Origin of the sequence: Rhodococcus sp. Z13, assembly GCF_025837095.1 — a bacterium.
GTDB lineage: Bacteria > Actinomycetota > Actinomycetes > Mycobacteriales > Mycobacteriaceae > Rhodococcus > Rhodococcus sacchari.
Genome location: NZ_CP107551.1, coordinates 1,894,761 through 1,951,071 on the forward strand (window position 1 = coordinate 1,894,761; position 56,311 = coordinate 1,951,071).

Genomic DNA, 56,311 nt, shown 5'->3' on the forward strand with positions numbered 1-56,311 from the left:
GCGGTCGCAGAGAGGAACGAACGACATGGCCGATCCAGCACGGGCTCGCCGCCTCGCGAAGCGCATCGCCACGATCGTGGCCACGGCGATCGACCACGAGATCAAGGATCCACGGCTGCAGTACGTGACGATCACCGACGCCAAGGTCACCGCGGATCTGCACGACGCCACCGTCTACTACACGGTCCGGGGCGCCGACCTGGAGACCGAACCCGACTACGCCGAGGCCGCCGCCGGCCTGGAGAAGGCCAAGGGCGTGCTGCGCAGCAAGGTCGGCGCCGGTACCGGGGTGCGGTTCACCCCGACGCTGACCTTCGTCACCGACACCGTGCCCGACACGGCCCGGCACATGGAGGAGCTGCTGGCCAAGGCCCGCGCCGCCGACGACGCCGTCGCCCGTGCGCGTGAGGGCGCCGTGCCCGCCGGCGACGCCGATCCCTACAAGGAGCCCCGTGAACGCGACACCGGTGACTTCGAGTAGCGAGGGCATGTCCGACTCGGTCGACCTGCAGGGCGCCGCCGCGTTGCTGGACGCGGCGGCGACCGTCACCGTGCTGTGCCACGTCAACCCCGACGCCGACACCCTCGGCAGCGGGCTCGCCCTCGGGCTGGTGCTGGAACGGCGCGGCGTCGCAGTGCAGGTCGCGTTCGGCTCACCGGCCGCCGTGCCGGAATCGATGCGGTCCCTGCCGGGCGGGCATCTCGTGGTGCCCGCCGCGGACGTCCGGCGCGACGCCGACTTGGTGGTGACCGTCGATTGCGGCACCGCCGGCCGGCTCGGTTCGCTGCGCGACCGGCTCGACGGTGCCCCCCGCACCCTGGTGATCGACCACCACCTCTCCAACACCCGCTTCGGCACCCACAACCTCATCGAACCGGAGTCCGAGGCCACCGCGGTGGTCCTCGCGAACCTGTTCGACGTGTGGGGTGTGGAGATCGACGCCGACCTGGCGCACTGCCTCTACGCCGGTCTCGTCACCGACACCGGCTCGTTCCGGTGGGGCCGCCCCGACGCCCACCGCCTGGCCGAACGCCTCCTCGCCACCGGCATCGACGGCTCGGCCATCACCCGCACGCTGCTCGACACGCACCCCTTCGGCTGGCTGCCGATGCTCTCGTCCGTGCTCGCCTCCGCGACCCTCGCTCCCGAGGCCGCCGACGGCAGGGGTCTGGTCTACGCGTTCGTGCGCCGCGCCGACGCGGCGGATCTCGGCCCGGAGGAGGTCGAGAGCGTCATCGACATCGTGCGCACCACCGCCGAGGCCGAGGTGGCCGCGGTGTTCAAGGAGGTCGGCCCGCAGCAGTGGACCGTCTCGCTGCGCGCGAAGACCGCCGTGGACGTGTCCGCCGTCGCCGCCGAACTCGGGGGCGGCGGACATCGCTTCGCCGCAGGCTACACCGCCCACGGTGACCCCGACCACATCGTCGCCGCGCTGCGCGACGTGCTCGGTTGACCGCGAACAGCGAGGGCGGCACCCCGGCACCGGAGATCACCGGCCGGCGCATCCTCGGTCTCGCCGTGCCCGCACTCGGGGTGCTCGCCGCCGAACCGCTCTACCTGCTGTTCGACATCGCCGTCGTCGGCCGTCTCGGCGCCCTGCCCCTCGCCGGCCTGGCGATCGGCGGGCTGATCCTCGCGCAGGTGAGCACCCAGCTGACCTTCCTGTCCTACGGCACCACCTCCCGCTCCGCCCGCTTCCACGGCGCCGACCGGCACGACGACGCGGTGGAGGAGGGGGCGCAGGCCACCTGGCTCGCCCTCGCCGTCGGGCTCGTCGTCCTCGTCGCCGGGCAACTCCTGGCCGTCCCCGTCGCCCGCCTGCTCGGCGGGGACTCCGACATCGCCGCCGAGGCGGTGTCGTGGCTGCGGGTCGCGCTGTTCGGCGCCCCGCTCATCCTCGTCGGGATGGCCGGCAACGGCTGGATGCGCGGCGTCCAGGACACCGTGCGGCCGCTGCGGTACGTGATCGCCGGGCTCGCCCTGTCGGCGGTGCTGTGCCCGATGCTGGTGCACGGGCTGCTCGGCGCACCCCGCTGGGAACTCGTCGGCTCCGCCGTGGCGAACGTGGCGGGTCAGTGCGTCTCGGCCGCGCTGTTCCTGCTCGCCCTGATCCGCGAGGGGGTGCCGCTGCGGCCGCGACTGGAGATCATCGGCGCGCAGCTGCGGCTCGGCCGCGACCTCATCGCCCGCAGCCTCGCCTTCCAAGCGTGCTTCCTGTCCGCCGCGGCGGTCGCCTCCCGCTTCGGTGCCGCCGCGGTCGCCGGGCACCAGGTGGTGCTGCAGCTGTGGAACTTCGTGACCCTGACCCTGGACTCGCTCGCCATCGCGGCGCAGGCCCTCGTCGGCGCCGCCCTCGGGGCGGCCGACCGTCGCGGCGCGACCCGCCTGGCGTGGCGGGTCACCGCCTGGTCGGCGGTCTTCGCGGCGGTGCTCGCCCTGGTCTTCCTCGCCGGCCGCAGCGTGATCCCCGGCCTGTTCACCGGCGACACCGAGGTGCTCGACCAGGTCGGTGTCGCCTGGTGGTTCTTCGTGGCCGTCATGCCCGTCGCCGGGGTGGTGTTCGCCCTCGACGGGGTACTCCTCGGGGCGGGCGACGCCGCCTTCCTGCGCACGGCGACCCTTGCTTCGGCGCTGCTCGGCTTCCTGCCGCTGATCTGGCTGTCGCTCGCGAACGACTGGGGTCTGGCCGGGATCTGGACGGGGCTTACCGTGTTCATCGTGTTCCGGATGATCGCCGTCGTGGCGCGGACCCTCTCGGGCCGCTGGGCGGTGACGGGCGCGGACCGGCAGGTGCGTGCCCACGACGAGTCAGGAGGTTAGTGCCGGTGGCAGCGAAGCTGTGGGCGATCAGCGACATCCATGTGGGCCACCGGGGTAACCGACCGGTCACCGAGGACCTGCATCCCGAGTCCCCGGACGACTGGCTCATCGTCGCCGGCGACGTGTCGGAGAAGACCGACGACATCCGGTGGGCACTGCAACTGCTGCGCAGCCGGTTCGCGAAGGTGATCTGGGTGCCCGGCAACCACGAACTGTGGACCACCGCCAAGGATCCGGTGCAGATGCACGGCGTCGCCCGCTACGACTACCTCGTGACGATGTGCCGCGAACTCGACGTCCTCACCCCCGAGGACCCCTATCCCGTCTGGGAGGGCCAGGACGGCCCCGTCGTGCTCGTGCCGATGTTCCTGCTCTACGACTACTCGTTCCTGCCGGAGGGCACCACCACCAAGGCCGACGGGCTCGCGCTCGCCCGCGAACGCAACGTCGTCGCCACCGACGAGTTCCTGCTCAGACCGGATCCGTACATCTCGCGCGACACCTGGTGCCGGGCCCGCCTCGAGCAGACCCGCAAGCGCCTCGACGCGCTCGACCCGGCGCTGCCCACGGTGCTGATCAACCACTTCCCGCTGGTACGTGAACCCACGCGGATGCTGTTCTACCCGGAGTTCGCGCTGTGGTGCGGCACCACCGAGACCGCCGACTGGCATCTGCGCTACCGCGCCCTGTGCAGCGTGTACGGACACCTGCACATCCCCCGCACCACCTACTACGACGGGGTGCGCTTCGAGGAGGTGTCGGTCGGCTACCCGCGCGAGTGGCAGCGCCGCGGCCTGCAGAAGCAGCCGCTGCGGCAGATCCTGCCGGTCCCGGACTACCCGCCCGGCAGCCTGAACAAGTGGGGCGGTCACTTCACGGTGACCCCCGAGATGGAAGCGGAAGCGGAGAAGATGCGGGCACAACGAGAGAAGGAGTTGCGGTGACCGAAACCGGACAGGGGACCGAGACACGGGAGGCGCTGATCGCGCGGATCGTGCCGGACGGCGTCGCCGCTGCCGAACTGTTCGCCGACCCACCGGGGCTGCGGCCGCATCCGCAGGAGGAACACCTCGTCGCCCGCGCGGTGGACAAGCGGCGCCGCGAGTTCGCCGGCGCGCGGCACTGCGCCCGCCAGGCCATGCGCACCCTCGGCGTCGATCCCGCCCCCGTCCTGCGCGGTGAGAAGGGCGACCCCATCTGGCCCCGCGGCCTCGTCGGTAGCCTCACCCACTGCGACGGCTACCGCGGAGCCGTCCTCGGCTACGCGCTGCAGATCCGCTCGCTCGGCATCGACGCCGAACCGCACGACGTGCTGCCCGACGGGGTACTGCCCGCGGTCAGCCTCGACGTCGAACGCGAGTGGCTCGCCTCCGCCGGCGACGACCTGCACTGGGACCGCCTGCTGTTCTGCGCCAAGGAGGCCACCTACAAGGCGTGGTTCCCGCTCACCAAGCGGTGGCTGGGCTTCGAGGACGCGCACATCACCTTCGAGCGCGACACCACCGCCGACGCGGTGACGGGCACCTTCCACTCCCGTCTGCTCGTCCCCGGCGACACCCTCGACGGCGACGTCCTCACCGGATTCGACGGACGCTGGCTCATCGCCGACGGTCTCGTCCTGACCGCGATCACGGTGCGCTGATGAACGACATCACCACCGAACATCCCGCCCTGGCCCGCGCGGGCCTGCTCGTCGTCGACAAGCCCGCCGGCATGACCAGCCACGACGTGGTGGCCCGCTGCCGCCGGCTGCTCGGCACCCGCAAGGTCGGGCACGCGGGCACCCTCGACCCGATGGCGACCGGCGTGCTCGTCCTCGGCGTCGAACGCGCCACGAAACTCCTCGGCCTGCTCGCCCTGACCACCAAGTCGTACACCGCGACGATCCGTCTCGGGCAGAGCACGGTCACGGACGACGCCGAGGGTGAGACCGTCGCGACCACCGATGCCACGCACGTGACCGACGAGCGGATCGCCGGGGAAGTGGCGGCCCTGACCGGCGACATCCAGCAGGTGCCCGCCAGCGTCAGCGCCATCAAGATCGACGGCAAGCGCGCCTACGCCCGCATGCGCGAGGGGGAGAGCGTCGAACTGAAGGCCCGGCCGGTGACCGTCTCGCGCTTCGACGTCCTCGCCCGCCGCGACCTCCCCGAGGACGGATTCGTCGATCTCGACGTCGAAGTGGACTGCTCGTCCGGCACCTACATCCGGGCGCTGGCCCGCGATCTCGGTACCGCTCTCGGGGTGGGTGGGCACCTGACGGCGTTGCGGCGCACGAAGGTCGGGCCGTTCGGGCTCGAACACGCCCGCACCCTCGAACAGCTCGCCGACGATCCGCGGCCGAGCCTCGACCTCGACGCTGCCGTCCGCACCGCCTTCGAGTGCCGGACCGTCAGCAACGAGGAGGCCGCACTGCTCGCCAACGGCCGCTGGCTCGAGCCCGTGGGGATCCGCGGGGTCTACGCTGCCGTGGACGCGCAGGGCCGGGCCGCCGCGCTGCTGCAGGAGAAGGGCAAGCGGGCCGCGGCCGTGTTCGTGGTGCGGCCCTCCAACATGTAGAGGGCCCGAGCTCAAACCATCCAGATGGCGTCGGCGGCGGGAGTACCGAGATCGACGGTGGTCCCGTCGTCGCCCACCCGGATCGACACCGTGCCCGCGAAGTCGCGGCGCTCGGCGACGACGATGTCGGTGTCCAGCGCGATCCCGACCTCGTCGAAATAGCGCAGCATCGCCGGGTCGGCGTCGGAGATCCGCGCGACCCGGCCGTGCTCGCCGTCCGCGAAGGTGCTGAGCGGGCGGGCCGGGGGCGCCGGGATGCTGCCGTCCGGGGTCGGGATCGGATCGCCGTGCGGGTCGCGTTCCGGATAGCCGAGTTTCGCGTCGATCGCGGCGACCATCCGCTCGGACACCGCGTGTTCGAGGACCTCCGCCTCGTCGTGGACCTCATCCCAGCCGTAGCCGAGCTCCTGGACCAGGAACGCCTCGATCAGACGATGTCGGCGCACCATCGCCACCGCGGCCTGACGCCCCTCCTCGGTCAGCGAGATGGAGCCGTACCGGGCGTGGTCGACGAGCCCCTGGTCGGCCAGCCGCCGCACCGCCTCCGAGACGGTGGACGCGGACACCCCCAGCTTCTCGGACAGCAGCTTGGTGGAGATCTTCTCCCCGGACCATTCCTGGACCGTCCACATGATCTTGAGGTAGTCCTGCGCGACCGCGGACAACGACTCGTTCCTGTCAGGCACGCGTCCAGCTTAGGTAAGCGTCACCCGAGATTCACGCTCTCCGCGGTGGCCGCCACCGTGTCGGGCCGGCGGGCGCGACGTCGCGCCACCCACCGCGTGACCACCCCCTGCCGCGGCGCGAACAGGTAGGCGAGGGTGAAGACGACCGACTGGGCGAGCACCACGACGCCGCCCGTCGCGGCATCGGTGTAGTAGCTCGTGTACACCCCGACCACCGACGCGACCACCGCCAGCGCCGGCGCGACGAGCAGCATCCGCGACATCCGGTCGGTGAGCAGATAGGCCGTCGCACCCGGAATGATGAGCATCGCGACGACGAGGATCACCCCGACCGCCTGCAGGGCACTGACGATCGTCACCGCCAGCAACGCGAGCAGCAGCGCCGACAGCGCCGCGGGGGACAGGCCCAGCGCGTGGGCCTGTACGCGGTCGAACGCGAAGAGGGTCAGGTCGCGGCGCTTCAGGACCAGCACCGTGAGCACCAGCGCGGCCAGGATCGACACCTGCCACACGTCGCCGGTGGTGAGCCCGAGCAGATTGCCGAACAGCACGTGGTGCAGATCCACCTGACTGGGGTTCTTCGAGATCAGCACCACCCCGAGCGCGAACAGCGTGGTGAACACGATGCCGATCGTCGCGTCCTCCTTCACCCGGCTGGTGCCGCGCACCAGCCAGATCAGGGCCACGGCGATCCCGGCGAAGACCAGCGCGCCGAGCGCGAAGGGGACGCCCACCAGATAGGCGAGCACGACCCCGGGGAGCACCGCGTGCGAGACCGCGTCGCCCATCAGCGACCAGCCGATGAGCACCAGCCAGCAGCTCAGCAGCGCGCAGACGACGGTCGCGGCTACGGCGACGAGCAGCGCGCGCTGCATGAAGCCGTACTGCAGGGGTTCGAGCAGGACGTCGATCACAGGGCGTCCCCCTCTGCGGGCACGACGGTGGACGGGGTGGGTGGGGCACCGAAGGCGAGCGCGAGGTTCTCCGGCCGCAGCACCTCGGCGGGCGAGCCGTGGACCAGCACACGACGCTGCAGCAGCACGGCCTCGTCGCACAGCTGCGGCAGCCCGGCGAGATCGTGCGTCGCGACGAGCACCGCGTGTCCGGCCGCGGCCAGATCGCGGATCACCGCGGTCAGGGCGCGTTCGGTGGTCGCGTCGACCCCGGCGAACGGTTCGTCGAGCAGCAGCAGCGGCGCGCCCTGCGCGATCGCCCGCGCCACGAACACGCGCTTGCGCTGCCCACCCGAGAGCTGCCCGATCTGCCGTTCTGCGAAGTCCGTCATCCCGACGCGGTCGAGTGCGGCGTCCACGGCGACGTGATCGGCGGGACGGGGCCGGCGCAGGAAACCCTGGTGCCCGTAGCGGCCGGTCATCACGACCTCCCGCACCCCGATGGGGAAGTTCCAGTCGACCGCCTCGGACTGCGGCACGTACGCGACCTGCGCGCGGCGCCGCGCCGCGGCCGGTGGCGACCCACCGATGGTGACCCGGCCGGAGGTGGGCCTGACCAGGCCCATGATCGTCTTGAACAGCGTCGACTTGCCGGAACCGTTGGTGCCGACGAGGCCGCACACCCGTCCCGGTCGCAGGGCCAGGGTGACCTCCTGCAGTGCGAGCACGGAGTCGTAGCGCACGGTGACCCCGTCGACGAGCAGCGCCGGTGTCGTCGGTGCGGGGGAGCGGGTGGTCCCGGACTCGGTGGTCCCGGGGTCGGTGGTCACAGGTTCGGTGCTCAAGGGTTCAGTCCCGCCGTGATGGTGTCGATGTCGTGCCGCAGCAGATCCAGATAGGTGGGCACCGGGCCGTCCGATTCGGAGAGGGAGTCGACGTAGAGGATCCCGCCGAACCGCGCCCCGGTGTCGACGGCGACCTGCTGCTGCGCCTTGTCGGAGACAGTCGACTCGCAGAACACCGCCGGCACGTCGTTGTCGCGCACGAAGTCGACGGTCCGCGCGATCTGCTGCGGGGTGCCCTGCTGGTCGGCGTTCACCGGCCACAGATAGGCCTCGCGCAGGCCGGCGTCGCGGGTGAGATAGCTGAATGCGCCCTCACAGGTCACCAGGGCCCGCCGGTTCTCGGGAAGACCGTCGAGTGCGGTGACGAGTTCGGTGTGCAGGCGGTCGAGTTCGGCCTTGTACGCCTCGGCGTTGGCGGTGAACTCGTCGGCGTGCTCGGGGGCGAGTCCGGTGAGCGCCGCGGTGATGTTGTCGACGTAGACGCGGGCGGCGACCGGGGACATCCACGCGTGCGGGTTGTAGGGGCCGGTGGCGGCGCCCTCGCCGATGGGCAGCGGGTCGATGCCCTCGCTCAGTACCACGTGCTCGGCGTCGAGGTCGGCGACGAACTGCTCGAACCACCGCTCCAGCCCGAGGCCGTTGTCGAGGATCAGATCGGCGTCCGATGCGAACCGCAGGTCGCCGGGGGTGGGTTCGTAGCCGTGGACCTCCGCGCCGGGCTTGGTGATGGACTCGACCCGCACGTGCTCGCCGCCGACGGTGCGTGTCATGTCGGCGAGGACGGTGAAGGTGGTGAGGACGAACGGCCGATCGTCGGCCGAGCCGGTGGACGAACAGGCCGTCAGGCCGGCGGCGCAGGCCGCGGCCACCAGCACACCGGTGGTCCGCGCGACCCGCATTTTGATCGCTCTCATCGAAAAGTTCGGCACACCGAAATTATGCATTCGCCGTGCCGTTCCTGTCACTCGTTCCGTCCCACGGCCCGGCCGGGGGTGCCTCCGTCGATCATGGGCCGTAGGCTGCCGATGTGCAGAGATGGCGAGGTCTGGACGAGATACCTGCGGACTGGGGTCGGTGTGTGCTCACGATCGGCGTGTTCGACGGCGTGCACCGCGGCCACCAGCAACTCATAGCGCGGGCCGTCGATGCGGCCCGGGAGCGCGGCGTCGCCGCCGTGCTCATGACCTTCGATCCGCACCCCATGGAGGTCGTGCGGCCCGGCAGTCACCCCGCGCAGCTGACCACCCTCGCACGGCGCGCCGAGCTCGCCGAGGAACTCGGCATGGACGTCTTCTGTGTCATGCCCTTCACCCCCGAGTTCATGAAGCTCTCCCCGGAGCGCTACGCCCACGAGATCCTCGTCGAGCGGTTGCACGTCGCCGAGGTCGTCGTGGGGGAGAACTTCACCTTCGGGAAGAAGGCCGCCGGCAACGTCGACATGCTCCGATCCATCGGTGAGCGTTTCGGTTTCGCGGTGCAGGGGCTGACCCTCGTGGCCGAGCACGCCGTGACCTTCTCCTCGACCTACATCCGGTCGTGCGTCGACGCCGGCGACGTCGAGGCCGCCGCGGATGCGCTGGGCCGCCCGCACCGGGTCGAGGGTGTCGTCGTGCACGGCGACGGCCGCGGGCGCGGGCTCGGTTTCCCCACGGCCAACGTGGCGCCGCCCATGTACGCGGCGATCCCCGCCGACGGGGTGTACGCGGCGTGGTTCACCGTGCTGGACTCGGGTTCCCCGATGGAGGGCATGACCGTCGGCCAGCGCTACCGCGCCGCCGTCTCGGTGGGCACCAATCCCACCTTCGACGGCCGCAAGCGCACCGTCGAGGCGTTCGTGCTCGACGAGAAGGCCGACCTGTACGGGCAGCACGTGGCCGTCGACTTCGTCGCACGGCTGCGCGGCATGGAGAAGTTCGACTCGGTCGAGGCACTCGTCTCCGCGATGCACCGCGACGCCGACCGCGCGCGGGACGTGCTCGTCGGCGCGGAGGAGCGCGAGGCCGAGTGAGAATCCCGCTCCGGTCCTCTGGTAGGCTGGAGCGTCGGTGCGTGCTGCGGTTCGCGGTGGCCGCACCGGACGGACCCCGGTCCGTCTTCCATCACGCGGACGTCAGTTGTACAGGAGTACCCCAGTGGCTCTGACCACCGAACAGAAGAAGCAGATCCTCGGCGAGTACGGTCTCCACGAGACCGACACCGGTTCCCCCGAGGCGCAGGTGGCCCTGCTCACCAAGCGCATCGTGGACCTCACCGAGCACCTGAAGCAGCACAAGCACGACCACCACTCCCGCCGCGGCCTGCTGCTGCTGGTCGGTCGTCGTCGCCGGCTGCTGAAGTACGTCGAGAAGGTCGACGTCGAGCGTTACCGCTCGCTCATCCAGCGTCTGGGTCTGCGTCGCTGACACCGACGGGACGAGATTCGATCTGCATTCGCTGATCTTCATCCGACAGCCAACGGGGTACCCACTACACTGGGCCTCGTTGGCTGTCGGCTTTTGCGCCGGCTCGGCCGGCGACTCCCATCGCCTACGCAGGCGATGAATCCGTATGCACCGACGGTGTCGGTCCTCGGTAGTGACCTTCCGGTCCCGTCGGGTGTTTCGTTCCCGCTTCCGCCGGAGGGTTTCGATCGACGACCGCCTCCGTGAGTCGGTGCGCAGCCGTGGCCACGGGGGTCGCGGCGCCCACGCGGGTACGGCGAAGACGAAGAGGGAAGAGAAAACACACAGATGACAAGCACTACCGCAGTCGAGATCGACGAAGGGGTCTTCGAGACCACCGCGACGCTCGACAACGGTGCCTTCGGCACCCGCACGATCCGTTTCGAGACCGGCCGCCTCGCGCGCCAGGCCGCCGGTTCGGTCGTCGCCTATCTCGACGACGAGACCATGCTGCTGTCGGCCACCAGCGCCTCGAAGCAGCCCAAGGACCAGTTCGACTTCTTCCCGCTCACGGTGGACGTCGAAGAGCGCATGTACGCGGCGGGCCGAATCCCCGGCTCGTTCTTCCGTCGCGAGGGCCGTCCCTCCACCGACGCGATCCTGACCTGCCGTCTGATCGACCGGCCGCTGCGTCCGTCCTTCGTCGACGGCCTGCGCAACGAGATCCAGGTCGTGGTCACGGTCCTGAGCCTGAACCCGAACGACCTCTACGACGTCGTCGCGATCAACGCCGCCTCGGCGTCCACGCAGATCGCCGGCCTGCCCTTCTCCGGCCCGGTCGGTGGCGTGCGTGTCGCGCTCATCGTCTCGGACGAGAACAAGTCGGGCCAGTGGGTCGCGTTCCCGACCGTCGAGCAGCTCGAGAACGCCGTCTTCGACATGGTCGTCGCCGGCCGTATCGTCGCCGGTGGCGACAACCCGGACACCGCCGACGTCGCGATCATGATGGTCGAGGCCGAGGCCACCGAGAACGTCATCGCCCTCGTCGAGGGTGGCGCCCAGGCGCCGACCGAGGCCGTGGTGGCCGAGGGTCTCGAGGCCGCGAAGCCGTTCATCGCCCGCCTGTGCATCGCGCAGCAGCAGCTCGCCGCCGCGGCCGCGAAGCCCACCGGTGAGTTCCCGCTGTTCCCGGCCTACCAGGACGACGTCTACGCCGCTGTCGAGGCCGCCGCCGCCGACAAGCTCGCCGAGGCGCTGACCATCGCCGGCAAGCAGGAGCGCGACGACCGCACCGACGAGATCAAGCTCGAGGTGCTCGAGCAGGTCGCCCCGAACTTCGAGGGCCGCGAGAAGGAGATCGGCGCGGCGTTCCGCTCGCTGACCAAGAAGCTCGTGCGCCAGCGCATCCTGCGCGACCAGTTCCGCATCGACGGCCGCGGTGTCACCGACATTCGTGCCCTGTCGGCGGAGGTCGCCGTGGTGCCGCGCGCCCACGGTTCGGCGCTGTTCGAACGCGGCGAGACCCAGATCATGGGTGTCACCACGCTCGACATGGTGAAGATGGCGCAGCAGGTCGACTCGCTCGGTCCCGAGACCAGCAAGCGCTACATGCACCACTACAACTTCCCGCCGTACTCCACCGGTGAGACCGGCCGCGTCGGCTCGCCGAAGCGTCGCGAGATCGGCCATGGCGCCCTCGCCGAGCGCGCGCTCGTCCCGGTTCTGCCGAGCCAGGAGGAGTTCCCCTACGCGATCCGTCAGGTCTCCGAGGCCCTCGGCTCGAACGGCTCGACCTCGATGGGCTCGGTGTGCGCCTCGACCCTGTCGATGCTCAACGCCGGTGTGCCGCTGAAGGCTCCGGTCGCCGGTATCGCCATGGGCCTGGTCTCCGACGAGGTCGAACTCGAGGACGGCACCCGCGAGACCCGCTACGTCGCCCTCACCGACATCCTCGGTGCCGAGGACGCCTTCGGCGACATGGACTTCAAGGTCGCCGGCACCAAGGACTTCGTGACGGCTCTGCAGCTCGACACCAAGCTCGACGGCATCCCCTCGCAGGTGCTCGCCGGTGCGCTGTCGCAGGCCCACGACGCCCGCGTCACGATCCTCGAGGTCATGGCCGAGGCCATCGACGCACCCGACGAGATGAGCGAGTACGCCCCGCGCATCACGACGATCAAGGTGCCCGTCGACAAGATCGGTGAGGTCATCGGCCCCAAGGGCAAGATGATCAACTCGATCACCGAGGAGACCGGCGCCAACATCTCGATCGAGGACGACGGCACGGTCTACGTCGGTGCTGCGGACGGCCCGTCCGCCCAGGCCGCGATCGACAAGATCAACGCCATCGCCAACCCGCAGCTGCCTAAGGTCGGCGAGCGGTTCCTCGGAACCGTCGTCAAGACCACCGCCTTCGGTGCCTTCGTCTCGCTCCTGCCGGGGCGCGACGGCCTGGTGCACATCAGCAAGCTGGGCAACGGCAAGCGCATCGCCAAGGTCGAGGACGTCGTGAACGTCGGCTCGAAGATCCGCGTCGAGATCGCCGACATCGACAACCGCGGCAAGATCAGCCTCGTGCCCGTCGAGGACGACGCACCCGAGGCCGGCGAGAACGCCGAATCCTGATCGCCTCTTCCCCCGGCCGGTGACGGCCGGGGAACGGTGGACCCACCCGTGGGGCCCGGCATCGTGCCGGGCCCCACGGGCGTTCACGAGGTGTGAACAGGCGGAGCAGACCCCCGGGTGTACTGTGGACTGTTCCGCGCCCTCCGACCCGTCAGGACCATCGAAGACCCCATGGTTTCCAGTTCCCACCTGCAGAACGACGCTTCGACCCCCGACCCCGCGGCGGCGACCGGCGTCCGTCGCACGGTCCTCCCGGGTGGCGTGCGGGTCGTCACCGAACACGTCCCCGGTGTACGTTCCGCCGCCGTGGGCGTCTGGGTCGGTGTGGGCTCCCGCGACGAGCAGCCGTCCGTCGCCGGCGCCGCCCACTTCCTCGAACACCTGCTGTTCAAGGCCACCCCGACCCGCACCGCCCTCGACATCGCCGAGGTCATCGACGGGGTCGGCGGCGAGCTCAACGCGTTCACCGGCAAGGAGCACACCTGCTTCTACGCCCACGTCCTCGACGACGACCTGCCTCTCGCGGTGGACGTCGTCGCCGACGTCGTGCTGCGCGGCCGCTGCCTGAGCGCCGATGTGGACGTCGAACGGCAGGTCGTGCTCGAGGAGATCGCGATGCGCGACGACGACCCCGAGGACCTGCTCGGCGACTCGCTGCTCACCGCCCTCTACGGCGATCATCCGCTCGGCCGGCCCGTCATCGGCTCGGTCGAGTCCATCGAGGCGATGACCCGCGCCCAGCTGCACTCCTTCCACGTGCGCCGGTACACCCCGCCGCGCATGGTGGTCGCGGTGGCCGGCAACGTCGACCACGGGCACACCGTCGAACTGGTGCGCCGCGCCTTCGCCGGGCACCTCGACACCGATGCGCCGCCCGCGCCGTGCCGCGGCGGCACCCTCCGCCTGAACACCCCGCCCACCACCAGCATCGTCGAGCGCGACAACGAGCAGGCCCATCTCACCCTCGGGGTGCGCTCGTTCGGCCGGCACGACAGCCGTCGCTGGGCGCTGTCGGTGCTCAACGCCGCCGTGGGCGGTGGGCTGAGTTCGCGTCTGTTCCAGGAGGTCCGCGAGAAGCGCGGCCTGGCCTACTCGGTGTACTCGGGGGTCGACACCTTCGCCGACACCGGTGCGTTCTCCGTCTACGCCGGTTGCCACCCCGAGAACCTCGGTGAGGTCGCCGCGGTGGTCCGCGAGGTGCTCACCGACGTCGCCGACAACGGCATCACCGACGCCGAGTGCGCACGGGCCAAGGGGTCGCTGCGCGGCAGCCTCGTCCTCGGCCTCGAGGACACCGGGGCGCGGATGCACCGGATCGGCCGCAGCGAACTGAGCTACGGGCAGCACTGGAGCATCAGCGAGACCCTCGAACGGATCTCCACGGTGACCTCCGATCAGGTCCGCGCCGTCGCGGCGGACATCCTGCACCGGCCCTTCGCGGTCGCCGTGGCCGGCCCGTACCGACACACCCGCGACCTCCCGGCCCAGGTGCGCACCCTGGTGTCCTGACTGGGGCCGTTCGCCCCGCGCGGCCCGGCCGCCGGGGCGGTTGCGTAGGATTTCCGCCGAGACGGGAACGAAAGGGCGTGACGACGCAAGTGGATGCAGCAAAGGTTCGGGTGGGTGTACTCGGCGCCAAGGGCAAGGTCGGGCAGGCGATCTGCGCCGCCGTCGAGGCCGCGGCGGACCTCGAACTCGTGGCGACGGTCGACAAGGACGACAGCCTCGAGACCCTCGTGACCGCCGGGACGCAGGTCGTCGTCGACTTCACGCACCCCGACGTCGTCATGGACAACCTGAAGTTCGTCGTCGAGAACGGCATCCACGCCGTCGTCGGCACCACCGGCTTCGACGACGCACGCCTCGACACGGTCCGGTCGTGGCTCGCCGAGCGCCCCGAGGTCGGTGTGCTCATCGCCCCCAACTTCGCCATCGGCGCGGTGCTGTCGATGAAGTTCGCGCAGGCCGCCGCCCGCTACTTCGACTCCGTCGAGGTCATCGAGCTGCACCACCCGAACAAGGCCGACGCCCCCTCCGGCACCGCCTACCGCACCGCCCAGCTCATCGCGAAGGCCCGCGCCGAGGCCGGTGTGGGCCGCAGCCCCGACGCGACCTCCACCGAGCTCGAGGGTGCCCGCGGCGCGGACGTCGACGGGGTGCGGGTGCACTCGGTGCGTCTCGCCGGTCTCGTCGCCCACCAGGAGGTCCTGCTCGGGACCCAGGGTGAGACGCTGACGATCCGCCACGACTCGATCGACCGGTCCTCGTTCGCCCCCGGCGTGCTGCTCGGCGTGCGCGAGATCGGCTCCCGTCCGGGCCTGACGATCGGCATCGACCCTCTGCTCGACCTGTGAGCCGCAACCTCCTCAAGGTTCTCGTGCCCATCACGTTCATCGTGGTGGCCCTCGGGTTCTACTTCTTCCTGCTCGGCTCCACCGGTATCGATCTGATCCGGTCCGGTGGGGTCGCGGGCATCGGCCTGGGCATCGGCGTGCTGCTGCTGCCGATCGTCGGTGCGTGGATCGTCTACGCCAGCCTCCGCGCGGGCCTGCAGCACCAGCATCTGGCGCGGCGCATCCACGAGGAGGGTCTCGACCTCGACGTCTCCGACCTGCCGCGGCTGCCGTCCGGCCGGATCGACCGCGACGCCGCCGACGCCCTGTTCGCCTCGGTGAAGCAGGAGTGGGAGGCCGACCCGGACAACTGGCGCACCTACTACCGCCTGGCCCGGGCCTACGACTACGCCGGTGACCGCGGCCGCGCCCGCGAGACCATGCGTCGCGCGGTGGCGCTGGAGAAGCTCGAACGGGACGGCCGCACCGGGGCCTGACACGCCTACTCGTGGGGGTCTGCGCCGGTCGTGGGCCCGGTACCCTCTGCAGGTGTGACAGCCGAGGCCCCGACGTCCCCGCAGATGTCCGATGGTCCCGACGGGACCCGCACCCTCCTCGTCGTGCACCACACTCCGTCCCCACCGACCCGCGAGATCCTCGAGGCGGTGCTGGCGGGGGCGAACGACCCGGAGATCACCGGCGTCACGGTGCGAGCCGTACCGGCACTGGGGGCGACCGTGCCGGACGTGCTGGCCGCCGACGGCTACCTGTTCGGCACCACGGCCAACTTCGGGTACATGTCCGGTGCGCTCAAGCACTTCTTCGACACGGTCTACTATCCGTGCCTCGATGCCGTCGCGGGTCGTCCCTACGGCCTGTGGGTGCACGGCAACAACGACACCGCGGGCGCGGTCGCCTCGGTGCGCAAGCTCGTGGTGGGCCTCGGTCTGACCCAGGCCGCCGGGGACGTGGAGATCACCGGCCCGATCGATGCGGGTGTGCGGGAGCGGTGCTACGAACTCGGCGCGACGGTCGCGGTGACCGTCGCAGGCGAGCTGTAGCACCGCTCCCCGCGATCAGAGGTGATTTCATCGCTCCGCGATCAGAGGTGATTTCATCGCTCCGCGATCAGAGGTGATTTCATCGCTCCGCGATCAGCGGTAATTCTTCTCCGTGAAGCTCTTCAGGCCCTTGCCGGCGATGTCGAGGGCCATCTTCTCGGCGCGGCGCACGAGGAAGCCGGGGATCGGGATCTTCGGGTCGATGGTGAGCGCGAACTCCACCGCGGTGCCCGAACCCTTCGGGGTGAGCGTGTAGGCGCCGTCCTGCTGGCGCTGCTGGCTGCTCTCCACGAGCGTCCACGACATGGATTCGTCGCCGTTCCAGGTGTAGTCGACGACCTGCTCGTCGGTGATGCCGACGATGGAGACGGTCATCCGCACGCGGTGCGGGCGGCCGTCGGGGTGCGTGGACTCGATGGTGACGGACTTGTGGGTGGGCGACCATTCCGGCAGGCGGTCGACCGCGGCGATCGCTGCCATCACCTGCTCCGGGGTTGCGTCGATCTCGAAACTCCGGGTACTGCTGACCGCCATGTGACCTCCGTCTCTCGTGGGTGTGCGACGGCGCTCTATCCCGCGATGGCCGAATCAGGCGTCGTCGTGTCCGGTCGTGTCGTCGGGGCCGGTGGGGTCCTGGGGGCCGGGTGTGCCGGTGGATCCCGTGTCCGTGGTGCCGGTCCCGGGAGCCTCGGATTCGGCCGGGGAGGGGGAGGTGGACTTCGTCCAGCCCGACTGGCGGCGCCACTCGTCGGCGCGTCGCTGGTAACGCATCTGCTCGCGGAGCGCGCCCTGTACCGCCTGGGCCACCCACGAGTTGAGGGACAGCCCGCTCTGGGCCGCGGCCTCCTCGGCCTTGCTCTTGATCTGCTCGACGAGCCGCAGGGTCACACGGCTGATGTCGCCGGTCATCTCCTCGAACGTCGGGACCGGGTCCTCGTGCGGGGGAGTGGCCTCCTCGTGCACCGCGACCACCGCGTCCGTGCCGTCGAGTCGCACCGACACCGTCCGGTCGCCGAGTTCCTCGGTGATCTCGTTCGCCATGTCCGACAACGCGGCGAGTACCGCGAGGCGGGCCGGAGCGGCGATCGCCGTGGCCAGAGCGGCCGCGGTGCGGCGGGTCTGTTCGTCCCCGAGTTCCGCGGCGGCGATCACCGCCTCGGTGATGGCGGCGGTGTACTTGTCGATGTTCATGAAGTCAGTGTGACGCCATGAGTGATGCCACACAAGTGTCATCGTGACGCCATGGACTACATGTGGGGGTCGGGCGCGTTACTGTGCGGGCACAGGCACGACAGGGGAGGAGACGACGATGGCCCGACCGCCCGCCGAACCGGAGGTTCGGCTCATCGCCACGACCGAGTTCCATCCGCCCCGCGACGTCGACTGGGAGACCGACGCCGACGGCGGTGAGGCGCTCATCGAGTTCGCCGGCCGCGCCTGCTACCAGAGCTGGTCCAAACCCAACCCGCGGACCGCCACGAACGCCGGCTACCTGCGGCACCTGCTCACCGTCGGACATCTGTCGGTGCTCGAGCACGCCACCGCGACCTTCTACATCACCGGCATCTCCCGCTCGTGCACCCACGAACTGATCCGCCACCGGCACTTCTCGTTCTCCCAGCTGTCGCAGCGTTTCGTGGCCGACGGGGACGTGCCGGTGGTGGTGCCGCCCGCGATCGAGGGCGATCCCGGACTCGAGGAGCTGTTCCTCGCCGCCGCCGAACGCAGCCGCGAGGCCTACGTCGCGCTGCTGGCCGCCCTCGACGAGAAGCTCTCGCACCTGCCCGCGGGTCCGCTGCGCGCCAAGCAGGTTCGCGAGGCGGCCCGCGCGGTGCTGCCCAACGCCACCGAGACCCGCATCGTGGTGACGGGGAACTTCCGGTCCTGGCGGCACTTCGTGGCCATGCGCGCCACCGAACACGCCGACGTCGAGATCCGGCGACTGGCGGTCGAATGCGTCCGTCAGCTGGCGAAGGCCGCCCCGAACGCGTTCTCGGACTTCACGATCAGCGCGTTGCCGGACGGCAGCGAGATCGCCGTGCCGGGCCTGGCGACCGATATCTGATCGAGCTTTCGAGGGCAGGCGTGTGTCGGAGCACCCGAGCCACGCGGTAGCCTTCTGACCATGACCAATGGTGAATCCGCAACTGCTGTCGAGCTGCCCTTCGGCACCGTCGCCACCGCGATGGTGACCCCGTTCACTGCCGACGGCAAGCTCGACGTGGATGCGGGGGTGCGTCTGGCGAACCACCTCGTCGACGGCGGCTGCGACGCACTGGTACTCGCCGGTACGACCGGTGAGTCGCCCACCACCACGGAGAACGAGAAGATCGAGCTGATGCGGGCCGTGCTCGCATCCGTCGGCGACCGGGCGAAGATCATCGCCGGTGCCGGCAGCAACGACACCGCCCACAGCGTCGAACTCGCCCGCGACGCCGCGCGCGCCGGTGCCCACGGCCTGCTCGTCGTGACGCCCTACTACTCGCGGCCTCCGCAGGCCGGCCTGTACGCCCACTTCGTCGCGGTGGCCGACGCCACCGACCTGCCGGTGATGCTCTACGACATCCCGCCGCGGTCGGTCGTCCCGATCGAGACCGACACCCTGCGCCTGCTCGCCGAGCACCCGCGCATCGTCGCGGTCAAGGACGCCAAGGGCGATCTCAACGCTGGCGCCGAGCTCATCGGCACCACCGACCTGAAGTTCTACTCGGGCGACGACCCGCTGAACCTGCCCTGGCTGTCCGTCGGCGCGGTCGGATTCGTCAGCGTGATCGGTCATCTCGTGCCGGGCCGCCTGCGTGAACTGCACACCGCCTTCATGGCCGGCGACCTCGAGCGCGCCCGCCAGATCAACCTGTCCATGGTGCCGATCTACCGCGCCGTCGCCCGCCTCGGCGGGGTCAGCGCCTCCAAGGCCGGCCTGCGACTGCTCGGCATCGACGTCGGAGAGCCGCGTCTGCCGCAGGTCGCGCCGGTCGCCGCTCAGATCGACGCCCTCGCAGCGGATCTCCAGGCCGCAGGGGTGTTGTGATGAGCCGCCCCTCGCGCGGCCGGGGCCGCGCCACCCGGAACGCCGGACCGCCCTCGTCGCGTCCGGCCCGCCGGGTCGTGCAGAACTCGGCTGCCACGCAGCGGCCCGACGCCCGCGTGGTGGATCCCACCGACCGGCTGGGTCCGCCGCCGAAGGCGCCGAAGAACGGCCTGCGTGTGGTCGCGCTCGGGGGCATCGGCGAGATCGGTCGCAACATGACCGTCTTCGAGCACCAGGGCCGGATCCTCATCGTCGACTGCGGCGTGCTGTTCCCCGAGGACCAGCAGCCCGGCGTCGACCTGATCCTCCCCGACTTCCGGTACATCGAGGACCGGATGGACGACGTCGAGGCGATCGTCCTCACCCACGGTCACGAGGATCACATCGGCGCGGTGCCGTTCCTGCTGCGCCTGCGCCCCGACATCCCGGTCGTGGGTTCGAAGTTCACGCTCGCGCTGGTGGCGGCCAAGTGCCGCGAGCACCGGCAGCGCCCCAACCTCGTCGAGGTCGTCGAGGGGCAGACCACCGTGCACGGCCCGTTCGAGTGCGAGTACTTCGCCGTCAACCACTCGATCCCGGACGCGATCGCCGTGGCGATCCGCACCGCCGCCGGCGTCGCCCTGCACACCGGCGACATCAAGCTCGACCAGCTGCCGCTCGACAACCGGCTCACCGACCTCGCGGGCTTCTCCCGCCTCGGCGACGAGGGCGTCGACCTGTTCCTGGTCGACTCCACCAACGCGGAGGTCCCCGGCTTCGTCACGCCCGAACGCGAGATCGGCGGTGTCCTCGACACCGTCATCGGCAAGGCGAAGAACCGCGTCATCGTGGCGTCCTTCGCCAGCCACGTGCACCGCATCCAGCAGATCGTCGACGTCGCCGAGCGCCACAACCGGCGCGTGGCGTTCGTGGGCCGGTCCATGGTGCGAAACATGCAGATCGCGCAGGAACTCGGCTATCTCCGCGTGCCGGAGGGCCTCGAGGTCGACATCGACACCGCCGCGAACCTGCCCGACGACCGGATCGTGCTGGTCTCCACCGGTTCGCAGGGCGAGCCGCTGTCGGCGCTGTCGCGGATGGCCCGCGGGGAACACCGGCAGATCAACATCCGCGCCGACGACCTCGTCGTGCTCGCCTCCTCGCTCATCCCGGGCAACGAGAACTCGGTGTTCGCCGTGGTCAACGGGCTCGCCAAGCGCGGCGCCAAGGTCGTGACCCAGCAGAACGCCAAGGTGCACGTCTCCGGGCACGCCTCTGCCGGTGAGCTGCTGTTCCTGTACAACGCGGTGCGTCCCACCAACGCGATGCCGGTGCACGGCGAGTGGCGGCACCTGCGCGCCAACGCCGCGCTGGCCGAATCCACCGGCGTGCCGAAGGACCGCATCGTGCTCGCGGAGGACGGCGTGGTCGTCGACATGGTCGACGGACTCGCCGAGATCGTGGGCCGGGTCCCGGTCGGTCACGTCTACGTCGACGGTCTGTCCGTCGGCGACGTGGGCGAGTCGACGCTGTCCGACCGCCTCGTCCTCGGTGAGGGCGGCTTCATCTCCATCTCGGTGGCGGTGGACGCCACCACCGGCCGGGCCGTGAGCACCCCGGAGGTCTCCGGACGCGGCTTCTCCGACGACCCGGAGGCGCTGAACGAGGCGGCACAGCTCGTCGACAAGGCGCTCAACGAGCTCGCCGCCGAGGGCGTGACCGAGACCCACCGCATCGCGCAGGGCATCCGCCGGGTCGTCGGCCGCTGGGTCGCGGAGACCTATCGCCGCCGCCCGATGATCGTGCCCACGGTGATCCCGGTCTCCTGACCCCGGTTGCGGCAACAGGGCGCGTCCCCTGCCGCACAAGTGGTGGGAGCGAACGATGGGCGTGCCGCCCGGCGCTCGTTAGAGTGGCGGAATGAGCCTCGCCCGTAGCGAACGACACGCCCTCGTCCGCACCATGTCCGAGGTCGGACCCGACGCACCCACCCTGTGCGGCGACTGGACGGTCCGGGACCTGGCCGCCCACCTGCTCGTCCGTGAGCGGCGCGTGGACGGCATGCCCGGCATCGTCGTCCCCGCCCTCGCCGGGCACACCGAGAAGCTGCGCAAGCAGGCCACGGACCGGCAGTGGGCGCACCTGCTCGCCGACCTCGACTCGGGTCCCCCGAAGTGGTCGCCGTTCTTCCTGGTCGACGCCGTCGCCAACGCGACCGAGATGTTCGTCCACCACGAGGACGTGCGCCGCGCGCGGCCGGGTTGGGAGCCGCGGACCCTGCCGAGTTCCGAACAGGACCAGCTCTGGCGGTTCGCCCGGATGATCGCCCGCACCGGCTACCGCGGCTGCGACCTCACCGTCGTCTTCGAACGCTCCGACACGGGGGAGCAGGTCACCGTCCGCAAGCGCGGCCCGCGGACGGTGGTGCTGCGCGGCGAACCCGCCGAACTCCTCCTGCACGCCTTCGGTCGCGACGAGGTACGGCTCGACGTCGACGGCGAGGAGGCCTGGGTCGCCGAGTTGAACGCCTCCCAGCGGGGCGTGTGACCAGTGCCGCCGTGCGGTACCCGTGTTGCTGATGGTTCATGAGAGGTCCGGGCGGCTACCCTGACGGATATGGCAGGAAAGTCGTCGGGCAGCCGCGGATCGTCGTCTACGACCTCACGGTCGCGGACGGGGGCCCGCAGCTCCGGCGGTAGCACGACCCGGTCGAGCGGTTCCGCGAAGAGCCGGTCGAGCGCCCGGACCTCGAAGTCCGCCTCGGCGAAATCCTCGGCCGCGACGAAATCGGCCGGTTCCGCGAGCCGGCCCTCGGCCCGTAAGTCCACGCCCGCCCGCCGCAGTGGATCCGGCGGTCGCGCCCCCGCCCGGGCGTCGTCCGCCTCGCGGCGTCCCACCCCGGCACGGCCCCGCCGCAGTTCCGGCGGTCTCCTCACCGCGGTCGGCCGCACGGTCGGCACCGGCTGGATGATGACGGCCCGGGCCGTGGGCGCCACGACCCGCACCATGAGCCGCGCCACCGAGATCGAGGCCGGGCACCGCCGCGACGCAGTCGCTCTCGGACTCATCTCGCTCGGGGTGATCGTCGCCGGCACCGTGTGGTTCGGCGTCGGCGGCCCGGTGGGGGAGTGGATCGAGGCGGCGGTGCGAGCCGTCACCGGCGGGGCGAGCGCCGTGCTGCCCCTGGTCGCCGTCGGCATCGCCGTGGCCCTCATGCGGACCGAACCGCACCCCGAGATCCGTCCCCGCCTCGTCGTCGGTGGGCTGCTCGTCGGCCTGTCGGCCCTGGGACTGTGGCACATCGCCTCCGGATCACCCACCGACGCGGAGGGACGCTCCGGCGGTGCCGGATTCGTGGGAGCGGCCGTCGGCGGCCCGCTGACCGCCGGCCTGACCATCTGGCTGTCCGTCCCGCTGATGTTCCTGGCGGGAGGCTTCGGCATCCTGCTCCTCACCGGCACCACCGTGCGTGAGCTGCCGGATCTGTTCCGCGACTACTTCGGCGTCGGCTACCGCGACGAGTACGACTACGACGAGTACGACGAGCCCTACGACGACGACTTCCGCGGCTACGACGAACCCCCGATGTTCGACGCGGACGGCTATCCGGTCGAGGATGCCGCCCCGAAGCGCTCGCGCCGCCGCCGCACCCCGGTCGAGAACTACCCGCCCGACGAGTTCGACGGCGACGCCCGCACCGAGGTGCTGCCGCTGTGGGACGAGGAGCCGGCGCCCGCACCCGACGGCCCTCCCGCGACGCTGGAGATGCCGGCGGTCGACGACGCTCCCGCCGCCACGCCCGCCCCGGCGCCGGCGCCCGCCCCGCGGAAGAAGGCCAAGGCCACCCCGCCGGCCGCGGTCGCCGACAACACCGTCGAACCCGAGACGATGGAACCGATCGTCCGCGACCGCGAGGTCGAGGGCGACTACACGCTGCCCTCGCTGGAACTGCTCACCAAGGGCGACCCGCCCAAGACCCGGTCCGCCGCGAACGACCAGATGATCGAGGCGATCACCGAGGTCCTCGAACAGTTCAAGATCGACGCCGCGGTCACCGGCTTCACCCGGGGCCCGACCGTCACCCGCTACGAGGTCGAACTCGGCCCGGGCGTGAAGGTCGAGAAGATCACCGCACTCGCCCGCAACATCGCGTACGCGGTCGCCACCGACAACGTCCGGCTGCTCGCCCCGATCCCCGGCAAGTCCGCCGTCGGTATCGAGGTGCCGAACACCGACCGCGAACTGGTACGCCTGTCGGACGTGCTCGCCGCGCCGTCCACCCGCCGCGACCACCACCCCCTGGTGATCGGTCTCGGCAAGGACATCGAGGGCGACTTCGTCTCCGCCAACCTCGCGAAGATGCCGCACCTGCTGGTCGCCGGCTCCACCGGCTCCGGTAAGTCCAGCTTCGTCAACTCGATGCTCGTGTCGCTGCTCATCCGCGCGACGCCCGACGAGGTGCGGATGATCCTCATCGACCCGAAGATGGTCGAGCTCACCCCCTACGAGGGCATCCCGCACCTGATCACGCCGATCATCACGCAGCCGAAGAAGGCCGCGGCGGCGCTCGCGTGGCTCGTCGAGGAGATGGAGCAGCGCTACCAGGACATGCAGGCCAACCGGGTGCGCCACATCGACGACTTCAACGCGAAGGTGAAGTCCGGGGAGATCACCGCACCGCTCGGCAGCGAACGCGTGTACCGGCCGTATCCGTACATCCTCGCGATCGTCGACGAGCTGGCCGACCTGATGATGACGGCCCCGCGCGACGTCGAGGACGCCATCGTCCGCATCACCCAGAAGGCCCGTGCCGCCGGCATCCACCTGGTGCTGGCCACCCAGCGACCCTCGGTCGACGTCGTCACCGGCCTGATCAAGACCAACGTGCCGTCGCGGCTCGCGTTCGCCACGAGCTCGCTGACCGACTCCCGCGTCATCCTCGACCAGCCCGGCGCCGAGAAGCTCATCGGCATGGGCGACGGCCTGTTCCTGCCGATGGGTGCGGGCAAGCCGATCCGCCTGCAGGGCGCGTTCATCACCGACGAAGAGATCGCGGCGGTCGTCGACTTCACCAAGAACCAGGCCGAACCCGAGTACAACGAGGGCGTCACCGCCCCCAAGGCCGGGGACAAGAAGGACGTCGACCCCGACATCGGCGACGATCTCGACCTGTTCCTGCAGGCCGTCGAACTCGTCGTCACGAGCCAGTTCGGGTCGACGTCGATGCTGCAGCGCAAGCTCCGCGTCGGTTTCGCCAAGGCCGGGCGCCTGATGGACCTGATGGAGACCCGCGAGATCGTGGGTCCCAGCGAGGGCAGCAAGGCCCGGGAGGTGCTGGTCAAGCCCGAGGAACTCGACGGGCTGCTCTACACCCTCCGCGGGGGTGGGGAGCTGCCGGCGGACGGGGCGACCGGCGGGGAGTGACGGCCGCGTCGTACGCGAAGTGCGACGCTGTGGCACAATCGGGGAAGCTGTGGAGGGGAGTATCCCCGAACTCCGCGGCGGTCTCGTCAACACGTGCGGCGCCGACGCTGTCCCGGGATCGTCGGTCCGGTCGTAGACCGGGCGGGAGAGACCTCCGGCAGGTACGCATACCTACCGGAAGGTTCCGACGCCCATGCACGTCACCCTGACGACCTGGCTCGTCACGATCGCCGTCATCATCGGTCTGTTCGTCTTCGACTTCTTCGCCCACGTCCGCAAACCGCACGCACCCACGCTGCGCGAGTCCGGTTTCTGGTCGGCGGTCTTCATCGCGATCGCGGTCCTGTTCGGCGGGATCGTGTTCTTGTTGTGGGGACCGACCTACGGCGGCGAGTACTTCGCCGGCTACATCACCGAGAAGGCGCTGTCGGTCGACAACCTGTTCGTCTTCGTCATCATCATGGCCACCTTCTCCGTGCCCCGGGAGTACCAGCAGAAGGTGCTCACCATCGGCATCGTGCTGGCCCTGGCGATGCGCGGCGCGTTCATCGCCGTCGGTGCGGCCGCGATCAACGCCTACAGCTGGGTGTTCTACCTTTTCGGCTTCTTCCTCGTGTACACCGCGATCAAACTGATCCGCGACCACGACGAGGACCCGAAGGAGATCTCCGAGAACAAGCTGGTCGTGGTGGCGCGAAAGATCCTGCCCGTGCACGACGAGTACGACGGCGACCGGCTCGTCACGCGCCGCAACGGCCGGCGGATGGTCACCCCGATGCTGCTCGCGCTGGTCACCATCGGGTTCACCGACATCCTCTTCGCGCTCGACTCGATCCCCGCGATCTACGGCCTGACCTCCGAGCCGTACCTGGTGTTCACCGCCAACGCGTTCGCCCTCATGGGTCTGCGCCAGCTGTTCTTCCTCATCGGCGGGCTGCTCGAGCGCCTCGTCTACCTGTCCTACGGCCTGTCGATCATCCTGGCGTTCATCGGCGTGAAGCTGGTGCTGCACGCCCTGCACGAGAACACCCTCGGCTGGATCAACGGCGGCGAGCACGTCGCCGTTCCGGAGATCTCCACCGCCGTGTCGCTGATCGTGATCGTCGGGGTCCTGACCGTCACGACGGTCGCGAGCCTGCTGAAGACGCGCGGCGCGGACCGTCGTGAACGGGCGGAGGAGCCGGTCAGGCGTTGAACACGCCCATCACCGGGTTCCACCCGGTGATGCGCACGGCGTCGATGAGGCCGCGCTTCGCGAAGGGGTCCTGGGCCATCACTTCGTGGGCCGCGGCCTCGTCGTCCGCCTCGACGAGGATCAGCGCGCCCGAACCGTCCGTCCACGGGCCGGTCGCCCGCACGGTGCCCTGGTCGACGAGACCGGAGAGCCAGGCCCGGTGCTCCGGGCGGTGCTCGTCGCGGCCGGTGACGGTCGACTCCGAGTAGGTGTACTCGACTGCGAACAGGGCCATGTCTTCCTCATTTCCGTGATCGGCGCCGCCACGAGGGCCACGCCTGCGAGATCGGGGACGGCGCCGGCTCAGAGGGTGAGCAGCATCCGGGTGTTGCCGAGCGTGTTGGGTTTCACATAGCTCAGATCCAGGAATTCGGCGACGCCGGTATCGTACGACCGGCACATCTCGGCGTAGACCTCGGCCGTCACCGGAGTCCCCTGGATCTCGGTGAACCCGTGGCGCGCGAAGAAGTCGACCTCGAAGGTGAGCACGAACAGCCGTTCCAGTTCGAGATCGCGGGCGACCTCGATCAGGCGGGACACGATCAGGTGACCGGCACCGCGGCCTTTCACGGTGGGATCGACGGCCACCGTGCGCACCTCCCCGAGATCCGCCCACAGCACGTGGAGGGCACCGCACCCCACCACGCGCCCGCCGAGTTCGGCCACCCAGAACTCCTGGACGGACTCGTACAGCGTCACGAGGTTCTTCTCGAGCAGGATCTTGCCCGCGTAGATGTCGATGAGCCGCTTGATCTCGGGCACGTCGGAGGTTCGGGCGCGCCGCACGACCATTCGATCGGCCGAGTCGTTGTCCGTCACCTGTGTCGTCATGCGGTGAACAGTAGCGCGTGAGGTAACCGATATTGTGGGGCACATGAGCACGCCCCGCCAGCACGTCACCGCTTCGGGCGGGAGCGGCGCCGCACCCGGACCGCAGGCCGGGATGCCGCACGAGCCGGTGCCCCTGTGGAACATTGCCAACGTTCTCACGGTCCTGCGCATCGTGCTGGTGCCGGTCTTCCTGGTGTTCCTCTTCGTGGGGGGCGGCCACGACACCGGCTGGCGCCTCGCCGCCACCGGGGTGTTCGCGGTCGCCGCGATCACCGACCGCATCGACGGCCAGCTCGCCCGCAAGCACGGTCTCGTCACCGACTTCGGCAAACTCGCCGACCCCATCGCCGACAAGGCGCTCATGGGTGCCGCCCTGGTAGGCCTGTCACTGCTCGGCGACCTGTCCTGGTGGGTCACCGGCATCATCGCGGCCCGCGAGCTGGGCATCACCGCCCTGCGGTTCGCGGTGCTGCGCCACGCCGTCATCCCCGCCAGCCGCGGCGGCAAGGCCAAGACCCTCGCCCAGACCCTCGCGATCGGCATGTACCTGCTGCCGCTGCCCGAGGCCGCGACCCCGGTCGCGATCGCGCTGATGGCGCTGGCGGTGTTCCTCACCGTGGTGACGGGCCTCGACTACGTGGTGCAGGCCGCCCGGCTGCGGACCGGGGTGCGGCGCACCGAGAACCAGCACGCCGACGGCGGCGCGGGCGGCGCCGCGGAGGGACGGACCGACGGGAGCGTGGTGGAGGACACCCCGTGACGTGTCCGGGAGACCCGCTGGTCGTGTCCACCCGCGCCCCGGAACTCGTCGCCGCCCTGAACCGCGTCTTCCTCGCGATCAGCGGTCCCGACGGAATCGAGGTGACGCGTCCCCTCTTGGACGGTGACCGGTGGGCGATCCGGCTCAGGGCGGTCGACACGGCGGTGTCGGGGCTACTCGGGCGCCTGCAACGGCTCTCGGCGTTGTAATGTCTGGGAACCGCAGTATCGACGTCCATCGATCTGCGGGAACCTCGTGACGTCGTCGCGCGTTGACGAGGTGTCGGCACGACGGACGAAGGAGGATGGGATGGCGCTGTTGTTGCGTGAGGCACTCGGTGACAGCCTTCGGCGCACCCGTGTTTCGCAGAGCCGCACCCTGCGCGAAGTTTCCAGCAGCGCCCGGGTCAGCCTCGGTTATCTCTCCGAGATCGAGCGCGGCAGAAAGGAAGCCTCGAGCGAACTGCTCGCGGCGATCTGCGACGCACTGGACGTCCCGCTCTCCGATGTGCTGTTCGACGTGAGCGGTCTGCTGGCGGAGAGCCCCGGTCGCGGTGCGGCCGTGGAGGACACCGCCGCCGACGCCGCTGCTGCCGCGGACGACGGTGCCGCCGTCGAGTCCGGACTCATCGCGCAGGAGCCCCGGATGGTGATTCCGGCACCTGCCGCGCAGGCGCTGGCAGCCGCCTAACATGGACCTCGGACCGTGCCGGCCTCGCCGGACGCGGACGGAGGCGATATCGGACGGGTCGCCGATGGCGGCCCGGACGGGGCAGGTGAGATCGTCGGGGTGTCCAGCGGACCGGCGATCAGGAACCGGTGCGCGAGGGCCGCGCACCGGGTCGCGTTCGGCGCGGCGTACCAGATGGAGGCAGGATCACACCCATGGCTAATCCGTTCGTCAAGGGTTGGAAGTACCTGATGGCGCTTTTCAACTCCAAGATCGATGAGAAGGCCGATCCGAAGGTCCAGATTCAGCAGGCGATCGAGGATGCGCAGCGCCAGCATCAGGCTCTCTCGCAGCAGGCGGCCTCCGTCATCGGCAACCAGCGGCAGCTCGAGATGAAGCTCAATCGGCAGCTCGACGAGGTCGAGAAGCTCAACGCGAGTGCGCGCCAGGCGGTCATGATGGCCGACCAGGCCGCGGCCGCGGGCGACACCGAGAAGGCGATCCAGTACACGAACGCCGCGGAGGCCTTCGCCGCGCAGCTCGTGACCGCCGAACAGGCCGTCGAGGACCTCAAGGTGCTGCACGACCAGTCCCTGCAGGCCGCCGCCCAGGCCAAGAAGGCCGTCGAGCAGAACGCCATGGCCCTGCAGCAGAAGGTCGCCGAGCGGACCAAGCTGCTCAGCCAGCTCGAGCAGGCCAAGATGCAGGAGCGGGTCAGCGAGTCGCTGCGCTCGATGGACTCCACCCTCTCGGCCCCCGGCACCACCCCGAGCCTCGACGCGGTCCGCGAGAAGATCGAGCGTCGCTACGCCGATGCCCTCGGTTCGGCCGAGCTCGCCCAGAACTCGGTGCAGGGCCGCATGCTCGAGGTCCAGCAGGCCACCGTCCAGATGGCCGGCCACAACCGCCTCGAGCAGATCCGCGCCTCCATGAAGGGCGAGGCCCTGCCGGGTACGCCCGCCAATCCCGCGGTCGACACCCGCAAGGAGCCGCCGAACGCCGCCGGTTCCACCGGCCGGTGACCGGTCCGCAGTCGGGAACGTGACCTCGCCATGAACACCTCCGGAGACGGCCGGACCGGGAACCTCCCCGGTCCGGCCGTTGCCGCCTTCCGGGACGTGACCGCCTCCGCCGTGGAGGCGGCCCGCCGCTGGCGCGATCCCGCGGCCCGGCTGCGCCGCAAGACCCGCCGCGCCCGCCGCCGCGCGACCTTCCTCGGAACCGCCTCGGGCACCTGGGGCGTCGGCACCGCGACCCTCGTCGCGGCGTCCGCCCCGGAGTGGACCGTCGTCGCCACCGGGGGAGCGACCGCGGTGTTCGCCGTCCCCGCGGTCATGGCCTACCGCCGGTTCCGTCGCCTGTCCGCCGTGTCCCTGCCGCCCGCCCCGCCGAAACGGCGGTCGCGCCCGGCTGTCGGTTCCGTCGCCCGCGCCCCCATGGAACGGCTCGCGGCGAGCGAGGACAGCCTGTCGCGCCTGCTCGGGGTGCTCGTCCGCTCCAACTCCGTCGTTCCCGACGACCTCGCCGAGATCGACGAGGCGGCCCGCGCCGCGTCGTCCGCGCTCGAGGCTGTGGCCGAGGACGTCGTGGCTCTCGAATCCGCTGCCCGCGGCAGTGCCGCCGCGAAGGCCCATCTGGCGTCGGCGATCACCGCGGCCGGACAGCGTCTCGATGCGGGCGTCGACCAGTTCGAGGAACTCGTCGCGGCCGCTGCACGCCTCGCCGCGACCGCGGAGGGCAATCGCTCCCTCACAGTGCTCGAACAACAGCGGGCCGAACTCATCGCGACCTCCGACAAGCTCGAGAGCTGGGCTCAGTCCTGGCGCGAAGTCGCGCAGATCCAGCAGCGTTACCGCAACTGAGGAGCCCCGGCGCGGCTAGTCGTCGACCCCGCGGGCCGCGAGCGCCTCACCCATCGCCTCGGCGGTCCGCAGTGCCCCGATCACCACCGGCACCACCAGGGCCCGCAACGAGAACCCGAGCCCGCGTGCCTTACGGGCCTCGGTCACCCGAATCACCACCGTGCCGAGCAGCGGAATCGCCCGCACGGTCATCACGAGCACCAGCCCCACCCGGTCGGGATCGACCCCGACCCGCCGCAGCGGCCCGGCCGCGCGCACGATCGCGTCGAGCATGTCCGTCGTCCGGGTCGTCAGGGTCACCAGCGCGGCCAGCGCGACCGCCACCAGCAGCGACCCGCAGATCACCACCGCCCGCTCCCAACCGGCCAGCAGCGTCTGGAAGGCCGCGATGATCACCAGCATCCACATCACCGGCCGCAGCTGCACGACGGCCGCGCGGGGCGGGATCCGGGCCACGAGATAGGCGAGAACCGCCAGGCCCAGCGCCGGCAGCACCTGCCAGGGCTGGCGGATCCACAACGTGAGCACCAGGACGACCACGGCGACCGCGAGCAGCTTCGCGCCCGCCGGCGCCCGGTGCAGCACCGAGCTGCCGGGATGGTAGAGGCCGAAGGTGTTCACCCGATGAGGTCCCGGTAGAACGCGAGCGCCGGAGCGGGCTCGTCGTCGGCGACGATACGCCCCGCATCCACTACCAGCACCCGGTCGAAGTCGGCGAGCAGATCGAGATTGTGGGTCACCGCGATCACCTGCTGCGGCAGCGCCGCGAAGGTCCGGGCGATGAGCTTGGTGTTGCGCAGGTCCAGCAGCGTCGTGGGCTCGTCGGCGACCAGCACCGCGGGGTCGGTGACCATGATCGCGGCGAGCGCGAGCAGCTGCTTCTGGCCGCCCGAGAGCAGATGGCTCGGATGGTCGTGGTGACCGTCGAGACCGAAGTCCGCGAGCACCCGACGCACCCGCTCCTCGCGTTCCTCCTTGCCCAGGCCGCTGCGGCGCAGCGAGAACGCCACGTCCTCGGCGACCGTGGGCATGACGATCTGGTGCTCCGGGTCGGTGAACACGAACCCGACCCGTCTGCGCACCTCCCGGCCCTTGCGGGCGGTGTCGAGGCCGTCCACGGTGACCGAGCCCGACGACGGTACGAGCAGACCGTTGATCATCCGCGCCATCGTCGACTTGCCGCTGCCGTTGGCGCCGACGATCCCGATGCGCCGTTCGGTGAGCGTGACGTCGATACCATCGAGGACGGCCCGGTCACCGTAGGCGTGCCGGACCTGCCGGAAACGGATCTCGCTCATCGCGGGGGAGGTTCGGGGCTGCTCAGTGCGCAGGGTCCGCCGCGGTGCGCTGCGAGATCCGCGGCGCCGCGAGGGCGGGATAGGCGCGGTGCACCTGCGCGGCGACCGCCGCGGCGACGACGGCCTTGAGCAGGTCGCCGGGCAGGAAGGTGACATTGGCGGCCGCGGCGGCCCACACCGTCAGGTCGGTGCGCAGCACCATGCCGGCGATGCCGAAGGCGTAGAGCACCACGATCCCGCCGAGGACGTTGACGGCCACACCCGGCAGGGTCCGGTAGCGGGGCAGCATCTTCGTGCTCAGCCACCCGATCACCGCGACCGCGGGGATCCAGCCGATGAGAAAGCCCACCGTCGGGCCCGCCAGCGAGGTGAGGGTCGTGCGGCCGCCGGCCAGCACGGGCAGCGCCAGGCCGAGGACGATCACGGTGAGCACCGCCAGGGTGCCCTTGCGGGCGCCGAGCAGGGCGCCGGCGAGCATCACCCCGAGCGTCTGGAGCGTGATGGGGACACCCGAGGAGCCGATGCTGATCTGTCCCGGCAGGCCGAGGGCGATGATCAGGGCGGCGAACACGGCGATCTGCGCGAGGTCGCGCGCGGGGATACGGCGGGTCGAGGACACGATTATCAGCCTTTTCGCATGGACGGTGAACTCGTAGAGCTTAAGCGGCCGGGCCGTGCTGCGGGTCACCACCCCGCGCCCGGCAGGATCCGGGCCACACCGGGGTGCGCATGGGGGAGTCCCCTGATCTTTCCCTGATTTCCTTGCTGACCTGCTGTTTTTCTCCTCGGCACGTGCCAGCATCGAAGGCGTAGGCAAGACGGAGTCCGGCACCACGGCCGGCATCGACGGTGGGAGTTCCCATGTTCTGGAAGATCGTAGGAGTCGTCGCCCTGGTCTGGATCGGCTTCGCGGTCCTCGGCGCCCTGCTCGACAATCTCTTCGGTTTCCTCGTGCTCGGCGCGGTGATCTTCGGCGGATACCTGCTGTACAAGGCAGTATCGGGAAGTGACAAGCAGGACCTGACCAGACTCTAGAGACGAGGTGGCTGTGGAGGCGGTACCGGAGGACTGGGAGCGCGGCCTGGTGATCGCTGCGCATCCCGACGACATCGAGTACGGCGCCGCCGCCGCGGTGGCTCGCTGGACCGGTCAGGGGAAGCAGGTCCGGTACGTCCTCGCCACGAGCGGCGAAGCCGGCATCGCCGGACTGCCCCCGGCGGAGTGCGGGCCCCTCCGGGAAGCCGAGGAACGCGAGTCCGCGCGCATCGTCGGGGTCGACTCCGTCGACTTCCTCGGTCACCGCGACGGACAGCTCGTCGCCGGACCGGACCTGCGCCGCGACCTCGCGGCGAGCATCCGGCGGTACCGCCCCGAGATGGTGGTCACCGGCCATTTCGGGCTCACCTGGTTCCCCGGGATCCTCAACAGCGCCGATCACCGCGCGCTCGGGCTCAGCGTCCTCGACGCCGTCGCCGACGCCGCCAACGAATGGATCTTCCCCGAACTCACCGAGCAGGGACTCGAACCGTGGGCGGGGGTGCGGTGGGTCGCGGTGAACACCACCGCCGAGCAGACGCACGCGGTGGACGTCACCGACACCGTCGAGGTCGCCGTGACCTCGCTCGCCGCACACCGCCGCTATCTCGAGACGCTGACGACCGACCGCAGTGCCGAGCAGCAGGCCCGCGACCAGGTCGAGATGTCCTCCGCGCCGCTGCCGGGATTCCCCGCGGCGCGTGCGGTGGGCTTCCAGCTGTACACCTTCGCGGGATAGGCCCCCAGCTCGGCGCGGCCGGGACGGTGGTGCAGGTCGGGATGGTGGTGCAGGTCGGGATGGTGGTGCAGGTCGGGACGGCGCAGTCGGGGCCCGGCACGGGTGTGGCACTCTGAGCGCGTGCGAGTGGCGTTGGTGGCCGGACCGGATGCCGGACATGCGATTCCTGCGATCGCGTTGGCTCGGCGCCTCGCGGACGCCGGACACGATCCGGTCGTGTTCACCGGCGACCGGTGGCTCGGGGTGGACCTGCCCGGGGTGACCGTCGCGGAACTGAAAGGGCTCGCACCGCGCCTCGGCGACGACGACACCGACGCCGGCGCGAAGATCCACGCGCGCGCCGCGCACATCGCGAGCGAGATGCTCCCCGACCTCAGCGCACTGCTGCCCGACCTCGTCGTCTCGGACGTGATCACCGCCGGGGGCGGCATGGCCGCCGAACGGCTGGGGATCCCCTGGGTGGAACTGTCGCCGCACCCGCTCTACCTGCCCTCGCGTGGACTCCCGCCGATCGGCAGCGGACTCGCCCCGGGCACCGGCGTGCACGGACGCCTGCGCGATGCCCTGCTGCGCGCCATGTCCGCACGGTCGGTGCGGCAAGGAGAACGCGAACGCGCGGCTGCCCGCGTCGGAATCGGCCTGCCCGCCGAGGATCCGGGTCCGGCGGCGCGGCTCGTCGCGACCCTGCCGGCGCTCGAGGTACCCCGCCCGGACTGGCCCGCGACGGCGCACGTCGTGGGCCCGCTGTTGTGGGAACCCACCGATCTCGTGCTCGAACCCCCGGCCGGGGACGGGCCTGTGGTGATGGTCGCGCCGTCCACCGCGACGACCGGTGTCGCGGGCATGGTCGAGACCGTCTGCGAGGGACTCGCGGGGGCGGGGATGCGGGTCGCGGCGACCGTGCTGGACCCGGCATCCCACGACCTGCCGGATTGGGCCGTGGCCGGTCGGGGCCGGCAGGACGTCCTGCTCCGGCAGGCCGATGTGGTGGTCTGCGGGGGAGGGCACGGAATGCTCGCGAAGGCGCTGAGCGCCGGGGTGCCCGCCGTGATCGTGCCCGGTGGCGGCGACCAGTGGGAGCTGGCGAACCGCGCGGCGCGGCAGGGCAGCGCGGTGATCGTGCGGCCCCTCGATGCCACCGCGGTGCGGGACGCGGTCCGGACGGTGCTGTCGACCCCGTCGTACGCCGCCGCGGCCCGCGCGGCCGCCGGGAGCGCCGGCCGGGTCGAGGATCCGGTCGCGGTGTGCGAGTCGGTCCTGCACCGGATCTGATTCCCCGGGAACGTCCCCGCTGTGCCGGCTGTTTCCGGGCGACTACCGTGGGCGGGGTGCGGTTGACGGAGTTCTACGAGACGGTTCGCGACGAGTTCGGGCAGATGCACGGCGACGCGCTTCTGCGCGACCACGTGCTGCTCTCCCTCGGAGGACGGACCGCGGCCGAAGCGATCGAGGCAGGTCGAGAGCCCCGCGAGGTGTGGCGGGCGCTCTGCGAGGAGTTCGACGTGCCGCCGGCCCGGCGGTGACCGGGACGGACACGCGCCGACCGCGGATGTTCGAACGCGTGTTCGGTTATGCTGGTGGGTGTCGGGACGGTTGTCCACAGCCGGTGATCCCATCCACAGATACGGCGTTCCGGGGGGTCACCGCGGCGAACTTGTCGGTGCCGGGTTCTAACGTCGTCGACAACAAGGACGAGATTCGATTAAGGGGACCAAGATGGCAGCACAGGCACACGACCGCGAAAAGGCGCTCGAGCTCGCCCTCGCACAGATCGACAAGAGCTTCGGCAAGGGCTCGGTGATGCGCCTGGGAGAGGACGTACGCCCGCCCATCGCGGTCATTCCCACCGGGTCGATCGCGCTCGACGTCGCGCTCGGCATCGGCGGCCTCCCGCGGGGCCGCATCATCGAGATCTACGGGCCGGAGTCCTCGGGTAAGACGACGGTGGCCTTGCACGCCGTCGCCAACGCCCAGGCAGCCGGCGGCATCGCGGCGTTCATCGACGCCGAGCACGCCCTCGACCCGGAGTACGCCCGCAAGCTCGGTGTCGACACCGACGCCCTGCTCGTCTCCCAGCCCGACACCGGTGAGCAGGCACTCGAGATCGCCGACATGCTCATCCGCTCGGGTGCTCTCGACATCATCGTCATCGACTCCGTGGCCGCACTCGTGCCCCGCGCCGAGATCGAGGGCGAGATGGGCGACAGCCACGTCGGTCTGCAGGCCCGCCTGATGAGCCAGGCGCTGCGCAAGATGACCGGTGCTCTCAACAACTCCGGCACCACCGCGATCTTCATCAACCAGCTGCGCGAGAAGATCGGCGTGATGTTCGGCTCGCCCGAGACCACCACGGGCGGTAAGGCACTGAAGTTCTACGCCTCCGTGCGTCTGGACGTGCGCCGCATCGAGACCCTCAAGGACGGCGGCGACGCGGTCGGCAACCGCACCCGCGTGAAGGTCGTCAAGAACAAGGTGTCCCCGCCGTTCAAGCAGGCCGAGTTCGACATCCTGTACGGCCAGGGCATCTCGAAGGAGGGCTCGCTCATCGACATGGGTGTCGACCAGGGCATCATCCGCAAGTCGGGCTCCTGGTACACCTACGAGGGCGACCAGCTGGGTCAGGGCAAGGAGAACGCCCGCAAGTTCCTGCTCGAGAACGTCGACATCCGCGACGAGATCGAGAAGAAGATCAAGGAGAAGCTGGGCATCGGTGCCACGCTGACCGACGGCGAGGACGCCGAGGAGCCGGCCGACTTCTAGTCACCGACAGAACGGAGGCGTGGGCATCTGCCCGCGCCTCCGTCGTCGTCTCCGCGGTCCTTCCCGTCCCGGAGGGGTGTGTCGGTGCCTCCGGTTACTGTGCGGGCCATGGACGATCCTGCCGCACGCCCCGACCGACGCTCGCGCCGCCGCACTGGCCACACCGAGCAGGAACTACCGGGCGGTGGCACCGAGGCGCAGGCGAAGGAGGTGTGCCTGCGGCTGCTCACCGACCGGGCCCGCAGCCGCGCCGAACTCGCGGCGAAGCTGGCGCAGAAGGGATTCGCCGCCGACGTCGCCGACCGCGCCCTCGACCGGCTCGTCGAGGTGGGTCTGATCGACGACGCCGACTTCGCGCAGCAGTGGGCGCGGTCGCGGCACCTGCACGCCGGCAAGGGCAAACGCGCCATCGCGCTCGAACTGCGACGCAAGGGCATCGACGCCGCCGACGCGGCCGCCGCGCTCGACGAGATCGACAGCGAGGACGAACGGGCCCGCGCCGTCGACCTCGTCCGCAAGAAGCTGCGCACCCAGCCGCCGCTGCCCACCGAGGGCGACCGTCGCGAGATCGCCGCCGAACGCGACAAGCTGGTGCGACGGCTGGTCGGCATGCTCGCCCGCCGCGGCTACCCGCAGGGCATGGCGTTCGACGTGGTCCGCGAGGAGCTCGCCGCCTTCGGCACCGATGCTCGCGAGCTGCCGACGGATTGAGCTGCTACCGCTTCCGGTCGTCGCCGGTCATGTCGAGGCCGGGCACGGAGATCGCCGGCAGGTCCTCCGGGTCCTCCGCCGGGATCACACCCCGCTTGCTGCGACCCGACCGCAGACGCTTCTCGAGCCACATCGCGAACCGGGTGAGAGCGCTGTTGAGCGCGATCATGATCGCCGCGACCACCAGCAGCGCCGGCAGATAGTTCTGGAAGAACGCGCCGAGTTGCTGACCCGAGCGCACCACCTCGACGTAGCCGATCAGATAGCCCAGCGCGGAGTCCTTCAGCGCGATCACCATCTGCGACACGATCGCCGGCAGCATCACCGTCACGGCCTGCGGCAGCAGGATCAGGCGCATCACCTGGTTCTTGCGCATGCCCACGGCGTAGGCGGCTTCGCTCTGGCCGCGGGGCAGCGACTTGATGCCCGCCCGCACGATCTCGGCGATGACCGACCCGTTGTACAAGGTCAGGCCGGTGATGACCGCCGCCAGCGCCAGATAACCGGACTTGAACACCCGGTACTCGGCGAACACCTGGTAGGCGAAGATCATCAGGATCAGCACCGGAACCGCGCGGAACAGCTCCACGATCGCCCCGGCGAGCACCCGAACCCACCGGTGATCGGACAGGCGCGCGATACCCAGCGCCGCACCCAGCACCAGGGCGAGCACGATCGACGCGACCGCCGCGACGATCGTGCCCCGGATACCGGGCAGCAGATAGGTCGTCCAGCTGGTGGATTCGAGGAAGGGCTCCCACTTGGCCGCGGTCAGCTGCCCGTTGGTGTCGAGGGCCCGGTAGACGAACCACCCGGCGAGCAGCAGGACGGTGACCACGACCACCGACAGGATCCGGTAGGTCGCCCGCGCCTTGGGGCCGGGCGCGTCGTACAGGACGGTTCCGTGGGCACTCATCGGGAGACCTCGAATCGTTTGCTGAGCCAGCCGAACACCAGGCCGGTCGGGAGGGTGAGGATGACGAAGCCGAGCGCGAAGATGCCACCGACGAGGAAGATGGCCGCCTCGTTCTCGATCATCGTCTTCATCAGCAGCGACGCCTCGGAGACACCGATGACCGAGGCGATCGTCGAGTTCTTGGTCAGGGCGATGAGCACCGATCCGAGCGGCGCGATGACCGCGCGGAAGGCCTGCGGCAGCACGACCAGCCGCAGGTTCTGGCTGAAGGTGAGCCCGAGCGAGCGGCCCGCCTCCGACTGGCCGAGGGGGACGGTGTTGATGCCGGAGCGCAGCGACTCGCACACGAACGCCGCGGTGTAGATGCTCAGGCCGAGCACCGCGAGCCGGAAGTTGTTGTCGACGAGGAAGGTCGGCGACGACTCCGACGCGAGCTTGATGCCCAGCGTCTGGGACAACCCGAACAGGCAGAAGATGATGATCAGCGTGAGCGGCGTGTTGCGGAAGATCGTCACGTAGGCGGTGCCGACGGCGCGCGCCACGGGGATGGGGGACACCCGCATCGCCACCAGGATCGTTCCGAGGATCAACGCGCCGACCGCCGACAGGACGGTCAACTGGATGGTGGTCCAGAACGCGTCGAGCAGCTGACTGCCGTACTTGCTCAACAGATCCACAGGTCACTCCGGGATCGAGGGGACAGGGCGAGGATGGGGCCGGACCGGCCGGTCCCCGGACGAACCGGGGACCGGCCGGAACGGCACCGGAAGGAGGGCCGGATCAGTACCGGTCGACGGTCGGGGGCTCGGGGATCTCGTAGCCCGCCTCGCCGACGGTCCCCTGCAGGGCGGCCTCCCAGGCGCCCGACACGATCATCTCCTCGATGGCATCGTTGATGGCGTTGCGGGACTCGTCGTCGCCCTTGGCCAGGCCGATGCCGTACCGCTCCTCGGTGAACGGCTCACCGACGACCTTGAAGTCGCCGGGACTCTGCGCCGCGTAGCCGGCCAGGATGATGTCGTCGGTGGTCACCGCGTCGACCGCGCCGTTGCGCAGGGCCTCCACGCACAGCGAGTAGGTGTCGAACTCCTGGAGCTGCACCTCGCTGGCGTAGGTGTCCTTGATGTTCTGGGCCGGCGTGGAACCGGCCACCGAGCACAGTCGCTTGCCGTCGAGGGTCTCGGGACCGGTGATCTCGGTGTCGTCGGCCCGCACCAGCAGCGACTGGCCGGCGATGAAGTACGGTCCGGCGAAATCGACCTTCTCCTTGCGGGAGTCGGTGATCGAGTACGTCGCGACGATGTAGTCGACCTCACCGTTCTGGATCAGCGTCTCGCGCTGCGCCGAGGGGGCCTCCTTGAAGGTGATGTTCTCCTCGGCCACCCCGAGCTGCCCGGCGACGTACTTGGCGACCTCGACGTCGAAGCCGCTGAACGTGCCGTCGGGATTGCGCAGTCCCAGCCCGGGCTGATCGAACTTGATCCCCACGGTGAGGTTCCCCCCTTCGGCGGACTGCGACACGCTGCGGGACTCGTCGCCGCCACAGGCGGTGGCGACGACCGCGACGGCGACGGCGCCGAGGGCCAGGCGGATGGAGCGGGACGGTTTCATCGTTACCTCCGTGTGGATCGGTCTACCTTGACGACGCGCGGAGCCGCCCGCCGGGCGGCCGGTGTCAGTGGCTGAGGATCTTGCCGAGGAAGTCCTTGGCGCGGTCGGACTTCGGTGAGGTGAAGAAGGTGTCGGGATCGGTGTCCTCGACGATGCGGCCGTCGGCCATGAACAGCACCCGGTCGCCGGCCTTGCGGGCGAAACCCATCTCGTGGGTGACCACGACCATCGTCATGCCCTCCTTCGCGAGGGAGGTCATGACGTCGAGGACCTCCTGGACCATCTCGGGGTCCAGCGCCGAGGTGGGCTCGTCGAAGAGCATCACCTTCGGGTTCATCGCCAGGGCCCGCGCGATCGCCACGCGCTGCTGCTGCCCACCCGACAGCTGCGCCGGGTACTTGTCGGCCTGGTTGGCGATGCCCACCCGGTCGAGCAGCTGCATGGCGGTCTCGCGCGCATTGTCCTTCTTGATCCTGCGCACCTTGACGGGGCCGAGCATGACGTTCTCGAGGATCGTCTTGTGGGCGAACAGGTTGAACGACTGGAACACCATCCCGACGTCCGAGCGCAGCCGGGCCAGCGCCCTGCCCTCGGCGGGCAGGGGAGTGCCGTCCACCCGGATCTCCCCGGAGTCGATGGTCTCGAGCCTGTTGATGGTGCGGCAGAGCGTGGACTTCCCCGAACCCGACGGTCCGACGACGATCACGACCTGACCGCGGGGGATCTCGAGGTCGATGTCCTGCAGGACGTGCAGTGCGCCGAAGTGCTTGTTCACCCCGGTCATCGAGATCATGGACGTGGTACCGCCCGAGCCCTCGGGCGGACGTGCCGTTCCGGTTGCCGCAGATGTCATACCTGCGACCCTATGTGGTCGGGGGCACACACCTCCGCTTTTCGGAACACTGCGAGGTTCGTCACGAATGTTCCGGTCGAGTGGGGTGGGTCGCAGGCCCTCGAACGGGGTGCATCACACCGGCGGTACCGCCCGGTAGCAGCGGCGGACGGGACACCATCAGAGGTGAGATACCCTGAGACGTGTCACTGATCGACGAAGAAGCCCCCCGTACCGGTGCCCGGACCTACGAGGTCCGCACCTACGGCTGCCAGATGAACGTACACGACTCCGAACGTCTGTCGGGGCTGCTGGAGGAGGCCGGATTCACCAGGGCCGAACCCGGCGCGTCACCGGATCTGGTCGTGTTCAACACGTGCGCCGTCCGGGAGAACGCCGACAACAAGCTGTACGGCAACCTGAGCCATCTGCGGCCGGTCAAGGACTCCAATCCGGACATGCAGATCGCGGTCGGTGGCTGCCTCGCCCAGAAGGACCGTGACACCGTCGTCAAGAAGGCCCCCTGGGTCGACGTCGTCTTCGGCACCCACAACATCGGCAACCTGCCGGCGCTGCTCGAACGCGCCCGCCACAACCGCCGCGCCGAGGTCGAGATCCTCGACGCGCTCGAGGCGTTCCCGTCGACGCTGCCCGCCAAGCGCGAATCGGCCTACGCCGGCTGGGTGTCCATCTCCGTCGGCTGCAACAACACCTGCACCTTCTGCATCGTGCCGTCGCTGCGCGGCAAGGAGGTCGACCGGCGACCCGGCGACATCCTCGCCGAGGTCCAGGCCCTCGTCGACGAGGGCGTGCTCGAGGTGACCCTGCTCGGGCAGAACGTCAACTCCTACGGCCGGTCCTTCGCCGACCCCGACCAGCCCCGCGACCGCGGCGCCTTCGCGTCGTTGCTGCGCGCGTGCGGGCAGATCGAGGGCCTCGAACGGGTGCGGTTCACCTCCCCGCACCCCGCGGAGTTCACCGACGACGTCATCGAGGCGATGGCGGAGACCCCCAACGTGTGCCCGCAGCTGCACATGCCGCTGCAGTCCGGCAGCGACCGCATCCTGCGCGCCATGCGCCGCTCCTACCGCAAGGAACGCTTCCTCGGCATCATCGAGCGTGTCCGCGCCGCGATGCCGCACGCCGCGATCACCACCGACATCATCGTCGGCTTCCCGGGCGAGACCGAGGAGGACTTCCAGCAGACCCTCGAGGTCGTGGAGAAGGCCCGTTTCACCAGCGCCTTCACCTTCCAGTACTCGAAGCGGCCCGGCACCCCGGCCGCCGAGATGGACGACCAGATCCCCAAGGAAGTGGTGCAGGAGCGCTACCAGCGGCTCATCGACCTGCAGGAACGCATCACCCTCGAGGAGAACCGCAAACTCGTCGGCACCGAGGTCGAACTGCTCGTCGCCGCGGGGGAGGGCCGCAAGGACGCCGAGACCGCCCGCATGAGCGGACGCGCCCGCGACGGTCGGCTCGTGCACTTCCGGCCCGAGGGCGCGATCGATCGGGCAGTGCGTCCCGGCGACATCGTCACCATCGTCGTCAGCGACGCCGCGCCGCACCACCTCGTCGCGGACACCCCGATCCTCACCCACCGCCGGACCCGGGCCGGAGACCACTTCGAACAGGGCCGCCTGCCCAAGACCCCGCCGATCGGGGTGGGACTCGGACTGCCCAAGGTGGGCGTCCCGGAACCGCTGCCCGCACAGACAGGATGCAACGCATGACCGCCGACCGGCCGAACGAGTTCGGCACCTCCGACCACCGCCGCGCCGAACTCGAGGCGGCCGAGCGCAAGGCCGCCGGCGTCATCGACCCGGGTGTCCGGGCGCTCGTGGTGGCGGTCGCCGTCCTGATCCTGCTCGGCTCGTTCGCACTGCCCCACGCCGGCTCCGCCAACGGGTGGGAGGTGCTGACCTTCTCCCAGGACGCCGCCGCCGAGGAGATCGCCCTGCCGTCGCGGCTGTTCGTGTGGTTCGCGCTGGTCTTCGGCGGACTCGGCTCGATCATCGCCCTCGTGACCGGCAAGTGGGCCGCCGCGTGGATCGCGCTGGCCGGTTCCGCGGTGTCCATCATCTTCGGCATGCTGTCGATCTGGTCGCGGCAGACCCTGCCCGCCGAGTCCACGGCCGGCGGCCCGGGTATCGGTCTGGTGCTCGGCTGGTTCGCGATCATCGTGATCGTCTTCCACTGGTGCCGCGTGGTGTGGGCCCGTACCTCCGCCCAGCTCGAGGCCGAGGCCCGGCTGCGCGAAGAGGTCGCCAAGGACGAGACGCCGCGCCTGCGCCGTAAGGACTGAGCGGCCCGCTCCGTTCACACGACTCCGATTCGACACGGGCCCCTCTCCGCACTCGCGGAGAGGGGCCCGTGTCGAATCCGGTCGGCAGGTCAGCGTTCGCTGACGGCACCCTCGGCGGCCTCCGCCCACTCACGCCACTGCGCGGCCTGGGCGAGAGCCTGCTCGGCCTCCTTCGCCCGGCCCGCGGCCCGGGCCTTGGCGGCCTGCTCCTCGAACTGGTGCACCCGCTCGCGGAACTGCGCGGCCCGGGCCAGTGCCTCGGGGTCGGTGCGCCGCCACTGGGAGTCCGCGGCCTCGCGCACCCGCTTCTCGATGGCGCGCAGGCGTCCCTCGAGATCGTGGATGCGGTCGCGCGGCACCTTGCCGATGGCCTCCCACCGGTCCTGCAGTTCCCGCAGTTGGGTGCGGGCCGCCTCGAGATCGGCCGACGGATCGATCGACGCCGCCGACTCGAGCAGCGCCTCCTTCAGTCGGGCGTTCTCCTCGAACTCGGCCTCCCGCTCCGCGTTCGCCGCGTTGCGGGCGGCGAAGAAGACGTCCTGCGCGGCCTTGAACCGCTTCCACAGCTGGTCGTCGGCCTCGCGCGGTGCGCGCCCCGCGGCCTTCCACTCGGCGAGCAGGTCGCGGAAGGCGGCCGCGGTGGCACCCCAGTCGGTGGAGTCCTGCAGCGCCTCGGCGCGGGCGACGAGGTCCTCCTTGCGGGCCTTCGCCGCCGCGCGCTCCCGATCGAGCTCCGCGAAGTGGGCGCCGCGCCGGCGGTTGAACGCCTCGCGGGCCTTCGAGTAGCGGCGCCACAGCACGTCGTCGACCTTGCGGTCCACGCCGCGGATGGTCTTCCACTCCTCGAGGATCTCCCGCAGCCGGTCGCCGGCGGCCTTCCACTGGGTGGACTCGGCGGCGATGGTCTCGGCCTCGGCGGCCAGGGCCTCCTTGCGGGCGGTGGCCTCGGCGCGCCGCTTCTCCTTCTCGATCTTCGCCTGCGCTGCGGCCTGCTCCGAGTGCTCGATGATGGCCTGCAGGCGCGTCGCGAGCGCGTCGAGGTCGCCGATGACGGCGGCGGTGGGCAGCGACTCGGCGAGCGCCTCGGCGGCGGCGCGGGTCTTCTTCACGTCGGCCGTGCCCGATGCCAGCCGGGTCTCGAGGACCGCGACCTCCGTGGCGAGGTCGTCGTAGCGGCGGCCGAAGTGCGCGAGCCCCTCCGCGGCGTCACCGGCCTGCCAGGACCCGATGCACCGCTCGCCCTCGCTGGTGAAGACCCAGGCGGTGCCGTCCTCGTCGACACGACCGAACCGGCTCGGGTCGCTCTCCGGCACCGTGGGCGTGTGCGGATGGCTCTGGGCCGCGACGGGATGCGGCTTGGGGTGCGTCTCCCCGGCGTGGGGGCCGGGCGCTGCGGGCCCGGGCCGGGTCGAGTCGGTCCGCGTCGGCGCTGCAGTCCGGTCCTGTGCATTCGGGTCGCTCATCGATACCTCATCTCTGCCGCGCGGCACGGCTGCCTGGTCGCATCGTTACTACCGCAGGTCGGTCATGGGGACTCCCGTGATCACGTCCGCCCCCTATTGAAACAGGTCGTGCCGATGCGGGGCGCCCGGTCCGGTCGACTACGGTGGCCGATGTGTTGACCGCCGCGGCGTTCGTGCCCTCCCCACCGCTGCTCGTACCGGAACTCTGTGGCCTCGCGGCCGCCGAGACGGCCGACCTCCGAGACGCCGTGCTGGACGTCGGACGTGCACTGTCGGATGCCGCCGAGTGGGTCGTGGTGGGTGTCGAGGACACCGAACGGACCGTGCCGGCGACCGCCCGCGGCACCTTCCGCGGCTTCGGTGCCGACGTCACCGTCGCCCTGGGACCCGACGCGGACGGCGACCCCGACCCGCTGCTGCCGCTTCCGGCGCTGGTCGCCGGGTGGCTCCGCGATCGCACCGCCCCGCAGGTGCGGGTGGACACCCACGTCCTCGCCGCGGCCACCGATGCCGACAAGTGTGCCGACCTGGGCGCCGAGCTGCGCGCCCGCCTCGACGCCGACGACCTGCCCCGAGCACTGCTCGTCGTCGCCGACGGTGCGGCGACCCTCACACCGAAGGCCCCCGGCGCCCACGACCCGCGTTCGGAGGCGGTCGAGGCTGCACTCGCCGCAGCCCTCGCCGCCGGTGACCCGGCCGCACTCGCGCATCTCGATCCCGCCCTGTGCGCCGAGATCCGGCTCGAGGGCCGCGCCGCCTGGCACGTCCTCGCCGGGGCGTTCCCGTCCCGGCCCACCTCGGTGACCGTCGGCTATTCGGCGGCGCCCTACGGCGTCGGCTACCACGCGGGGGTCTGGAAGCCGTGAGCGTGGACGCACCGATCACTCCCGTGGCGGTCGTCGGCCCCACCGCCACGGGCAAATCCGATCTCGGTCTCGACCTCGCCGAGGCGCTCGGCGGCGAGGTCGTCAACATCGACGCGATGCAGCAGTACCGCGGCATGGACATCGGGACGGCGAAACTCGCCCCCGAGGAGCGCCGCGGGATCCCGCACCACCAGCTCGACGTCCTCGACGTCACCGAGACCGCGACGGTGGCGCGCTACCAGCAGGCCGCGGCCGAGGACGTCGAGGCGATCCTCGCGCGCGGGCACCGCCCGATCATCGTGGGCGGCTCGATGATGTACGTGCAGGCGCTGCTCGACCAGTGGCAGTTCCCTGCCACGGATCCGCAGGTCCGCGCCAAGTGGGAGGCCGTGCTCGAATCCGAGGGGCTCGCCGCGATCCACCGCGCCCTGCAGGAGGCCGACCCCGCCGCGGCCGCCACCATCCTGCCCACCGACGGCCGCCGCATGGTGCGCGCCCTCGAGGTCGTCGAACTGACCGGCAAGCCGTTCGCGGCGTCGCAGCCGACCATCGGCGAGCCGCGCTGGGACACCGTGATCCTCGGCGTCGACCGCGAGACCGCCGAACTCGACGACCGGATCGCACGGCGCACCGACCTGATGTTCGAGCTCGGTCTCGTCGACGAGGTGCAGCGGCTGGTCGAGGTGGGGCTGCGGGACGGCGTCACCGCCCGCCGCGCCATCGGATACGCGCAGGTCCTCGCGTTCCTCGACGGCGAATACGATCTCGCCGAGGCACGCGAACGCACCTTCATCGGTACCCGCCGCTACGTACGCCGCCAGCGGTCCTGGTTCCGGCGCGACCCGCGCATCCACTGGCTCGACGGCGCCGACCCGAAGCTGCTCGACGCCGCGCTCGACGCCGTCCGGCAGGTGCACCCGCCGTCCACCGCACCCCCTCGATAAGGTATCCGCATGGAGTTCAGCAAAGGGCACGGCACCGAGAACGACTTCGTCATCCTCCCGGATCCCGATGCCCGGCTGGACCTCGACGCGCCCCGGATCGCGGCGCTGTGCGACCGGCGCCGCGGACTCGGCGCCGACGGCCTGCTCCGCGTCGCCAGGGCCGGCGCCCTCGTCGCCGCCGGAGTGCTCGACGCGCTGCCCGAGGGCACCGCCGCGGACGACTGGTTCATGGACTACCGCAACGCCGACGGCTCCATCGCGGAGATGTGCGGCAACGGCGTGCGGGTGTTCGCGCACTATCTCACCGCACACGGCCTCGAGAACCGATCCGAGTTCGTCGTCGGCAGCCGCGCCGGCGGCAAGCCCGTCGTCGTCCACGAGTCCGGCCCGGTGGTCGGCGAGGTCACCGTGGACATGGGTGTGGTGCGCACGCTCGGCGAGTCCACCGCGACCCTCGACGGCCGTGTCTATCCCGGTCTCGGCATCGACGTCGGCAACCCGCATCTGGCCTGTGTCGACCCGCACCTGACCGACACCGCGCTGGCGGCCCTCGATCTGAGCGCACCGGGCTTCGATCCCGGTTTCTTCCCTCACGGCGTCAACATCGAGTTCCTGACCCCGATCTCCTCCGGCGTCGTCCACATGCGGGTCCACGAGCGCGGTGTGGGGGAGACCCGCTCGTGCGGCACCGGCACCGTCGCCGCCGCGGCCGCCGCACTGCGCTTCGACGGCGCCACCGACGGGGCCGTGCGCGTGCAGATCCCCGGCGGTGCGGTCCAGGTGTGCATCGAGAACGGCCGTGCCTGGCTGCGCGGCCCGTCGGTGCTGGTCGCGACCGGCACGATCGACGACGACTGGTGGTCGGCACAGGCGTGACCCCGCTGTAGTCGGCACGGCAGTGAGCGTGGTGCGGGAGTGACCGTCGCGGCGCGGTGAGGGGCACGACAGGAGAACTCGAATGCACCGGCGTCGCCGCCGTGACACCATGGAGGTGTATGACGAACACACAGCGCACGCGCCGCGCAACCACAGACGACAGCCGATCGACCGCGTCCCCGCTACGCGAAGGCTGGACCACCGACGATCCGTCCGTCGGTGAGATGCAACTCGAAGACCGCAGCGCGTTGCGGCGTGTGGCCGGTCTGTCCACCGAACTCGAGGACGTCACCGAGGTCGAGTATCGCCAGTTGCGGCTCGAACGGGTCGTGCTCGTCGGCGTGTGGACGGGCGGCACGGCGGCCCAGGCCGAGGCGAGTCTCGCCGAGCTGGCGGCGCTCGCCGAGACGGCGGGCTCCGAGGTGCTCGAAGGCGTCATCCAGCGCCGCGACCGCCCCGACGCCGCCACCTACATCGGCTCCGGTAAGGCCGACGAACTCCGGCAGATCGTGCTGTCCACCGGCGCGGACACCGTCATCTGCGACGGTGAACTCACCCCCGCCCAGCTCACCGCTCTGGAGAAGGTCGTCAAGGTCAAGGTCATCGACCGCACCGCGCTGATCCTCGACATCTTCGCCCAGCACGCCACCTCCCGCGAGGGCAAGGCGCAGGTCGCGCTCGCCCAGATGGAGTACATGCTCCCGCGGCTGCGCGGCTGGGGCGAGTCGATGTCGCGGCAGGCCGGTGGTCGTGCCGGCAGCAACGGCGGTGTGGGTCTGCGCGGTCCCGGTGAGACGAAGATCGAGACCGACCGTCGCCGGATCCGCGAGCGGATGGCCAAGCTGCGCCGCGAGATCAAGGCCATGAAGGCCACCCGCGACACCAAGCGCACCCGGCGTCGCCGCAACAAGATCCCCTCGGTCGCGATCGTGGGCTACACCAATGCCGGCAAGTCGAGCCTGCTCAACCGACTCACCGGCTCCGGGGTGCTGGTGCAGAACGCCCTGTTCGCGACCCTCGATCCCACCACCCGCCGGGCCGCGCTGCCCGACGGCCGGGAGTACGTCCTCACCGACACCGTCGGGTTCGTGCGCCACCTGCCCACCCAGCTGGTCGAGGCGTTCCGCTCGACGCTCGAGGAGGTCGCCGACGCGGATGTGCTCATGCACGTCGTCGACGGCTCCGATCCGCTGCCCACCGAGCAGATCAAGGCGGTCCGCGAGGTCATCACCGAGGTGCTGCGCGAGTCCGACGCTCCGCCGCCGCCCGAGCTGATCGTCGTGAACAAGATCGACGCCGCCGATCCGGTGACCCTCACCCAGCTGCGCAGTGCGGTCCCCGACGCGGTGTTCGTCTCCGCGCACACCGGGGAGGGCATCGACGGGCTGCAGACGACTCTGGCGTCGTTGCTCGAGGATCCCGACGTCGAGGTCAAGCTGCTCCTGCCGTACACCCGCGGCGACCTGCTGGCCCGCATCCACACGGACGGGCAGGTCATCGAGTCCGCGCACGAGGCGGACGGCACCCGTGTGCACGCGCGGGTCCCCGCGGCGCTGGCGTCGGCCCTGGTGGACTTCGCCGCCTGAGATGGGGAGGGTGCGCCGGACGGCGCTGCTCGCTGCCGCGACGCTGGCGTTCGTGCCGGTCGCGCCCGCCGCAGCCGACGACGCGGAGGTCCCGGTGGCCGACCTGCCGTCCGGAACGCTGTGTACCCCCGCCGACCCGGCGCTCGCCGAACTGTCGGGACTGGCGGTGCTCGGTGACCGGCTGTTCGTCACCCCCGACGCGGGGGAGGACGAGCGCATCGTCGAGCTCGACGCGGACTGTGCGGTGCGGCAACGGATCCCGCTCCCCGTCGATCCCTACGACGTCGAGGACCTCGCGGCCGGACCGGACGGGCGCCTGTGGGCCGCCGATCTCGGCGACAACCGGCGCTCCCGGGACACCGTCGCCCTGATCTCCCTCGACCCCGACACGGGGGACGGGGAGCTGTACCGGCTGACCTATCCCGACGGTGCCCGCGACGCTGAAACGGTGCTGATCCCGGCGGACGGTGTGCCGGTGATCGTCACCAAGCCCCTGTTCGGCGCGAGCGACGTCTACCGCCCCGCCGGCGGCCGCACCCTCGGCGACCTCGCGAGCCCCGGTCCGAATCCGCTCGAGAAGGTCGGAACGCTCGCGCTCGGACCCACCGACACTACGGGCGGCCCGATCCCGGGTGCCTCCACGCTCGTCACCGGGGGCGCGGTGAGCGCGGACGGGACCGTCGCGGCGGTGCGCACCTACACCGACGTCCACCTGTTCCCGGTGCCCGACGGCGATCTCGTGGCGGCGCTGGCCGCCGGCCCGAGTGTCCGGATTCCCGTTCCGGACGAGCCGCAGGGTGAGGCCGTGGCGTTCACCGTCGACGGCGACCTGCTCACCGCCTCCGAGCGGGCCGGGGGCGCGGCGAATCCCCCGATCCGGGTGCTGCGCGGCGCGACCGGCCTGTTCGCGCCCTCGGGTGAGGGTGCCACGGACGACTCGCCCGCGGTACTGCCGGTGGTCGGCGCGGTGCTCGGCGCCGTCGCGGTGGTGGGGGCGCTCGGCGTCGTGCTCCGCCGCCGCACGCGTCGCTGAATCCTCCGCCGCGACGGCGGCTCTCGCGGCGACGGACCACCCGGGAACCGCGCCGCGGTGGCAGAACGGCCGGGCTGACCTGCGTAGGGTCCCCGCGAGCGGCCTACCATGTCCTGTCGTGACCGAACGAGTGAAGGCGACCGGGAGTACCGCGACGAACCGGGGACGGACCCGGGGATGGACACTGCACGGCGACGGACGTCGCATCAGCCCCGGCGCCGTGGTCGCGCCGCACGAGCGGCTGTCCTGGCCGCGCACCGTCGGCATCGGCATGCAGCACGTCATCGCCATGTTCGGTGCGACGCTGCTGGTGCCGACCATCACCGGCTTCCCGGTGACCACGACGCTGCTGTTCTCCGGCATCGGCACCGCCCTTTTCCTCATCATCACCCGCGGGCGGGTCCCCAGCTATCTCGGCTCGTCGTTCGCCTTCATCGCCCCACTCGGCGCCTCGGCGGGACACGGCATGGCGGCGCAACTCGGCGGGATCCTCGCGGTCGGTGTCGTCCTCGTCCTGATCGGCCTGGCGGTCAAGGCCGCCGGTGCACGGGTCATCGACGCGGTGATGCCGCCGGTGGTCACCGGCGCCATCGTGGCCCTGATCGGCCTGAACCTCGCGCCCACCGCGGCGACCTCCTACGAGGCGCAACCCCTCGTCGCGACGGTCACGCTCGTGGTCACCCTGCTCGTGACGGTGGTCGGTCCCGGCATGCTCGGCCGCCTCGGCATCCTCGTCGGTGTCGTCGTCGGCTGGATCTTCGCCGCGGTCACGGGGGCGTTGTCGTCCGAACGCGTCGAGGCGATGCGCGAGGCCGCCTGGTTCGGCCTGCCCGAACTGCACGCCCCCCGCTTCGAGTTGTCCGTCATCCTGCTGGCCCTGCCCGTGGTGGTCGTGCTCGTCGCCGAGAACGTCGGCCACGTCAAGGCCGTCGCTGCGATGACCGGCCGGAATCTCGACGACATGGCCGGCAACGCCCTGCTCGCCGACGGCCTGGCGACGACGCTCGCCGGTGCCGGCGGCGGCTCGGGCACCACCACCTACGCCGAGAACATCGGCGTCATGGCCGCGACCCGTGTCTACTCCACCGCGGCCTATGCCGTCGCGGCGCTCACCGCGGTCGTCCTCGCCTTCTCCCCGAAGTTCGGTGCCCTCGTGTTCACCGTCCCCGACGGTGTGCTCGGCGGCGCGACCCTCGTCCTCTACGGTCTCATCGGCATCCTCGGCGTGCGGATCTGGATGGACGCGAAGGTGGACTTCACCGATCCGGTGAACCTCAGCGTCGTCGCCGCGGCGCTCGTCGCCGGTATCGGTGACCTGACCCTGTCGATCGGCTCGGTCGAACTCGGCGGCATCGCGTGGGGGTCGATCGGCATCCTGGTCGCCTACCCGATCCTCCGGCGGCTCGGGGACCTGCGACGCTGATCGAGGCGTGACCTGCATCGCACCGCGGTGCGCAGGAGGGTCGTCCGGGTCACAAAATGCGCTCGGTTGTGTCAGCGTCACCGAGTGATCGTCTGCATACCGTGAGTATGTCGAACGACGTCTCACACAGGAGCGCAGATGGAACGCACCCTTTTCGAGCCCGAGCACGAACTCTTCCGCGAGTCGTACCGGAAGTTCCTCGAACAGGAGGTGGCCCCCTACCACGAGCAGTGGGAGAAGGATAAGATCGTCGACCGCGAGGTGTGGAAGAAGGCCGGCGCGCAGGGCTTCCTCGGCATGGCCGTGCCGGAGGAGTACGGCGGCGGCGGCATGGACGACTTCCGCTACAACGCCATCATGGCCGAGGAGACCACCAAGCTCGGCTTCAGCGGTCTCGGCTTCATGCTGCACAACGATGTCGTCGCGCCCTACCTGCTCGAGCTCGCCAACGAGGAGCAGAAACAGCGCTGGCTGCCCGGTTTCTGTTCCGGTGAGCTGATCACCGCGATCGCCATGACCGAGCCCGGCACCGGCAGCGACCTGCAGGGCATCAAGACCCGCGCGGTGCGCGACGGCGACGACTGGATCCTCAACGGCGCCAAGACGTTCATCACCAACGGTATCCACTCCGATCTGGTGATCGTCGTGGCCTGCACCGACCCCGACAAGGGCGCGCAGGGCTTCTCGCTCCTCGTCGTCGAGCGCGGTATGCCCGGCTTCGAGCGCGGCCGCAACCTCGACAAGATCGGCCTCGACGCCCAGGACACCGCGGAGCTGAGCTTCGACAACGTCCGCGTCCCCGGCGCCAACCTCCTCGGCCAGGAGGGCATGGGCTTCATCTACCTCATGCAGAACCTGCCGCAGGAACGTCTGGCCATCGCCGTCGTCGCCGCCGCCGCGATGGAGCGCGTGCTCGAGGAGACCATCCAGTACTGCCGCGACCGCAAGGCCTTCGGCAAGCCGATCGGCAAGTTCCAGAACACCCGCTTCGAGCTCGCCGAGCTCGCCACCGAGACCCAGCTCGCCCGGGTCTTCGTCGACCGCTGCATCGAGCTGCTCAACGAGAAGAAGCTCACCGTGCAGGAGGCCGCGATGGCCAAGTACTGGACCACCGACAAGCAGGTCGAGCTCATCGACCGCTGCCTGCAGCTGCACGGCGGCTACGGCTACATGCGCGAGTACCCGGTCGCCAAGGCGTACCTCGACGCGCGCGTGCAGAAGATCTACGGCGGCACCAACGAGATCATGAAGGAGGTCATCGGGCGCGGTCTGAACATCTGATCGCAACCGGGACCCACCGGGCACGAGAGCCCGGGGACCACACGAGGCCGGAGTGGCCTCCCGCAGTTCGCGGGAGGCCACCCCGGCCTCGCTCGTGGAGTGGAAGGTCGTGACGCCGAGGTCGCGAGGGTGGCCGATCAGACCTTGCGGATGACCGTGACCACCTTGCCGAGGATCACCGCGTCGTTGCCCGGGATGGGCTCGAACATCGGGTTGTGCGGCATGAGCCAGACGTCGCCGTCGACCCGTTTGAAGGTCTTGACCGTCGCCTCGCCGTCGAGCATCGCCGCGACGATGTCGCCGTTCTCGGCGACGTTCTGCTGACGCACGACCACCCAGTCGCCGTCGCAGATCGCCGCGTCGATCATCGACTCGCCGACCACCTTCAGCAGGAACAACTCGCCCTGGCCGACGAGTTCGCGGGGGAGCGGGAAGACGTCCTCGATCGACTCCTCCGCCAGGATCGGGCCACCGGCCGCGATGCGGCCCACCACGGGCACCATCGCCGCCGACGAGGGCACCTCGTCGGCGCCGGACGCGGCGACCACCTCGGGCGCGGACTCCGGGGCCGGCGCCCCGTCGAGTCCCCGCACGTCGACGGCGCGGGGGCGGTTCGGGTCGCGACGCAGGAAGCCCTTGCGTTCCAGGGTGCGCAGCTGGTGCGCGACCGAGGACGTGGAGTTCAGACCGACCGCGTCGCCGATCTCGCGGATGCTCGGGGGATAGCCCCGCTCGGCGACCGAGTCGCGGATCACCTCGAGGACGCGTCGCTGGCGCTCGGTGAGGCCGGCGGCCGGATCGTCGGTCGCGTGCCCACCCCGGCGGGCTGTGGATGTGCCGTCCGCCTTCATCGTGACCTCCGTGCGGCGAGTGTCGGATGGTTTGGAAGTTGTCGTTCGAATCTATCGAGATCGCACACGTATATCAAACACGTGTTCGACATTCACCCTCCGGAAGTGGTGACGCGCGGCCCGGCGCGTGGTACAACATTCGAACAGACTTTCGTTCGAACATGTGATCGAACGACACGTACGGCGGCACGGAGGTCATCCGATGAGCACAGCGATCCGGCTCGGAACCGCAGTTCGGGCACGACGGACGGCGCGGCTGCGCGCGGCCGTCCGGGAGGTCGACGCCCGGCCCCCGGTGCGGGCACCGCACCCCGCTCACCGGCCGCCGGCCGGTCGCTCGGCACTGCTCGAGCCCTCCTGGATCCCGCCGCAGGAGGAGGACACACGCATCACCGTCCCGTCGAGCCCGCCGCTGCACCGGCGCACCGAGGTCGTGCCCCGGCGCAGGCAGGCCGAGGACGTCACCGGGCGGCAGCTCGTGATCACCCTGCTGCTCGCGGCACTCGCCACCGTCGGGCTGCTGACGCTCGCGCACGTACGTACCGGTCAGGTGATCGAGGCGAACTCGCAGGCCGCGGTCGTCATCGTGCACGACGGGGAGGGGCTTCCGGAAAGCCTTCCGGGGGCACCGGATCCCTCCCGGCGCTGAGGCCGCCGTGACGTTTCGCGACCCGCACTCGACGCGGGAACCGGACAGACGGGTATTGTCCAACACTGTCAGTCACACCACTCCGTGTGGTCGCGGCGGTGTAGTTCCACCCGCGGGTGGAGACGGTTCCGGTTGGACGGCATCGGTTCGGCACCGGCGTCGCGGCCGGCACGGCCACGACGAAGGAACCGAGATGTACTGCCCGTATTGCCGACACCCCGACTCGCGGGTGGTCGATTCGCGCGAGGCAGACGAGGGTGCCGCGATCCGTCGTCGCCGGGCCTGCCCCGAATGCGGCCGCCGATTCACCACCGTCGAGACCGCGGTGCTCTCCGTCGTCAAACGCAGCGGTGTGACGGAACCATTCAGCCGCGAGAAGGTCGTGCGCGGTGTCGCGCGCGCCTGCCAGGGCCGTGACGTCGACAACGACGCTCTGAACAAACTGGCCCAGCAGGTCGAGGATGCGGTGCGGGCCAAGGGATCCCCGGAGGTGCCCAGCCACGAGGTCGGTCTGGCCATCCTCGGGCCGCTGCGCGATCTCGACGAGGTCGCCTACCTCCGGTTCGCCTCCGTCTACCGCGGGTTCAGCTCCGCCGAGGACTTCGAACGCGAGATCCACGAACTGCGCGCACATCAGCAGGCGCGGACCACCGAGCCGGACGAACAGAAGCAGTGACGCCGGCGCCGCCCGACTCTCGTCAGCGGACGGCGTCGATCGCCTTGAGGACCCGCTTCTCCGACACCGGGATCCGCGTGCCCAGGCTCTGCGCGAACAGGCTCACCCGCAGTTCCTCGATCATCCAGTAGATCTCCGTGATCTCGGGGGAACCGTGCCGCTCCTCGGGTAGGCGCGCCAGCAACTTGTCGTACGCGGAGTAGACCCGGTCGAGCACGTCCATGCCCGCGGCGTCCCGGTGTGCGCTCGCCGGCAACGACTCCAGCCGGTGCGCCGCCGCCGCGAGATAGCGCGGCAGGTCGGCCAGGCGTCGCGTTCCCAGATCCGTGACGAAACCCGGAAACAGCAGCGACGACAACTGTTCCCGCACATCCTCGGCGGCCTCACCGCGCACCCGGTCGAGCAGGATCCCCACCTCGTGGGCCTGCCCGAGTACCGGCACCACGGCCTTCAGCAGCCGGGCGACCCGCCCGGGCAGCTGCGACCGCACCGCCGCCGCGAGCCGCTCGAACTCCTCCGGTGTGCGCACCGGTCTGCCGTGCGCGGCGATCATCTCGTCGACCGCGCAGGCCCGGCAGTCCTCGACGAGCGCGTCGAACGACCCGTCGGGATTGCGTCCGAGTGTGAGCCGTTCGGTGTTGGTCAGCCCCGAGGTGACCGCCTTGGTCTTCGTCGGCGCCGAGGCGAGCAGCAGGGTGCGCAGACCCTGCCGGGTCGCGGCCTGCTGGGCCTGCGGGGTGCTGAGCACCCGCACCGCCACACCCTCGCCCTCCGGCACCAGCGCCGGATAACCGGTGACCTGCTGGCCTCCGACCTCGCGGGTCACCGTGGCGGGCAGGGTCCCGAGGGTCTCCGCTGTCCACACCAGCGTCGCGGCCCGTTCGGTACCCGACGCCGCCCGCGACACCTCGGCGTCCACGCGGGACGACAGCTGCTTACGGAGCTCGACGAGACTCTTGCTGCGGCCCAGCACCTTGCCCTTCTCGTCCACGGCCGCGAAGGTCATCCGCAGGTGGTCGGGCAGGGACGTGGGGGAGAAGTCCGACGGTTCGATGGGGCACCGGCCGAGCCGGGACAGCTCACGGGCCATCGCATTGACGAGCGGCTCGGACCGCGGGGTGACCGACGCGAGCGCCGCCGCCGCGAAGTCCGGTGCCGGAACGACCTGCCGGCGCAGGTGTTTGGGCAAGGTCTTGATGAGTGCGGTGACCAGCTCGGTGCGCATGCCCGGCACGAGCCAGTCGAAGCCCACCGCCCGCACGTTCGCCAGCAGGGCAACGGGGATCCGGGCGGTGACACCGTCCTCCTCGGTGCCGGGCTCGAACTGGTAGGTGAGCGGGAACTGGATCTCGCCCTGCCGCCAGGCATCCGGATAATCGCCCTCGAGCACCGCCGCGGCCTCTTGATTCACCACCGTCTCGGGGGTGAAGGTCAGCAGGTCGGGTTGCTGCCGGCGGGTCTTCTTCCACCAGGTGTCGAAGTGCCGCGCCGACACCACCTCCGGGCCGACCCGCTCGTCGTAGAACTCGAACAGGGTCTCGTCGTCGACGACGATGTCGCGGCGCCGCGCCCGGTGCTCGAGTTCCTCGACGTCCTCGAGCAGTGCCCGGTTGTCGTGGAAGAACCTGTGCTGCGTGCGCCATTCGCCCTGCACGAGTGCGTGCCGGATGAACAGCTCCCGCGAGACCTCCGGATCGATGCGGCCGTAGGGGACGGGTCGCTGCGCGACCAGTGGGATGCCGTAGAGGGTGACGCGTTCGTAGGCCATCGCCGCCTCGCGCCGGGTCGACCAGTGCGGCTCCGAATAGGTGCGCTTGACCAGATGGGGCGCCAGCTTCTCGACCCACTCGGGTTCGATGCGCGCGGCGGTGCGCGCCCACAGCCGGGATGTCTCGACGAGTTCGGCGGCCATCACCCAGCGCGGCGGCTTCTTGAACAGCGACGATCCGGGGAAGATCGCGAAGCGCGCGCCGCGCGCGCCGAGGAAGTCGCGCTTCTCGCCCTCGCGCAGACCGATGTGCGACAGCAGGCCCGCCAGCAGCGAGCGGTGGACGTCGTCGGGGTTCACCTCACGGTGCTGGGTCTGCCAGCCCATGTCCAGGCAGATCTGCCGCAGCTGCCCCTGCAGGTCCTGCCATTCGCGGATGCGCAGCCAGTGCAGGAACTCGTCGCGGCACATTTTCCGGAACCGGCTCGACGACAGCTCGCGACGCTGCTCCTTGAGGTAGTCCCACAGCTGCAGGAAGGCCAGGAAGTCCGAGCCCTCCACCGCGAATCGGGCGTGCTTCTCGTCGGCGGCCTGCTGGAACTCGGTGGGCCGTTCGCGCACGTCCTGGATGGACAGCGCTGCGACGATGATGAGCACCTCGCGCAGACAGCCGTTGCGGTGGCCCTCGACGATCATGCGGGCCATTCGCGGATCGACAGGTAGACGGGCGATCTCGCGGCCCACTGCGGTCAGC

At 70.5% G+C, this 56,311-nt stretch carries 59 protein-coding genes (1 of these 59 running past the window's edge); 41 read left to right on the top strand and 18 right to left on the bottom strand.

The annotated features are described in order from the left end of the window. The first annotated feature begins 25 nt into the window (after positions 1 to 25). From rbfA to truB, 6 genes are read left to right on the top strand one after another with little or no spacing between them, the layout of a single operon-like run. On the top strand, positions 26 to 481 hold the full coding sequence (gene rbfA / locus OED52_RS08650; RefSeq protein ID WP_264154229.1) for a 30S ribosome-binding factor RbfA: 456 nt from the start codon (positions 26 to 28) through the stop codon (positions 479 to 481). 7 nt (positions 482 to 488) lie between these two features. Beyond that, positions 489 to 1,454, top strand: coding sequence for a DHH family phosphoesterase (locus OED52_RS08655; RefSeq protein ID WP_264154230.1), 966 nt, complete (start codon positions 489 to 491; stop codon positions 1,452 to 1,454). Then, the gene (locus tag OED52_RS08660) at positions 1,451 to 2,821 is read left to right on the top strand and encodes an MATE family efflux transporter (RefSeq protein WP_264154231.1); all 1,371 of its coding nucleotides are present in this window, start codon (positions 1,451 to 1,453) and stop codon (positions 2,819 to 2,821) included. Before OED52_RS08655 ends, OED52_RS08660 begins: the two co-directional genes overlap by 4 nt. A 5-nt stretch (positions 2,822 to 2,826) precedes the next feature. Beyond that, entirely contained in the window at positions 2,827 to 3,765 is a 939-nt protein-coding gene (locus OED52_RS08665) for a metallophosphoesterase family protein (protein ID WP_264154232.1), read from the top strand. 35 nt (positions 3,766 to 3,800) lie between these two features. Further along, positions 3,801 to 4,463: a 4'-phosphopantetheinyl transferase Npt gene (npt, locus tag OED52_RS08670; RefSeq protein ID WP_264154628.1), complete on the top strand. Its 663-nt coding sequence runs from the start codon at positions 3,801 to 3,803 to the stop codon at positions 4,461 to 4,463. Continuing rightward, positions 4,463 to 5,380 (top strand): tRNA pseudouridine(55) synthase TruB, encoded by a 918-nt coding sequence (truB, locus tag OED52_RS08675; RefSeq protein ID WP_264154233.1) that lies wholly within the window; start codon positions 4,463 to 4,465, stop codon positions 5,378 to 5,380. Before npt ends, truB begins: the two co-directional genes overlap by 1 nt. Before the next feature lie 11 nt (positions 5,381 to 5,391). On the opposite strand, the gene OED52_RS08680 is transcribed toward truB, so the two are convergent. Genes OED52_RS08680 through OED52_RS08695 form a run of 4 tightly spaced genes read right to left on the bottom strand, consistent with a single transcriptional unit; the run spans position 5,392 to position 8,718 of the window. After that, positions 5,392 to 6,066 carry a metal-dependent transcriptional regulator gene (locus OED52_RS08680; protein ID WP_264154234.1) on the bottom strand — a complete coding sequence of 225 codons (675 nt, stop codon included), beginning with the start codon at positions 6,064 to 6,066 and terminating at the stop codon, positions 5,392 to 5,394. 20 nt (positions 6,067 to 6,086) lie between these two features. Next, positions 6,087 to 6,980 (bottom strand): metal ABC transporter permease, encoded by an 894-nt coding sequence (locus OED52_RS08685; RefSeq protein ID WP_264154235.1) that lies wholly within the window; start codon positions 6,978 to 6,980, stop codon positions 6,087 to 6,089. Beyond that, complete coding sequence (locus OED52_RS08690) at positions 6,977 to 7,789, bottom strand: metal ABC transporter ATP-binding protein (RefSeq protein ID WP_413247753.1); 813 nt, start codon at positions 7,787 to 7,789, stop codon at positions 6,977 to 6,979. Before OED52_RS08690 ends, OED52_RS08685 begins: the two co-directional genes overlap by 4 nt. Positions 7,790 to 7,800: 11 nt before the next feature. Further along, positions 7,801 to 8,718: a metal ABC transporter substrate-binding protein gene (locus tag OED52_RS08695; RefSeq protein WP_413247733.1), complete on the bottom strand. Its 918-nt coding sequence runs from the start codon at positions 8,716 to 8,718 to the stop codon at positions 7,801 to 7,803. Positions 8,719 to 8,831: 113 nt separating this feature from the next. Here OED52_RS08695 and OED52_RS08700 point away from each other — a divergent pair, with 113 nt between their 5' ends. The 7 genes from OED52_RS08700 (at position 8,832) to OED52_RS08730 (ending at position 16,204) form a co-directional block, all read left to right on the top strand. Continuing rightward, entirely contained in the window at positions 8,832 to 9,812 is a 981-nt protein-coding gene (locus OED52_RS08700) for a bifunctional riboflavin kinase/FAD synthetase (RefSeq protein ID WP_264154236.1), read from the top strand. A 124-nt stretch (positions 9,813 to 9,936) separates the two neighbouring features. Next, complete coding sequence (gene rpsO, locus OED52_RS08705; RefSeq protein ID WP_006551263.1) at positions 9,937 to 10,206, top strand: 30S ribosomal protein S15; 270 nt, start codon at positions 9,937 to 9,939, stop codon at positions 10,204 to 10,206. A gap of 327 nt (positions 10,207 to 10,533) precedes the next feature. Beyond that, entirely contained in the window at positions 10,534 to 12,810 is a 2,277-nt protein-coding gene (locus tag OED52_RS08710) for a polyribonucleotide nucleotidyltransferase (RefSeq protein ID WP_264154237.1), read from the top strand. A 171-nt stretch (positions 12,811 to 12,981) separates the two neighbouring features. Next, on the top strand, positions 12,982 to 14,319 hold the full coding sequence (locus OED52_RS08715) for a M16 family metallopeptidase (protein WP_264154238.1): 1,338 nt from the start codon (positions 12,982 to 12,984) through the stop codon (positions 14,317 to 14,319). An 89-nt stretch (positions 14,320 to 14,408) separates the two neighbouring features. Beyond that, positions 14,409 to 15,164, top strand: a complete 756-nt coding sequence (gene dapB, locus OED52_RS08720; protein WP_264154631.1) for a 4-hydroxy-tetrahydrodipicolinate reductase — start codon at positions 14,409 to 14,411, stop codon at positions 15,162 to 15,164. Then, positions 15,161 to 15,640, top strand: a complete 480-nt coding sequence (locus tag OED52_RS08725; RefSeq protein WP_264154239.1) for a hypothetical protein — start codon at positions 15,161 to 15,163, stop codon at positions 15,638 to 15,640. Before dapB ends, OED52_RS08725 begins: the two co-directional genes overlap by 4 nt. An 84-nt stretch (positions 15,641 to 15,724) precedes the next feature. Further along, entirely contained in the window at positions 15,725 to 16,204 is a 480-nt protein-coding gene (locus OED52_RS08730; RefSeq protein ID WP_264154632.1) for a flavodoxin family protein, read from the top strand. A 93-nt stretch (positions 16,205 to 16,297) separates the two neighbouring features. Here the strand turns inward: OED52_RS08730 and OED52_RS08735 are convergent, their stop codons facing one another. Then, the gene (locus tag OED52_RS08735; RefSeq protein WP_264154240.1) at positions 16,298 to 16,738 is read right to left on the bottom strand and encodes an SRPBCC family protein; all 441 of its coding nucleotides are present in this window, start codon (positions 16,736 to 16,738) and stop codon (positions 16,298 to 16,300) included. Positions 16,739 to 16,792: 54 nt separating this feature from the next. Further along, positions 16,793 to 17,395, bottom strand: a complete 603-nt coding sequence (locus OED52_RS08740) for a toxin-antitoxin system HicB family antitoxin (protein WP_264154241.1) — start codon at positions 17,393 to 17,395, stop codon at positions 16,793 to 16,795. 118 nt (positions 17,396 to 17,513) lie between these two features. Between OED52_RS08740 and thyX the strand changes: the two genes are divergently transcribed. The 6 genes from thyX to OED52_RS08770 all read left to right on the top strand — a co-directional run bounded on the left by thyX (position 17,514) and on the right by OED52_RS08770 (position 25,833). Then, positions 17,514 to 18,269 carry an FAD-dependent thymidylate synthase gene (thyX, locus tag OED52_RS08745; protein ID WP_264154242.1) on the top strand — a complete coding sequence of 252 codons (756 nt, stop codon included), beginning with the start codon at positions 17,514 to 17,516 and terminating at the stop codon, positions 18,267 to 18,269. A gap of 60 nt (positions 18,270 to 18,329) precedes the next feature. Continuing rightward, complete coding sequence (dapA, locus tag OED52_RS08750; protein ID WP_264154243.1) at positions 18,330 to 19,235, top strand: 4-hydroxy-tetrahydrodipicolinate synthase; 906 nt, start codon at positions 18,330 to 18,332, stop codon at positions 19,233 to 19,235. Next, complete coding sequence (locus tag OED52_RS08755) at positions 19,235 to 21,043, top strand: ribonuclease J (protein WP_264154244.1); 1,809 nt, start codon at positions 19,235 to 19,237, stop codon at positions 21,041 to 21,043. The genes dapA and OED52_RS08755 overlap by 1 nt, the downstream gene beginning before the upstream one ends. Before the next feature lie 91 nt (positions 21,044 to 21,134). Continuing rightward, positions 21,135 to 21,761 carry a TIGR03085 family metal-binding protein gene (locus tag OED52_RS08760; RefSeq protein ID WP_264154245.1) on the top strand — a complete coding sequence of 209 codons (627 nt, stop codon included), beginning with the start codon at positions 21,135 to 21,137 and terminating at the stop codon, positions 21,759 to 21,761. Between the two features lie 69 nt (positions 21,762 to 21,830). Beyond that, positions 21,831 to 24,638 (top strand): DNA translocase FtsK, encoded by a 2,808-nt coding sequence (locus OED52_RS08765; protein WP_264154246.1) that lies wholly within the window; start codon positions 21,831 to 21,833, stop codon positions 24,636 to 24,638. A gap of 193 nt (positions 24,639 to 24,831) precedes the next feature. Continuing rightward, positions 24,832 to 25,833 carry a TerC family protein gene (locus OED52_RS08770; protein ID WP_264154247.1) on the top strand — a complete coding sequence of 334 codons (1,002 nt, stop codon included), beginning with the start codon at positions 24,832 to 24,834 and terminating at the stop codon, positions 25,831 to 25,833. Here the strand turns inward: OED52_RS08770 and OED52_RS08775 are convergent. Both OED52_RS08775 and OED52_RS08780 read right to left on the bottom strand, forming a co-directional pair. After that, entirely contained in the window at positions 25,823 to 26,107 is a 285-nt protein-coding gene (locus OED52_RS08775; protein ID WP_264154248.1) for a YciI family protein, read from the bottom strand. The two genes, OED52_RS08770 and OED52_RS08775, sit on opposite strands and share 11 nt — an antisense overlap. 68 nt (positions 26,108 to 26,175) lie before the next feature. Beyond that, the gene (locus tag OED52_RS08780) at positions 26,176 to 26,664 is read right to left on the bottom strand and encodes an amino-acid N-acetyltransferase (protein WP_413247754.1); all 489 of its coding nucleotides are present in this window, start codon (positions 26,662 to 26,664) and stop codon (positions 26,176 to 26,178) included. 82 nt (positions 26,665 to 26,746) lie between these two features. On the opposite strand from OED52_RS08780, the gene pgsA reads away from it, so the two are divergent. The 5 genes from pgsA to pspM all read left to right on the top strand — a co-directional run bounded on the left by pgsA (position 26,747) and on the right by pspM (position 29,994). Next, positions 26,747 to 27,463 (top strand): CDP-diacylglycerol--glycerol-3-phosphate 3-phosphatidyltransferase, encoded by a 717-nt coding sequence (gene pgsA, locus OED52_RS08785; protein WP_264154250.1) that lies wholly within the window; start codon positions 26,747 to 26,749, stop codon positions 27,461 to 27,463. Then, on the top strand, positions 27,460 to 27,672 hold the full coding sequence (locus tag OED52_RS08790; protein ID WP_264154251.1) for a CinA family protein: 213 nt from the start codon (positions 27,460 to 27,462) through the stop codon (positions 27,670 to 27,672). Before pgsA ends, OED52_RS08790 begins: the two co-directional genes overlap by 4 nt. A 100-nt stretch (positions 27,673 to 27,772) precedes the next feature. Continuing rightward, on the top strand, positions 27,773 to 28,153 hold the full coding sequence (locus OED52_RS08795) for a helix-turn-helix domain-containing protein (protein ID WP_264154252.1): 381 nt from the start codon (positions 27,773 to 27,775) through the stop codon (positions 28,151 to 28,153). Between the two features lie 194 nt (positions 28,154 to 28,347). Then, positions 28,348 to 29,154 (top strand): PspA/IM30 family protein, encoded by an 807-nt coding sequence (locus OED52_RS08800; protein WP_264154253.1) that lies wholly within the window; start codon positions 28,348 to 28,350, stop codon positions 29,152 to 29,154. A gap of 30 nt (positions 29,155 to 29,184) precedes the next feature. After that, entirely contained in the window at positions 29,185 to 29,994 is an 810-nt protein-coding gene (gene pspM, locus OED52_RS08805) for a phage shock envelope stress response protein PspM (RefSeq protein ID WP_264154254.1), read from the top strand. A gap of 15 nt (positions 29,995 to 30,009) precedes the next feature. On the opposite strand, the gene OED52_RS08810 is transcribed toward pspM, so the two are convergent. Genes OED52_RS08810 through OED52_RS08820 form a run of 3 tightly spaced genes read right to left on the bottom strand, consistent with a single transcriptional unit; the run spans position 30,010 to position 31,911 of the window. Continuing rightward, a complete protein-coding gene (locus OED52_RS08810) occupies positions 30,010 to 30,615 on the bottom strand; it encodes an energy-coupling factor transporter transmembrane component T family protein (RefSeq protein ID WP_264154255.1) in 606 nt (201 codons plus the stop codon). Further along, positions 30,612 to 31,292: an energy-coupling factor ABC transporter ATP-binding protein gene (locus OED52_RS08815; RefSeq protein WP_264154256.1), complete on the bottom strand. Its 681-nt coding sequence runs from the start codon at positions 31,290 to 31,292 to the stop codon at positions 30,612 to 30,614. The genes OED52_RS08810 and OED52_RS08815 overlap by 4 nt, the downstream gene beginning before the upstream one ends. Before the next feature lie 22 nt (positions 31,293 to 31,314). Continuing rightward, positions 31,315 to 31,911, bottom strand: a complete 597-nt coding sequence (locus OED52_RS08820) for a biotin transporter BioY (protein WP_264154257.1) — start codon at positions 31,909 to 31,911, stop codon at positions 31,315 to 31,317. Between the two features lie 242 nt (positions 31,912 to 32,153). Between OED52_RS08820 and OED52_RS08825 the strand changes: the two genes are divergently transcribed. The 6 genes from OED52_RS08825 (at position 32,154) to recX (ending at position 36,537) form a co-directional block, all read left to right on the top strand. Beyond that, the gene (locus OED52_RS08825) at positions 32,154 to 32,327 is read left to right on the top strand and encodes a hypothetical protein (protein WP_264154258.1); all 174 of its coding nucleotides are present in this window, start codon (positions 32,154 to 32,156) and stop codon (positions 32,325 to 32,327) included. A gap of 13 nt (positions 32,328 to 32,340) precedes the next feature. After that, complete coding sequence (locus tag OED52_RS08830) at positions 32,341 to 33,066, top strand: PIG-L deacetylase family protein (protein WP_264154259.1); 726 nt, start codon at positions 32,341 to 32,343, stop codon at positions 33,064 to 33,066. A 120-nt stretch (positions 33,067 to 33,186) separates the two neighbouring features. Further along, positions 33,187 to 34,338, top strand: a complete 1,152-nt coding sequence (locus OED52_RS08835; RefSeq protein ID WP_264154260.1) for a glycosyltransferase — start codon at positions 33,187 to 33,189, stop codon at positions 34,336 to 34,338. Between the two features lie 56 nt (positions 34,339 to 34,394). Continuing rightward, positions 34,395 to 34,589 (top strand): DUF3046 domain-containing protein, encoded by a 195-nt coding sequence (locus OED52_RS08840; protein ID WP_264154261.1) that lies wholly within the window; start codon positions 34,395 to 34,397, stop codon positions 34,587 to 34,589. Positions 34,590 to 34,782: 193 nt separating this feature from the next. Then, positions 34,783 to 35,826 carry a recombinase RecA gene (gene recA, locus OED52_RS08845; protein WP_264154262.1) on the top strand — a complete coding sequence of 348 codons (1,044 nt, stop codon included), beginning with the start codon at positions 34,783 to 34,785 and terminating at the stop codon, positions 35,824 to 35,826. A 108-nt stretch (positions 35,827 to 35,934) separates the two neighbouring features. Further along, positions 35,935 to 36,537 (top strand): recombination regulator RecX, encoded by a 603-nt coding sequence (gene recX, locus OED52_RS08850; protein WP_264154263.1) that lies wholly within the window; start codon positions 35,935 to 35,937, stop codon positions 36,535 to 36,537. A 4-nt stretch (positions 36,538 to 36,541) separates the two neighbouring features. Here recX and OED52_RS08855 read toward each other — a convergent pair whose 3' ends face one another. The 4 genes from OED52_RS08855 to gluA all read right to left on the bottom strand — a co-directional run bounded on the left by OED52_RS08855 (position 36,542) and on the right by gluA (position 39,857). Further along, the gene (locus OED52_RS08855; protein WP_264154264.1) at positions 36,542 to 37,453 is read right to left on the bottom strand and encodes an amino acid ABC transporter permease; all 912 of its coding nucleotides are present in this window, start codon (positions 37,451 to 37,453) and stop codon (positions 36,542 to 36,544) included. After that, on the bottom strand, positions 37,450 to 38,130 hold the full coding sequence (locus OED52_RS08860; protein ID WP_264154265.1) for an amino acid ABC transporter permease: 681 nt from the start codon (positions 38,128 to 38,130) through the stop codon (positions 37,450 to 37,452). Before OED52_RS08860 ends, OED52_RS08855 begins: the two co-directional genes overlap by 4 nt. 103 nt (positions 38,131 to 38,233) lie before the next feature. Beyond that, the gene (locus OED52_RS08865) at positions 38,234 to 39,064 is read right to left on the bottom strand and encodes a glutamate ABC transporter substrate-binding protein (protein ID WP_264154266.1); all 831 of its coding nucleotides are present in this window, start codon (positions 39,062 to 39,064) and stop codon (positions 38,234 to 38,236) included. Between the two features lie 64 nt (positions 39,065 to 39,128). Continuing rightward, a complete protein-coding gene (gluA, locus tag OED52_RS08870; protein ID WP_264154633.1) occupies positions 39,129 to 39,857 on the bottom strand; it encodes a glutamate ABC transporter ATP-binding protein GluA in 729 nt (242 codons plus the stop codon). A 242-nt stretch (positions 39,858 to 40,099) separates the two neighbouring features. Here gluA and miaB point away from each other — a divergent pair, with 242 nt between their 5' ends. Together miaB and OED52_RS08880 are read left to right on the top strand one after the other, a co-directional pair. After that, a complete protein-coding gene (gene miaB / locus OED52_RS08875; protein WP_264154267.1) occupies positions 40,100 to 41,629 on the top strand; it encodes a tRNA (N6-isopentenyl adenosine(37)-C2)-methylthiotransferase MiaB in 1,530 nt (509 codons plus the stop codon). After that, complete coding sequence (locus tag OED52_RS08880) at positions 41,617 to 42,201, top strand: Rv2732c family membrane protein (RefSeq protein ID WP_413247734.1); 585 nt, start codon at positions 41,617 to 41,619, stop codon at positions 42,199 to 42,201. Before miaB ends, OED52_RS08880 begins: the two co-directional genes overlap by 13 nt. An 89-nt stretch (positions 42,202 to 42,290) precedes the next feature. On the opposite strand, the gene OED52_RS08885 is transcribed toward OED52_RS08880, so the two are convergent. Continuing rightward, positions 42,291 to 43,664 (bottom strand): DUF349 domain-containing protein, encoded by a 1,374-nt coding sequence (locus OED52_RS08885; protein WP_264154269.1) that lies wholly within the window; start codon positions 43,662 to 43,664, stop codon positions 42,291 to 42,293. A gap of 152 nt (positions 43,665 to 43,816) precedes the next feature. Between OED52_RS08885 and OED52_RS08890 the strand changes: the two genes are divergently transcribed. From OED52_RS08890 to OED52_RS08920, 7 genes are all read left to right on the top strand, one after another. Continuing rightward, positions 43,817 to 44,530: a class III extradiol ring-cleavage dioxygenase family protein gene (locus tag OED52_RS08890; RefSeq protein ID WP_264154634.1), complete on the top strand. Its 714-nt coding sequence runs from the start codon at positions 43,817 to 43,819 to the stop codon at positions 44,528 to 44,530. Beyond that, complete coding sequence (miaA, locus tag OED52_RS08895; RefSeq protein WP_264154635.1) at positions 44,518 to 45,474, top strand: tRNA (adenosine(37)-N6)-dimethylallyltransferase MiaA; 957 nt, start codon at positions 44,518 to 44,520, stop codon at positions 45,472 to 45,474. Before OED52_RS08890 ends, miaA begins: the two co-directional genes overlap by 13 nt. Before the next feature lie 9 nt (positions 45,475 to 45,483). Next, positions 45,484 to 46,350 (top strand): diaminopimelate epimerase, encoded by an 867-nt coding sequence (gene dapF / locus OED52_RS08900; protein WP_264154270.1) that lies wholly within the window; start codon positions 45,484 to 45,486, stop codon positions 46,348 to 46,350. Between the two features lie 119 nt (positions 46,351 to 46,469). Continuing rightward, complete coding sequence (gene hflX, locus OED52_RS08905) at positions 46,470 to 47,936, top strand: GTPase HflX (protein WP_264154271.1); 1,467 nt, start codon at positions 46,470 to 46,472, stop codon at positions 47,934 to 47,936. Between the two features lies 1 nt (position 47,937). Beyond that, entirely contained in the window at positions 47,938 to 48,969 is a 1,032-nt protein-coding gene (locus OED52_RS08910; protein ID WP_264154272.1) for a hypothetical protein, read from the top strand. 118 nt (positions 48,970 to 49,087) lie between these two features. Then, entirely contained in the window at positions 49,088 to 50,392 is a 1,305-nt protein-coding gene (locus OED52_RS08915) for a uracil-xanthine permease family protein (protein ID WP_264154273.1), read from the top strand. 138 nt (positions 50,393 to 50,530) lie between these two features. Continuing rightward, on the top strand, positions 50,531 to 51,673 hold the full coding sequence (locus OED52_RS08920) for an acyl-CoA dehydrogenase family protein (RefSeq protein ID WP_264154274.1): 1,143 nt from the start codon (positions 50,531 to 50,533) through the stop codon (positions 51,671 to 51,673). A 137-nt stretch (positions 51,674 to 51,810) separates the two neighbouring features. Here the strand turns inward: OED52_RS08920 and lexA are convergent, their stop codons facing one another. Beyond that, entirely contained in the window at positions 51,811 to 52,524 is a 714-nt protein-coding gene (gene lexA, locus OED52_RS08925; RefSeq protein ID WP_264154275.1) for a transcriptional repressor LexA, read from the bottom strand. Positions 52,525 to 52,726: 202 nt separating this feature from the next. Between lexA and OED52_RS08930 the strand changes: the two genes are divergently transcribed. Together OED52_RS08930 and nrdR are read left to right on the top strand one after the other, a co-directional pair. Beyond that, positions 52,727 to 53,173, top strand: coding sequence for a hypothetical protein (locus OED52_RS08930; RefSeq protein ID WP_264154276.1), 447 nt, complete (start codon positions 52,727 to 52,729; stop codon positions 53,171 to 53,173). Positions 53,174 to 53,366: 193 nt separating this feature from the next. Beyond that, the gene (gene nrdR, locus OED52_RS08935; RefSeq protein ID WP_264154277.1) at positions 53,367 to 53,849 is read left to right on the top strand and encodes a transcriptional regulator NrdR; all 483 of its coding nucleotides are present in this window, start codon (positions 53,367 to 53,369) and stop codon (positions 53,847 to 53,849) included. Positions 53,850 to 53,871: 22 nt separating this feature from the next. On the opposite strand, the gene hrpA is transcribed toward nrdR, so the two are convergent. Then, positions 53,872 to 56,311: the 3' portion of an ATP-dependent RNA helicase HrpA gene (gene hrpA / locus OED52_RS08940; RefSeq protein ID WP_264154278.1), read on the bottom strand. The gene runs 1,454 nt beyond the window's last position; the window shows 2,440 of its 3,894 coding nt (coding positions 1,455-3,894); the start codon falls outside the window, past its right edge; the stop codon is at positions 53,872 to 53,874.

Coding starts and splice junctions, on each gene's coding strand:
- rbfA (WP_264154229.1), top strand. CDS start 26: ATGGCCGATCCAGCACGGGCTCGCCGCCTCGCGAAGCGCATCGCCACG.
- OED52_RS08655 (WP_264154230.1), top strand. CDS start 489: ATGTCCGACTCGGTCGACCTGCAGGGCGCCGCCGCGTTGCTGGACGCG.
- truB (WP_264154233.1), top strand. CDS start 4,463: ATGAACGACATCACCACCGAACATCCCGCCCTGGCCCGCGCGGGCCTG.
- OED52_RS08695 (WP_413247733.1), bottom strand. CDS start 8,718: ATGAGAGCGATCAAAATGCGGGTCGCGCGGACCACCGGTGTGCTGGTG.
- OED52_RS08710 (WP_264154237.1), top strand. CDS start 10,534: ATGACAAGCACTACCGCAGTCGAGATCGACGAAGGGGTCTTCGAGACC.
- OED52_RS08715 (WP_264154238.1), top strand. CDS start 12,982: ATGGTTTCCAGTTCCCACCTGCAGAACGACGCTTCGACCCCCGACCCC.
- OED52_RS08730 (WP_264154632.1), top strand. CDS start 15,725: ATGTCCGATGGTCCCGACGGGACCCGCACCCTCCTCGTCGTGCACCAC.
- OED52_RS08735 (WP_264154240.1), bottom strand. CDS start 16,738: ATGGCGGTCAGCAGTACCCGGAGTTTCGAGATCGACGCAACCCCGGAG.
- OED52_RS08740 (WP_264154241.1), bottom strand. CDS start 17,395: ATGAACATCGACAAGTACACCGCCGCCATCACCGAGGCGGTGATCGCC.
- thyX (WP_264154242.1), top strand. CDS start 17,514: ATGGCCCGACCGCCCGCCGAACCGGAGGTTCGGCTCATCGCCACGACC.
- dapA (WP_264154243.1), top strand. CDS start 18,330: ATGACCAATGGTGAATCCGCAACTGCTGTCGAGCTGCCCTTCGGCACC.
- OED52_RS08755 (WP_264154244.1), top strand. CDS start 19,235: ATGAGCCGCCCCTCGCGCGGCCGGGGCCGCGCCACCCGGAACGCCGGA.
- OED52_RS08760 (WP_264154245.1), top strand. CDS start 21,135: ATGAGCCTCGCCCGTAGCGAACGACACGCCCTCGTCCGCACCATGTCC.
- OED52_RS08765 (WP_264154246.1), top strand. CDS start 21,831: ATGGCAGGAAAGTCGTCGGGCAGCCGCGGATCGTCGTCTACGACCTCA.
- OED52_RS08770 (WP_264154247.1), top strand. CDS start 24,832: ATGCACGTCACCCTGACGACCTGGCTCGTCACGATCGCCGTCATCATC.
- OED52_RS08775 (WP_264154248.1), bottom strand. CDS start 26,107: ATGGCCCTGTTCGCAGTCGAGTACACCTACTCGGAGTCGACCGTCACC.
- OED52_RS08780 (WP_413247754.1), bottom strand. CDS start 26,664: ATGGTCGTGCGGCGCGCCCGAACCTCCGACGTGCCCGAGATCAAGCGG.
- pgsA (WP_264154250.1), top strand. CDS start 26,747: ATGAGCACGCCCCGCCAGCACGTCACCGCTTCGGGCGGGAGCGGCGCC.
- OED52_RS08795 (WP_264154252.1), top strand. CDS start 27,773: ATGGCGCTGTTGTTGCGTGAGGCACTCGGTGACAGCCTTCGGCGCACC.
- OED52_RS08800 (WP_264154253.1), top strand. CDS start 28,348: ATGGCTAATCCGTTCGTCAAGGGTTGGAAGTACCTGATGGCGCTTTTC.
- pspM (WP_264154254.1), top strand. CDS start 29,185: ATGAACACCTCCGGAGACGGCCGGACCGGGAACCTCCCCGGTCCGGCC.
- OED52_RS08815 (WP_264154256.1), bottom strand. CDS start 31,292: ATGAGCGAGATCCGTTTCCGGCAGGTCCGGCACGCCTACGGTGACCGG.
- OED52_RS08825 (WP_264154258.1), top strand. CDS start 32,154: ATGTTCTGGAAGATCGTAGGAGTCGTCGCCCTGGTCTGGATCGGCTTC.
- recA (WP_264154262.1), top strand. CDS start 34,783: ATGGCAGCACAGGCACACGACCGCGAAAAGGCGCTCGAGCTCGCCCTC.
- recX (WP_264154263.1), top strand. CDS start 35,935: ATGGACGATCCTGCCGCACGCCCCGACCGACGCTCGCGCCGCCGCACT.
- OED52_RS08855 (WP_264154264.1), bottom strand. CDS start 37,453: ATGAGTGCCCACGGAACCGTCCTGTACGACGCGCCCGGCCCCAAGGCG.
- OED52_RS08865 (WP_264154266.1), bottom strand. CDS start 39,064: ATGAAACCGTCCCGCTCCATCCGCCTGGCCCTCGGCGCCGTCGCCGTC.
- gluA (WP_264154633.1), bottom strand. CDS start 39,857: ATGATCTCGATGACCGGGGTGAACAAGCACTTCGGCGCACTGCACGTC.
- OED52_RS08880 (WP_413247734.1), top strand. CDS start 41,617: ATGCAACGCATGACCGCCGACCGGCCGAACGAGTTCGGCACCTCCGAC.
- OED52_RS08885 (WP_264154269.1), bottom strand. CDS start 43,664: ATGAGCGACCCGAATGCACAGGACCGGACTGCAGCGCCGACGCGGACC.
- dapF (WP_264154270.1), top strand. CDS start 45,484: ATGGAGTTCAGCAAAGGGCACGGCACCGAGAACGACTTCGTCATCCTC.
- hflX (WP_264154271.1), top strand. CDS start 46,470: ATGACGAACACACAGCGCACGCGCCGCGCAACCACAGACGACAGCCGA.
- OED52_RS08910 (WP_264154272.1), top strand. CDS start 47,938: ATGGGGAGGGTGCGCCGGACGGCGCTGCTCGCTGCCGCGACGCTGGCG.
- OED52_RS08920 (WP_264154274.1), top strand. CDS start 50,531: ATGGAACGCACCCTTTTCGAGCCCGAGCACGAACTCTTCCGCGAGTCG.
- lexA (WP_264154275.1), bottom strand. CDS start 52,524: ATGAAGGCGGACGGCACATCCACAGCCCGCCGGGGTGGGCACGCGACC.
- OED52_RS08930 (WP_264154276.1), top strand. CDS start 52,727: ATGAGCACAGCGATCCGGCTCGGAACCGCAGTTCGGGCACGACGGACG.
- nrdR (WP_264154277.1), top strand. CDS start 53,367: ATGTACTGCCCGTATTGCCGACACCCCGACTCGCGGGTGGTCGATTCG.